Raw genomic sequence first — 57,671 nt, 5'->3', positions numbered from 1 at the left:
ACTACGTAGGCCGGAATACCCCGGATTTTTGCAGCAAGAGCGACAGCTTGGGCATGATTACCGGATGAATGAGTGGCTACTCCCTTTCGGGCTTCTTCCTCACTCAGCGAAAAGACTGCATTACATGCTCCCCTGAATTTAAAGGCGCCTACTTTTTGAAAATTCTCGCATTTGAAAAAGATATTCGCACTCGCTCTTTTATCCACGCTTTTGCTAGTGAAGATCGGTGTACGATTAGCATATTTTTTTATGATCTGTTGGGCTGTTTTAACATCATCAAGATCAGGTCCTTTTAACGTTGGTGTCATAGTTTTTGGGTTCTGATTAGAGTTATTGGATACCGACATCTCATCTGTCAGATAAATAGACTTTTGCTATGTTAAAATCAGGATCAAAGTAATCTAAATGCAGTAATCATGGTAGAACATTAAAAAGGCTATTCAAAATAAGGAAGAGCCGATCTTGTTTCATGGGTAATTTTAATTAAAACTGGCAATGTCCAAAAATCTAATACTAAAAAGTAACACTTGAATTTTACAGTCTTCATTTTCAATGTTTAACAAAGCTTTTCCCATTGTTAAAAATATCCGTCGTTTATTTGACATAATTGAAAAAAACTAAATCCGTTAATCGTTGAGTTACAACGCAATAAAAAATATGAGTCTATTAAATGTGGTGTAAAGTTATCTGTAGTTGTCTTTTAACATTGATACTGACCGGAAAAGGTTTTTCCCAGTCTGCAATAAAAATTCAACGGCTAACAGAACCTATTACACTTGACGGCATCATTGATGAACCGGTTTGGGATGAGATCGAACCCTACCAAATGTATCAATATGAGCCTGTTTACTTAGGTCAGATGAGTGAAAAAACAGAGATCAGAACTGCTTATGATGATGAATTTTTATACATATCAGCTAAGATGTTTACTCATGACCCATCTACCATTTCTGCCAATAGCTTATATCGGGATAGATACAGTGGAGACGATGTTTTTGCAGTAATATTGGATCCATTTAACGACGACCAAAATGGGATGCGTTTTTTTACCACTCCAGCCGGAACCAGGTTTGATCAATCTATCTCAAATGACGCAAATACCATTGGAGGAAACAGGCCAATAAACAGCAGCTGGAATACGCATTGGGATGTAGAGACCACGCAAACGAAGGAGGGATGGTTTGCCGAAATGAGGATCCCATTCTCCAGTATCGGTTTCCAAAGCAATAATGGGATTGCAGAAATGGGTTTGATCGTTTATCGATGGTTGTCTCATCATAATGAAAGACATATTTATCCACAGATACCGCCTAATTGGGATGAAGGGAAGATAAAACCCTCCAAGGCAAAGGATATTATACTTACCGATGTGAATGCCCCAAGACCGATATATTTCACTCCTTACGCATTAACAGGTTTTCTTCAGCAGAATACAAATACACTAAATGAATCAGGTAGCTCTTTCGTATATGATGAAGATTTTAAAAATGAGTTTGGCTTCGACATTAAATACAATGTCACCAATAATCTAACAATGGATCTCACTGCAAACACTGATTTTGCCCAGGTAGAAAATGATGAGCAGCGGCTAAACTTAACTCGTTTCTCAATTTCTTATCCGGAAAAAAGGCAATTTTTTCAGCAACGATCAGCACTTTTTGATTTTAATTACGGTGACACCCGCCTCTTTTACAGCCGTAGGATAGGCTTGGATAATGCCGGAAATCCGGTTAGAATTTATGGTGGGGCTCGCTTAACAGGAAGAGTAGGTGACTTGGACGTAGGTTTTTTAAATCTTCAAACAGCGTCAAGTGCGTCGCTACCTTCAGAGAATTTTGGTGTGTTAAGATTGAAAAAAGGTATACTAAATCCCAGTTCTTATGCAGGTGGAATTTTCACCAGTCGCATTGGTGCTGATGGGAACTCGAATGTAGTATTAGGTCTTGATACCGACCTGAATTTATACCGTGACGATTATTTGACGTTCCGGGTCAGCCAATCTATAGACAGCGATGTACCTGAAGGCAGAAGAAATAATTTTAGTAATAATAGCATATTTAGACTCGCCTGGGAACGTAGAGCAAGTACAGGACTATTTTATCGGTTTTTTGTTAACCGCACCGGTCAGGATTTTAACCCCGGCATTGGGTTTTACAAAACAATAAATACTTCAGATTATTTCTATCGATTAGGATATGGATGGCGACCCGGCGAAAACTCTGCCTTTAATCAGCATTCTTTTAATATTGAGAGTTATAACATTTTAGAAAATAACTCTTATGATCTAAGGAGCCGCTTTATTGCACTCAAATGGACCAGTAACTTCAAGAATAACGGATCTATAAGGTCTTCATTTAAGTATAATCAGGAGCACTTGCTGTCTGCAGAAGCTTTCGATCTGGTCAATAAAATTTTTATTCCAGTCTCAAATTATGATTTTTTTGAAGGATCGATCAGTTACAGCTCTCCGCGTACAAGAAGGCTTATGAGTCGGGTGACCTTTGAATATGGAGAGTTTTTTGATGGGACCCGTACGCAATATAGGATCGATCCTCGTTGGGTAGCCAACCTACATCTCGAAATTTCCGGCAGTTACCAATTAACAAGGCTACGGTTTCCTGAAATTAACGGGCGTGGGCAAAAGGAATTTGATGCCCATGTTGGACGGTTAAAAAGTGAATATGCATTCAATAAAAAAATCTCAACCAGTGCATTTATTCAATACAGTAATGTAGCTGATCTGATCGGGGCTAACTTTAGGTTCCGTTATAATTTTAGAGAAGGACAAGACCTTTGGATCGTTTTTGATCAAACTATAAATACCGTACTTGATGGCCAACGATATGGTTTAGATAGTTTGCCAAGGAATGAAAATAGATCAATTCTCATCAAATACACGCATACCTTTAAAATCTAGAATATGATTTACTCTTAACAAAATACCTTTATTTTAATATCAACTTAAGCAAAATGCCTTTAATCAATCATTTTTCAATATGAAATACTTAGTTACTTTTCTCACATTTATGCTTACGTCTGCGCTTGCTTTTGCTCAGCAAGATGCTTTCGAACGCTTTCAGTTTCATCCGGATCTGAACTATAACCAAAGTATTACCTCACCGGCAGATTATCTTGGTTATGAGATGGGTGCCGAATACACCTTTCATCATCAGGTGATGGGGTACTTCAAACAATTGGAGGAGGAGTCGGATAAACTTTCTTTTCACAAATATGGCACAACCTATGAAGGTCGTGATCTTTATTATGCCGTCATCTCTTCTGATGAGAATATGAATAATATTGAATCGATACGAACTGCAAACTTGGAGTTGGCAAGTGATCCTGAATCTAACTCGATCAATGGAAAACCGGTTGTGGTTTGGATGAGTTATAATGTTCATGGGAATGAAGCTTCATCCAGCGAGGCTGCAATGCAAACGGCCTATCGTTTGGTTGCCGCAGCGGATAGTGAGACTGCAAATTGGCTGGATAATTCTGTTGTGATTATCGACCCAATGATAAATCCTGATGGCCGTGACCGTTATGTGTATTGGTATAAATCATCACGAGCTAACATTCTGAATACAGATGCAAATGATCTGGAGCATGATGAGATCTGGCCGGGTGGACGTACCAATCATTACTGGTTCGACCTGAACCGTGATTGGGTTTGGTTAGTGCATCCTGAATCACAGGGACGTATTGCTGCCTATCAAGATTGGATGCCACAGGTTCATATGGATTTTCATGAGCAAGGATTTAATAATAACTACTTCCTTATGCCTGGTACAACGCCTCGTAACAAAGAGCTTCCGGATGCCTATGAAAGCTGGTCCGATACCTTCGGAAGAGGCGCAGGTGAGGAGTTTGATAAAGCCGGTTTGAACTACGCGACGCGTGAGTCATTTGATTTCTTCTACCCGGGTTATGGTTCTTCCTATCCAAGTGTAATGGGAGGTATTGGGATGCTGGCTGAGCAAGGTGGACACAGTCGCGGCGGGCGCGCAGTAACAACCGACGACGATTATGTGTTGACCCTGAGGCAACGTGTTTTTGACCATTACTTAAATGGTGTTACCATCGTTAAGACAGCAGTTGAGAACAAAGAAGGACTTTTGGGATACTTTAAGAATTCAGTATCACAGTCCTCTCAAAGAGGAAATACCAAAGCATATATTCTGAAGAACAATGCCAATGACTACACTTATCAGGTTATAAATATGCTGATGCAGCACAATGTGCGTATCGAACGTGCTACAGAAGAATTCAATCAGCGTAATGCGTTTAGTTATTGGGATGGAAGTTCATCAACACAAAATTTTGAGGCAGGTGATTTCATCATCAAAACCGATCAACCAAAGCATTTATTTGTAAATACACTGTTCAGAAATCAATTACAGATAGAAGATTCTGTCATGTATGACATGTCCACATGGTCAGTGCCTTTGGCTTACAACTTGGATGCCGCATGGACGACGAATAGTGTTGGGGCTTCTACTGAACTTGTAACTGAAGAACTTTCTTATCCATCGGGAATGGAAAATTCCGGGGCTCAATATGCTTACGTGATAGATTGGGAGCAACGTCATGCACCGAAAGCTTTGGCTAAGCTTTGGGAGATGGGCTATAACGTCAGAAGTGCAGGACGCACCTTTTCTTATCAGGGTAAAACGTACACAGCAGGAAGTCTGATCGTTTTGGTTGGCCGAAATTATGATAAGCGAAATGAAATAACACGCGACATGCAAAAATTAGCTGATGAAGCTGATGTGGTTATCAAAGGCTTCGATACAGGTCGCATGGATACCGGAATGGATCTGGCTTCAAGCGACAGTGAGCCGGTTAACAAACCTAAAGTAGCGTTAATGATCGATTCACCATTCAGTTCTTATACTGCAGGTCAATTATGGTTCTTATTTGATCAATGGACAGAATTTGGTATCGACAGAATCCGCTCAGGTAGCTTTAACCGAATAGATCTGGCTGAATATAATGTAATCCTTATGCCCGGAGCTTGGGGTGGGCTGAACGGTGTTTGGAATGAATCGCAGATAGAGGATCTTAAGTCCTGGGTCAGGAATGGAGGCGTGCTGATCGGTACGGAGGGCAGTGGCTCATGGCTCACTAAAGACCGGTCAGGTTTCACTGATGCCGAGCTTTTCGAAGCTGCAGATGAAGATAGTTCTGATGTAGATGAAAAAGGATATACACGATATGAAGATCGTGAAGAGGTATTTGGACTGGAAAGAATTCCGGGTTCCGCATTCAAAGCCATTGTCGATAATTCCAATCCTCTGGCTTTTGGATTACCTGATCAACTTTATTCACTGAAGTTTGGAAACGATGGCATAGTACCTTCCAACTCGTTACAAACAGTCGGTTATTATGTAAATGAAGGAGAGGTTTTGGCTTCCGGTTATGCTTCCGTTGAGAACAGGGAAAATTCAAAGGGTAAGGCCTTTGCTGCTGTTCAGAATATGGGAAGCGGTAAGGTGGTATTTCTGCTAGACAATACGCAGTACCGTATGTTTTGGGTTGGTCCAAGCAGAATGGTACAGAATGCTGTCATGTTGCTTCCGGGATTTTGATAATCGAATGGACTATTAAAACAGGAAATATTCCCTTTTAAAAAAACATTATAGAAAGCCGGTTCATGCGTTTCGTTTGAATCGGTTTTTATTTCTAAGCATTTTTGACTTCTAAACATGTCTATCAGCTTATAAAAAAATGAACTAGAGGATTAGGCATATCATTGGTATGCAATGTGTTAGCTGTAATTAGCAGGAAAAGATGAAATTTTATCTATCTGTATAATGTTATTTAGACAAACAGAACCCAAACATAAATCATCAATATTATGAGTGTTACAAAAGTAATAGAAATAATAGCAGGTTCAGAGAAAAGTTTTGACGACGCAGTAGAGAATGCATTGAAAGAAGCGTCAAAATCAGTTGATAACATTCAATCAATCTATGTGAAAGAAATGAATGCCAAAGTGACTAATAATGAGATTGTCTCTTATGGTGTAAATGCCAAAGTTTCTTTCGAAGTCAGCTAAAATAAGTTAAAAATTATTTTATAGTTAAAGGCAGTTGAAAGAGCTGCCTTTTATATTGAAAAAATAATTTCGTGCCTAAACTATACGACAAAGTCCCCAGACGCATTATTTGGGTTAGCACCATGCTCAGATCAAACTCAGTAAGTAGCCTTATTAACGTAGATGGAATTTTCTAAAGTAAGGTGAATTTTATGATTTTACTGCTTTCCGTTCTTCAAGTCTTTTTTTTGTTTCTTCTTTTAGCAAAATACGGTACAAAGAATAGATACATGCCCGTGATCCATAATACAGTAACCACTAATCCTGAAGGCAGGAAGATCCACAGTTTGGCAGAATCGTGAAACCATGAACCGTCATGGAGTGACTCAAATAACTCAGACCTGCGATAAGCTACTTGCAGAACTTCTGCAGTTTCAGTATCGATCTGTATCTCCCATCGGTTAACGGCTCTCACTTTTACTATACCTTTATCTGGACGAACATCTAACCGGTCAATATCTTGCCATGTTGATATCTTTGCCTCCGGGACAGTCCTCGATGCTGAGAGTATATCATCAAAACTTATGGATGGGATTGCAGAAACTCCCTGCTGTGATGGAGGCTGAATCCAGTTCACTTCTTTTTTTACTTGCAGGAAAAGTCCTGTGATAAGGACCAAAAGAAAAGGGAGAGCGATCAGTGCGCCTCCCCATCGGTGAATTTTTCTCAGATCACGACGTGAATTCCAGCTCATATAACTTATACTTCTGTTACCAATCCAAACCGGGTTGGGTGATCTTGTAATTCTCTTTTGCTTTGGCAGCTTCTACCATGTCCTCAACATCCTTGAGAAGCTGCTTGGCATCATATACAATACCGTCTTTAATGGTGTAGCGAACACCACCTTTACGAATGGGTACGTTATCTTCATTCACGTAGATGGCTCCGGTTCCATAAAGAACCTTCAGATTCTTCATCGGGTTGGCATCTACGATCACCATATCAGCAAGTTTGCCTACCTCTATGGTGCCAAGCTCATTATCTATATCCAAAACCTCGGCTGCTTTCAGAGACGCACTTTGGAAGATCTCCAGAGGATGGAACCCCGCCTCGCGCATCAATTCCATTTCCTGGATGTAACCGAAACCGTATAGTTTAAAAATGTAGCCGGCATCGGAGCCCAAAGTAACTCGGCCACCTTTATTCTTATACTCATTTACAAATTGCATCCAAGTCCTGAAGTTTTCTTTCCAGGCAATTTCTTGTTCAGTTCCCCATTCCAGCCAGTATGAACCGTGAGAGATCTTACTTGGCTGATAAAATTCCCAAAGGGAAGGTGTAGTATATTTTTCATGCCACTCGGCTCTGCGTTGTGCACTCAGATCACGGTTGGCTTCATATATGGTGAAAGTCGGGTTCAAAGTAAGGTCCAGCTCAAGCATCTCGTTCATAATCGAATTCCATTTATCTGAACCCGGTTCTGCAGCCTGTTCCCAAAGATTTCCGGCTTCCTCAAATCGATGCTGCTCGTTATTGTAGTTATAGTCAAGTGGGTAATCCTGAATCACACGATGTTCGAACATAGCTTCAGGCAAACCATACCAATGAGTCAATGATGTTAACCCATATTGTGCGGAATGCAACGCATTGTTGTACACAACACGTGTTTGGGCGTGGTGGGTCATCGTTCCCAAACCCAGCTTGTTAGCCTCATTAATTGCTGCAGAATAAATAGCTGGCTGTGCTCCAAAGAACTTGACCCCGTCTGCGCCTTTATCGGCGATCATTCGCACCCAATTACGGGCATCTTCCGGTGTGGTGATCTCTTTACCATAATCCATTCCAAATCCGATCCATGCAGAGATCCTTGGGGCAGTGATCTCATTATTTTTACTCAGTTCTTTGTGGCGAAGTGTCCAGTCCATGCCATTAAAAGATCCCGGTTCACGAATAGTAGTAATGCCATGAGCCAGCCACAGTTTATACACATATTCAGGAACTGTACCCTGAGCATTACCACCGGTATGCGCATGCATGTCAAAGAATCCGGGCAGCAGATACATGCCTTCAGCATCTAAGATCTTAGTGTTTTCATCCGCTTGTGGGCGTCGGTTTTCGTTGATGGGGAGGCCGGGATATCCAACTGTGCTGATGGAAGTAATTCTGTTTCCTTCCACCACAATATCAACGGGACCCGTAGCCGGTGATCCGGTTCCGTCAATCAGGTTTACACCACGAATGATGAGTCGCTCGTAGGGACCGTCACCTTCGGATCGTTCAGGCGCATCAGGCATCTGAGCAAAAAGGCTAACGCTTCCAATAGTGAAAAAGAATAATAGTAGCTTCAGAGATCTCATTGGATAAGAGTTTAGTTATAAAAAAGTATATAGAGAATGTACAACTATCGGTTGATTCCGTCCGTAAAAATAAGTTAGATGAGCAAGGTCCCTTCATGTTTCAGTAACCACTCTTTTCGCTCAAGTCCGCCTGCATAGCCGGTAAGTTTATTATCTGAACTGATAACACGGTGACAAGGAATGATAACAGCAATAGGGTTTTTACTATTAGCTCTGCCTACAGCTTGTGAAGCTTTAGGATCTCCGATCTTTTTGGCGATATCACCATAGCTACAGGTTTTCCCGTTTGGTATTTCCAGCAGACTACGCCATACTGATCGTTCAAATTCGGTTCCTTCAGGTTCCAGGTCCAGCTGAAAGCTATCCCGGTTCCCTTCAAAATATTCGCGAAGCTGTGTTCGGGCTGATTCTGTATGAACATCGGGATCTTCAGGACCATCCGAATCCATGAATTTGATCTCCTTGATGGCTTTTCCATTTGAAAGAATTCGGATATAACCGATGGGGCTCTCGTAATAGCTTACGTATGTCAATGTATAAACTTTGAGTTTAGATTTATTTAAGGATATCGACTGAACCTATTTTATCAAAATTGAAGGTTGATCTTTTGAAATAAGGCAGATCAGATCCAATAAGGGTGGAGCCGGTCAGTTTGTACTCAAGTTCTTCATCACTGTTTAGCAGGTGATAAGCTGCCATGCCTGCATTAAGAAAACTGATGTTAAAAGGTAATTTAACAGTTTGAGTCGATTTTCTGTCAATCAGGATCTGATCACTGATATTTCCTGAAAAGGATCTTAGACCGTTTACCTCCAGGTCAAAATTCAGTTCGTCGACAATAAGCCGAAATGCATTTGGGTTCTGAACATTTAGTTCGACCAACAGATCTGCTCCGGATAAAGACAGATTCTGAATTGAAAAATTTGAAAGCGAGATACTCGGCTGTTTGACAACAGGTATCTTTCCGGCATATTCAACAGGCACTGTAACAGTGCCAAGCACGGGGAGATCAAAGCCAAATTCTGCGGCAAAACTGTAATCCGACTCATCCTGATCTCTCATGCTTTGAAAGGTTTGGAGTAATTCAGAAAAAGTTAGAGTGACAGGTACTTGTATAACGCTGCTTTTTTTCGCATTAATGGTCATACCACGCTGTTCATTTCCGGTCACAAAATTCTTTTCGTTGATGTCAAGAGCATAACTGTAAGAGCTCAGATCCATTTTCACATTATTAGGATTATCAATCTTTACATCGGCTGTCAGTTCAATATCCTGTAAAGTCAAACCTGTGATATTCATGTCTACAACTGATAATGAGGGTTTACTTACATCTGTAAACTCACCCAACTGTGCACATGAATGTATAAACATTAGAAAGATGAAAAATGAGGCAATCTTTATGTGCCTAAAATACCGTGTGGGAGTTGGTTTGCTACTCATTTCAGATATCAGAATTCATTTGAATTGTACGTGATCTTAAAGGTATACAAATGTTGTTATCAACCCTAATTCTTTGCTCTGAATATGATCAAAGATACATTGAAAAGAGTATTTCAAAATAATTGTAACAAAACTGTAAAATCCCACTCTTGTAAATAGCTTAGAAGTTGAGATTAATGTTTATACCCTAACAGTTAGTCGATTCTAACTCCTTAAAGCTGAAAACTAAAGCCCCGGTTCTGAACCTTCCGGGGCTTTTTCTTTATCTATGCTTTTCTAAAAATAGACCCGGTATAATATACTTACATTGCGCCCTGGTTCAGGCCTCAGATCCTTTATACGTGAAAGGTGGTCATAATATTCCTGATTAAGGAGATTATTGGCGTTAAGTGAAAAGGTGTGCAGTAATTTTCCGCCTTCAATACGGTACTGGGCAAAAAGATCTAAAAGAGTGTAGTTATCAGTTGGTGTCTCAAACTCGCCGGTACGGTCTTGTTCTGCTGAAAAGCGAACGCGCGTACCTAACTCAAGACCATCCTTGGTGTATTTAAAAGATACTTTAGAATTTAGAGGGGGGATCATCGGAAGCGGACGGGTATCACTGTTGTAACCGGTGGTCTGCTGTTCGCTTTCCGGAACATTTCTCTCAGCTATGGTATAACTCATAGAGGCATTGAGTACGAAATTTGATCTAAGAATGAATTCACCCGACAATTCAGCTCCATATAAGACCGCTTCTTCTCCCACAAATTGATAATTATTCAAATCGGGCCGGCTGTTGTTAGGCTGACCGGTATCTCTGGCGTACAGATAATTATCAAAGTTGTTGTGGAATAAAGCGAACTCTGCATTGGCTTTGGTTTGCTGATATCGGAGGAATAATTCTTTGGCCAGTCCTCTTTCAGGATCAAGCTCCGGATTCCCAATCTCATAAGAATAGGAAGCCAAATGAGGTCCCTCAGAATAAAGTTCTTCAAGTGATGGGGCTCTGAAAGAATGAAGTAAGCTTGTTCCAATTGATAGACTGCTTTTCAGGGAATATATGGCAGCAAACGAACTGGACAGGGCAGGGAAACTCCGTTTCCGAATATTTCCGATCATTGAATTGGGATCATCCTCAACGGGTTTGTTCATCACCCAGTCAAAGCGCAGTCCGCCTTCAAGATGCAGTCTATTAATGTCGGCTTCTTCAATTAGATAGGCAGCCAACTTGTAGCTGTTGGCATCAGGGGTGCTGGCACCGATAATGGCATAATCCTCCATCTCTCCCCAAAGTCCAAACGAGCCCTTATCAATAAATCCAATCTCACGGTGCTTTGCCTTGAGCTCAGCATTTGTGGTTACAAGACCGAACTGTGTTCCTAATGCGCCACTTGATTCAATTTCCCGATGGGTATAGTTTTTCAGCGAAAAGTTTCCTTCCAGCACATTAACAAATTCATTGTTCAGAATAACTTCCGATTTCAGATCATATTGAAATTTCTCCATTTCGATGTCAACCCCATTCGGGTGGCCTTGTGGATCCGGAGGAATGCCATAGTTATTGAAATAACTGCTGAATGCGCCACCCACATAACCCCAGTTCTTGATCCAGCTAACACCGACTGCATTATTTGTTGATCTGTAGTAAGTGTTGTCCGTTTGACCGATAGGGGTGGAGATATCCTGTGCTGTTCGCCCATTCAGGCTGAGGCTGACAGCAAGATCGTTGACGGGAGCAGTTACGTCAAGGGCTCCTGATAAGCCGCGGTTAACTGTTTCTCCGTTCACTGTAAAATTACCGGTTGTTTTTGACGGCGTACTGGATGCTATCTGATTTCTTACCACATTGATGACACCTCCTATAGCGTTGGCACCGTAAGCCAATGCCTGAGGTCCTCGCGCAATTTCCACTTCCTGAGCAGAGATAGGATCAATGGTTACGGCATGATCTGATGATTGAGCTGAAACATCGCCTGAACGCATGCCATCCTGAAGGATCAAAACGCGTTCCCCGCCAAGGCCACGAATAACAGGCCGGCCGGGAGCTCCACCCATTTTGCGTTCATCGAAGCCGGGCAAATTAGCCAGGGTTTGAGAGAGTGTGTTGCCTAGATTTTGTCGTAGATCTGAGCCAAAGATTTTCTTTGAAGCATGCTCCATGTTAGAGCCTTCAACATTTGTATCATTTTGTCCAATAACTTCTACCGACTGTGAACCGAGAACAGTGGATGATAGTACAATGTCGACAGTCTCATTCGCTTCTTTTATAGCGATCTCTTTTGTTTGGGTTCGATAACCGATCCGGTGAATGGTGAGAGTAAAATTACCGGCAGGTACATTCTTTAGTTCGTAATAGCCTTGTGCATCAGCCACCGATGTCCGGTTGAGTTCTTCAATGTGTACATAGGCAAATGAAACAGGTTCACCTGTTTCAGCGTCAGTTATAGTACCGGATAATATATATCTGCTATCAGCAAGAGCATTTCCATTCAGACATGCTCCTGCCAAAAGCAGAAAGGATATAATTAAATATCTCAATTAATTACCTGTTGATTTTGCAACGGGAGCAGGAACCACAGTTATTCCGATAGCCGGGCTTTCAAAATCAGGGTGATCATCATGCATGAGTCGTAAAGTCAGGTTTGCAGTTCCTTCCTGAAGACCTAATACGTGAAACTCCCAGAACTCACCTTCATGTTGTTCGGTGGCAATGATATTGGTGTCCGAGATCTCAAAATCCAGATAGACTTCTGGTTCGTCCGGCACATATTCATTTCCATCATCATCGATGAAAAATACATTGATCAATGCTGTTTCATCGCCGGCTTCGATCTCAGGGAAATTATTCACAAGATCCTGATTAGGATACTTCTCAACAATATTATCGCCGTTGAGCTTTAAAACAAATCCTTCTGCATCCTGATGCATTTCTTCTTCAGAAGAAGCAGAATTTGAACATGAGATTCCTACAGTTGCTATTAAAAGCAGTGCTAAAACGTTCTTAATTACCGAAAATAGGTTATACTTTTTCATTGGTATATATGATTTAATAGTGAAATTATAAGTTATAAGCCTGTCATCGAACAGCTGAGACAGGCAAGCTTTTCAAATCAAATCATAAATGGAGGGGCACGCCCGAGAAGAGTATCGTGGACTTCTGTGGTTAGCATTAATTCCTGAACTTCAACCAATGTTTCCTGAAATTGAAGCAGAGTGTTAAAGTCTGTCGGGTTATCACCTGAATTTACAGCAATAAGCCCGGTAACAGGACATAAAAGCTCATTTTCAGTGTAATGTTGCTCCTCAGCGTGATGGAGACAAAGTAAGCCATCGCTATGATGATGCATCATAGAGAGCATTATTCCGAACACACCAAGTGTTAGAAATATAGTGGCTATATTGGTTTTTGACCTCACGCTGAATAGGATTATTTAATTTTGTACTAGTATGAACTGATTATCGTAATAAATCAGTTCATTATTATGTCTGATAAACAAATTATTACACATTTTAAAATACACACTTTATGGCTGAATTGATAGAAACAGTACAAACATGGTTTTTCAGCCTGGGCGATAATTATGGCGTGAATCCCATTATTTTTGGAAGTATCTATGTGGGTGCTATTCCATTTTTCACCTTAAGTGTCGGATGGTTGGTGAATAACTATAGGAATGAGAAGTCTGTTGTATTTCCAGCGATATCTTCTGCTTTTTTCTTTATATCAGCTTATCTATATCTTATGATAGTTGGTCAAAATGTTCCTCTATGGGTATACGGGATCGTAATTTTGATGATCATTTACGGAGCTTATTCAACTTACAAAAATGTGAAAGATCGCATACAGCAAGGGGCAGAGTCTTAATTTTTATTCATAAAAGCGCTTTTCCGGGCTACATATTTACTTCACATTAGAATTGCATTTTTTAATTGTTCGGTTCAAAACCCGGTAAGTAAGGACATTGGGGAATGGACCTAATTCTCAATAATGCTAACAAAATGAGGTAACGATATGGGTCTATCAGATAATTATGTGTACCGCTTTGGAAAGTTGAACACTGATGGCAACCGGAAAATGAAACAACTTCTGGGCGGAAAAGGAGCTAATCTTGCTGAAATGAGCACCATCGGTATTCCCGTCCCTCCGGGCTTTACGATCTCAACCAAAGCATGTAAAGCAACCATCGATAATGAAATGAATTGGCCTGAAGGTCTTGATGAGCAGATCAAAAAGGGCGTTGAGCATGTTGAAACTGAAATGGGTTTGAAATTTGGTGATGAAAAAGATCCATTATTGATATCTGTTCGTTCCGGAGCGGCTGTTTCCATGCCTGGGATGATGGATACTATTCTGAACCTGGGAATCAATGATAAGGTAGTTGAAGGCATTATTCGAAAGACCAATAACGAACGTTTTGCCTACGATAGCTATCGCCGTTTTATAGATATGTTTGGTGATGTGGTAATGGGCGTAAGTCATGATCACTTTGAGGAAGCCTTTGAGAACATGAAGAAAGAAATTGGGGTTGAGCAAGACCTTGATCTCAGTGCGGAGAATCTTAAAGAACTGACTGAGCGATATAAAGCCATCTACAGAAAAAGAACGGGTCATATGTTTCCTGAAGACCCGATGGAACAGCTCAAATTTGCAGTGAATGCGGTATTCAATTCATGGAACAGTGCACGAGCAGTCAAATACCGACAAATAAGCAATATACATGGACTGATAGGTACAGCTGTGAACGTACAGGCTATGGTATTCGGAAATATGGGAGAGACAAGCGGTACCGGTGTTTGTTTTACGAGAAATCCGGCTACCGGAGAAGCCAAGCTTTACGGTGAATATCTGATCAATGCACAAGGTGAGGATGTTGTTGCCGGAATTCGTACACCTAAACATATTGATGAACTTGAACAGGCTAATCCTGAAAAATATAATGAGCTTTTAAAGCATACCAGAAAACTGGAAGCTCACTACAAGAATATGCAGGATATCGAATTTACCATTCAGGATGGTGACCTGTATATCCTGCAAACCAGAAATGGCAAACGTACCGGTACAGCTGCAGTCAAGATCGCGGTAGATATGGTGAATGAAGGTGTATTAGGTAAAAAAGAAGCCATCATGAAACTTGTAGATCCTGAGCATATAGAGCAATTATTGCATCCTCAGTTCAAAGATCTCGAAGATGGATCCAAGATACTTGGTAAAGGGTTGCCTGCTTCACCGGGGGCAGCGGTAGGTAAGGTTGTGTTTGATTCCGGTAAGGCTGAAAAATCAGATTATTCAGTGATCCTGGTTCGTATTGAAACCAGCCCTGAAGATGTAGGCGGTATGTCTTCTGCTGAAGGTATACTGACCTCACGCGGAGGTATGACCAGTCATGCTGCAGTAGTTGCCCGTGGGTGGGGTAAGCCCTGCGTGGCAGGTTGCAGCGATATCGTCATAAATTATAAGAGCGCTTCTTTTACAAATGGTGAGGTTACCGTTAAAGAAGGTGACTTTATCTCTCTTAATGGAAGCACCGGTGAAGTTATTTTGGGTAAAAAGGAATTAACGGAACCTGACTTCGGTAAAGAATACCAAACATTCATGAACTGGGTTGCGGAAGTGGAAGAAATGAAGGTTCGCACCAATGCTGAAACCCCTGAAGATGCCACTGCTGCCCGTGGTCATGGGGCGGTGGGTATTGGACTTGCAAGAACCGAGCATATGTTCTTTAAACCCGGTCGCGTGAATTTCATGCGAAAAATGATCATTGCCAATAATAAAAAAGAACGTGTAGCTGCTTTGGATAATCTACTTCCTTTTCAAAAGCAGGATTTCATCGAGATCTTTGAGGCCATGGAAGGTTTGCCTGTGACGGTCCGTTTACTGGATCCGCCTCTTCATGAATTCCTGCCGCAGGAAGAAGAAGAGATCAAAAAGGTTGCAAAAGAACTTGGCGTAACCGCTGTAATGTTGCAGAACAAAGTGAATCAACTTAAGGAATTTAACCCAATGCTGGGTCACCGGGGCTGCCGGCTGGGTATTACCTATCCAGAGATTACGGAAATGCAAGCTCGTGCCATCATCGAAGCGGCTATTGAACTCAAGAAAGAAGGTAAAGAAGTTCTTCCAGAGATCATGATTCCGCTGGTTGGTGGAATTGAAGAATTCAGAAATCAGCGAAAGGTGGTTGAGAAAGTGGCCAAAAAGATCCTTGAAAAAGAAGATATCTCTCTTAACTACAAAATCGGAACCATGATCGAGGTGCCTCGGGCAGCCATTATGGCCGATCAGATTGCCGAAGAAGCTGATTTCTTTTCATTTGGCACCAATGACCTGACTCAAATGACCTTTGGTTACAGCCGTGATGATGCTGTTAAGTTCCTGCCAACCTATGTTGAGAAAGGAATTTTAAAGCAGGATCCATTCCAGGTGCTTGATGAAGAAGGTGTTGGGCAATTGGTACAGGCTGGTGTTCGCTTAGGCCGAATGGTCAACAAAGGCCTGAAGATCGGTATTTGTGGAGAACACGGAGGCGAACCTAACAGTATACGCTTTGCTTATAATTCAGGGCTTGATTATGTATCATGTTCACCATTCAGAGTTCCTGTAGCTCATTTAGCGTCAGCTCAGGCATCACTTAGAAAACAATCAGATGCTCAAGAGCAGGAAGCATCGAATGCCCAAGAAGTTTGATCTGAATTAAACTTAAAATGAGTCACAAAAAAGGCAAAGAGTTATAAGGCTCTTTGCTTTTTTTATTTTGTTTTGAATAGAATAGATAGGTAAGAAAACTGTGTCCTCGTAGTGTCTTGAAGTTTCAACAGTGAATTCTATCAAAGATATATATGTATACTGATCTTAGTTAGATGAAATTACACATAAGCAAAGGAAACATGACTAAATATGATTATGATATGATTGCGATCGGCGGCGGAGCAGCAGGTCTCACCGCGTCCGGAATAGCTGCAAATTTTGGTGCAAAAACTATGATGGTGGAAGCTGATCGGCTGGGAGGCGACTGTACCTGGACCGGCTGTATTCCTTCCAAAACATTGCTTAAAGCCGGAAAAGTAGCTAAGCAGATCAGGCAGGCCGGAAAATTTGGGCTGATAGATGGCGAACCGGATATCGATTTCAACAAGGTGATGCAGCATGTGGATGATGTGCGGAAGGCAGTATACGTAGATGCCGATCGTCCCGAGATATTTGAGGAGATGGGCATCAAGGTTGTGTTTGGAAAGGCATCTTTTGCAGACCCATACACCATAGAAATAAAGCTGTCTAATGGGCAATTGGAAACTGTTTCATCCAAAAAATTTATCATAGCCACAGGAGCCAAACCTTTTATACCGGACATTTCCGGTTTGGATGAGGTAAATTATTTAACCAACGAGAGTTTGTTTGAAATAGAGGATCTGCCCAAAGACCTTATTATAATCGGTGGAGGACCTATCGGTACGGAAATGTCACAAGCCTTTGTGAATCTGGGATCCGGAGTCACTGTGATCGATATGGCACCAAATATATTAGCCAATGATGACCCTGAACTTGTGGATATCTTAAAGGCTGTACTTGAGCAACAAGGGGTGAAGTATGAATTAGAGGCTTCCATCCAAAAGATTGAACAGGGTGAAAAGTCATTAAAAGTTCATTTTATAAGAGACGGAGAAGCAAAGGTTATCGATGGAGATGCACTGCTGATGGCAACGGGACGAAGAGCAAATATAGCTGATCTTAACCTTAAAGCTGCAGGTGTTGAGACTGAAAATGGGAATATTTTGGTCAATGAGTCATGCCAAACCAATCAAAGGCATATTTACGCGGCAGGTGATGTTACAGGCAGGTATCAGTTTACGCATATGAGTGATCATATGGCCAAGGTCGCCGCAACCAAATCACTTCTAAAGTTCTTTCCCATGAAAATTGAAAAGAATATGGTTTCATGGGTGACCTTCACAGACCCCGAATTGGCTCACGTTGGTAAGACGGAACAGCAACTTAAAGAGGCAGGTCTGAAATTTGAGGTATACAGATTTCCCTATTCAAAGATCGATCGCGCAATTACTGATGGAGAAACCACCGGTTTGATAAAGATTTACGCAAAAAAGTTATCCGGAAAAATACTTGGTGCCTCAGCTGTCGGCGCTCATGCAGGTGAGATTATCTCAGAGTATGCTCTTGCCATAAAAAATGGAGTGAGCATGAGGGGTATAGCTGATACCATTCATCCATATCCGAGTTGGGGGTTAGGCGCAAGGCGGGCCGCTGATCAATGGTACATAAGAAATCAAAGCGAATGGTCAGTTAAGCTGATCAAAACCTTGTTTGGCTACCGGGGAGAAATACCTGATTATAGTGATAAAGATCGGGTTGTTTAGGTCTTTCCTTCAGGGTGATATATAAAAAAAAGGAAAGAGCTAGCTCTTTCCTTTTATGAATATGTTAATTTTCACCAGCTTTTATTGGTCTTGTGGCTGTCCCTGGCCTTGCTGCATCTTCTCCATCATTATTTGCTGGATACGCTGCTGTAATTCCTGGTCTTCCTGAATAGCTGCGTTTATTTCCATAAATCGGTTCATTTCCATTCCCTCGGCTTCTACTGCATCCATCATGTCTGATTCAACATCAGCTTGCATGCCTTCTATCTTTTGTGATGCAGCTTCAAATTTTTCTATGTCCTCATCACTGACATCCAGATCGGAGTCACTCTGATCATTATAACGGGATTCCGCTATGGTGTTATAGGTTTGAACATCAAGCTCTTCCTCTTCCACCGCAGCCAGCATTTCTTGCTGGGATCCCATTTGAATTTGTTGGGCTACCATTGAAATTTCTGCAAATGTTTCCAATTCTTCATCAGACACATTTACATCAACTGGATTTTGATTGGGCTGAAACTGTTGCTGAGTCGGTGGGTTTTGCTGTGTATCTACTTGTGATTCGTTTTCTTGATCTGAACTGCAGGCCATCATTGCTACTGCAAGGATGATGGATAAAAAATATTTAAGCATAGTAAGATTTAGATTTTATTAGTTTTTTAGTAAACCTAACGATGCTTTTGCAGTTCTGTTCCCTTTTTTCTGAGATTTTAAAGGATTTAACTTATTGATGAATGCACCCTACTTAAAAGAGTTTCATCCGACCCTCGCTCTTGAAAATATTGTGTATTTGGAACCCAATCGACATTAAATTGATTTATACATGTAAATACAATAAAAAATAGATTTTATGAGACATTTTATAATTATATTCTCATCAATAATATTAACAATGTTGAGTTTTAACCCTCTGTTAGCTCAAGATACAGGCTCCCTTGAATTAAGCACAGTGATCGAAGTGTCTCAAATGGAAGATGACAGTGAGGTTATGCTGGAAGGATTCATAGGGGAACAGGTTGGCGACGATAAGTACCTATTTAAAGATGACACCGGTACGATGACCATCGAAGTAGAAAATGATACCTGGAGAGGTCAAAATGTAAATGAAGATATCAAAGTGAGAATTGTCGGTGAATATGAGAAAGACGCCGGCAGTGAGGAAATTCAGGTTGAATGGCTTGAGATTGTTGAACTTGAATAAACCTGCCCGAATTTCACGATCTTCATCTGTGGGTGATAACCTATGCAGGATGACCTGCCTGTATCTGCTCTAGCTTACTCATCGCACGGTCACGTAAATTCTGGAACTGATCTTCCGGAATATGGCCGGCGATAAATTCAAAGTATAGCCACACGATGTAGGTTGCCATTACATCCTCATAGCAATAATGCTCGATCAGGTCCAAATCTCCGCGCATGTACATGGCATATACTTCATTTCCCTCTCCGGTCTGTTTAAAAGGAATACCGATAAGCTGACCAAGATGTTTGAGTTTGGGCCACGAACTTGCCCCATAATTACTGAATTCATCTACCAGATCCACGTTATGGCGGCTGTAACGATAACGGATGTCGTAGTCATTCATGCGAACCGGCATCTGAAGTCCGTGTTTCAATGCGCGATAGGTAAGAACGGGGATATCAAATCCTTTACCATTATGGTGGATGAGACCGAAATCCTTATAAGTACCAATGGCATCAAAGATCTTCAGCAACCCTTCCTTTTCATCTTCACCACTCCAGGACACTTTATGCTTGGGTCCTCCTGTGTTCTCGATCCAAAGTCCCACCCAGGATACCATCCTGTGATACATGGGAGGTAAGAAGCCAGACGAATTTCTTGCTAATTCTATACTAGCCCGTTCAAGTAATTTCTCCTCATCCGAATCAGGATCGTTCAACACCTGACGAATGAAATCGATATCAGGAATAGTTTCAAGATCAAAAATGAAAAACATCTTATTAGGTTTTAGGTGTTAGTTATGAGGTGTTAGGTTTTTAATGCAAGAAACTTGTTGAATCTTGCACCTGAAACCTAACACCTTTGCTACAGTTCCCCCACTATAGACTTTTGGAATAACGCCTCAATATCGGTTTTGGAGTCGTAATGTGCTAATAAAAACATCAGTTTGGTGAGAGCAGCTTCCAATGTCATCCCATTACCGCTGATAGCACCGTGTTCGAGAGCAGCCCTGCCGGCTGAATACTGGGTAAGATCAACGGAGTCAAAATCGGCTTGTGATACTATAGTTACGATCACATCATGTTCCCGGCATTTATCCAAAAACGGCAGGAGACTATAATTTCCCTTGATGCAAAAATTACCACTCCCAAAGGCACGTATGATGACGGCTCTGATCTTATTTAGATTCAAATTTCCCAAAAGTTTTGGGTTTAGATTAGGATGAGCTGTCAAGACAAAAATATTATCTGAGTAGCGGGCTTTATTCTGAAATTTTCCTGAAGTGAACTGTTCTGTAACCCTTGTTTCAATTTGGATTCCGATGTCAGCTAAGGCTGGAAAATTTGGTGAGCCAAATGCATCAAAATCCCCAATACTCATTTTAGTGGCTCTGTTACCACGGTAAAGAGCATCGTTAAAGCAAATACCCACTTCCTTGAAATCCATCGTAGCCAGCTCAATTGCGTTCACTAAATTACGGCGGGCATCACTTCGAATGGTACTCATGGGTAGCTGACTTCCGGTAAATATGACAGCCTTACCCAGGTTTTTCAACCCAAAACTGAGGGCGGAAGCCGAGTAAGCCATGGTGTCGGTTCCGTGGAGGATCACAAATCCATCAAATTCATTGTATTTATTTTCTATGCAATCGGCAAGCTGAATCCAGTGAGAAGCATTGAGGTCAGAACTGTCCTCAAAGAACAGCGGGAAGGTAGTTATCTCAGCTATGTCACTAAGTTCCGGAATATCTTTATACAAAACCTTTGACCAGGCATCAGGATCCAGTTCCACCCCGGCGCCTTTGGCATTCATGGCTATGGTTCCACCAGTTTGTATCAGTAGTATTTTTTTCATGTTGATTTATTCGAGCTTCCGATTATTTTATTTCTTCACATACTGTTCAAGAAGTATAGCTACTGTTCATTGGCATAGTTGCTTTTTATTGGGAAATTGTTATTTGTATCAGGGATACGACACTTTTAACTATTTCCTTTTAACTATAAATGCATTTAGAAGTTAAAATCTGTTTTAAAGAAAACACACTTAAATATTTGCTGCAAAGACAAAGGTCAAACTTGGAATTTTATTTTTACTCTCAGTAGTACCTGATTCTAAAGTTGCTTAAGCAGTGATATGCTCAGTGTCAATTAATAAGGAGATCCTATGAAAGTTTACGATCCAACCCGCATCAGAAATGTTGTACTATTGGGCCATTCAGGCTCCGGAAAAACAACGTTGGCCGAAACGATGCTTTTCGAAGCCGGAGCGATTAACCGACGCGGTTCTATAGAAGAGAAGAATACGGTATCTGACTACCATACACTTGAAAAAGAAAAAGAAAAATCCATTTACTCTTCGTTCTTGAATCTGGATTGGAGAGGGCACAAGATCAACTTAATTGACACACCCGGCACTTCGGATTACATAGGCGAAGTAGCAGGAGCCGTACGGATCGCCGATACGGCTATTTTTGTACTTAACAGCGAACAGGGAGTCGAAACAGCTACGGACTCGCTCTGGAATTACGTACAGAAATATAATGTGCCGTCAATGTTCATAGTCAATAAACTGGATACAGATCAGTCTGATTTCTGGAAGACTGTAGACGAGGCAAGAGAACATTTTGGAAGAGAGGTGACGGTCGTACAGTTCCCATATAGTGAGGGGCAGGATTTCCATGCTATCATTGATGTGCTACGCATGACCATGTACGAGTTTCCTGAAGGCGGTGGAAAACCGGATAAGCTTCCGATCCCTGATTCCATGAAACCCAGGGCTGAAAAATTACATCAGGAATTAGTAGAGACCATAGCTGAGAACGATGAGACACTGATGGATATCTATTTTGAGCAGGGTGAACTGGATGAAGAACAGATGGAAGAGGGGCTGCATATCTCACTTGTAAACGGACAGATCTTTCCACTTTTCTGCTCAACTGCTTCTAAAAACATGGGGACCGGTAGGGTGATGGGCTTTCTGGATGATGTGGCCCCGAATCCCCTTCAGGGAAATCCTCCCAAAACAGTTGACGGAAATGAATTTAAACTAAACGCGGATGGCAAACCGGTCATGTTCTTGTTCAAGACGCATTCCGAGTCTCATGTGGGAGACCTGATTTACTTTAAAGTGTACGGTGGCAGCATCAGGCCGGGGATGGATCTGGTGAACAGCTCAAACAATTCTTCTGTACGGCTGGGAAGTTTATTTCTTACAGAAGGCCAAAAACGATTGGAGATCAATGAAATAAAAACCGGTGATATCGGAGCAGTTGTAAAACTCAAAGACAGTGAGGTAAATGATACCCTTCACGAAAAAGGATACGATGTCGAGATTCAGCCAATTGAATTTCCCCCGACTACAATTCGCACTGCTGTGAAGCTAAAAAACGAGGGAGAAGAGGATAAACTAGGTCACGCTCTCCATCAGATACAACGCGAAGACCCTTCGGTGGGTATCGAACACAGTCAGGAATTGCGTCAGATTATTATTCACGGACAGGGAGAAGAACACCTTGCAGTGATCGAGGATCAGCTGAAGAACCGTTTCAAGCTGGACGTTGAATTCGTTACACCCAAGATCCCATACAGGGAAACCATCACTAAAAGTGTTCGATCACAGTACAAGCACAAGAAGCAATCGGGCGGTGCCGGCCAATTTGCTGAAGTTCAACTTTTAGTTGAGCCTTATGAAGAAGGTATGAGCACACCGGATGACCTGAAAGTACGCGATGTACAGGAACATACGCTGGATTGGGGTGGAAAGCTGGTGTTTCAGAATTGTATTGTAGGCGGTGTTATTGACAACCGGTTCATGCCGGCCATTTTGAAAGGAGTGATGGAGAAAATGGAAAATGGTCCGATGAGTGGCTGCCGCGCCCGCGATATTCGCGTTTCGGTCTATGACGGTTCCATGCACTCTGTAGATTCCAATGAAGCTGCTTTTAAAACAGCCGGACTAATGGCGTTTAAGGATGCTTTCATGCAGGCAGGACCCAAACTGATGGAGCCTGTGTATGAGATTGAGGTACGCGTACCTGCAGATTATATGGGTGATGTGATGAGTGATCTGAGTTCCCGAAGGGGACAGATACAGGGCATGGATGGTGAAGGTTCCATTCAGAATATCAAGGCCCATGTACCATTGGAAGAACTCGATCATTATTCCACCAAACTGAAGTCAATGACACAGGGCAGTGCAACCTATACCAGGGAATTTTCACACTATGCACCGGTACCACATGATGTACAGGAACGGATTGTGAAGGAGAACCTTCAGGAGTCCTGACATTCTTTTCAGGGAATATAAATGTCTATATACCACGGCTCCCTGAGTCGTGGTATGTTTGAAAACCTATTGTAGGATCATACTCCGTACATCCTTCTATTTCAGAGCTAATGCTTTGAGCCGGTCTGCCTTTAAAAGAAGATTTACCTATACAAGATCTTGCACAGTAGCTATATTGGGTGATGTTATAAGCGATTCAGATCTGTACTCATTTTTGGTTGATGGCTGAGAATGAAGTGGTTGAACATTTTTATTATAGTATAGTAGAGTGAAAATAAAAGATAAAGTTATATCGAATTTTCGGAAAGAGGGCTAAGACGGAGAAGTTTGAGTGATCCGGATTATTTCTAAATGAAATTAAGAGAAACGAAATTTTGTTTTAATAGTCAATAATAATCCGAGTCAAAACAGGATTAGATATGAATAACTTAGAAGCTGATTTCGATCAATATATCCATGAAACCAAAAAGTATATAAATAAATTATCTTCAGATTTGGGTCATCCCGAGGAGGAGCAGCGGGTATTTATAGTTTGGCGGGCTGTTATGCATACTATCCGGGATCGCATCCATATGGGTGAATCCATGGATCTTCTTTCTGCACTACCCATGATATTGAAAGGACACTATACAATGGGTTGGAAGTATAATGAAACCCCACCCTATGAGTATGATACCATTGAAGGCATGAAAATCAAGGTTAAGGCTCTTCAGAATCAATATGGCGAAGCAGATTTTGACTGGAAATTACCAACAGAAGATATTATTTCTATCACTATTGATTCACTTCGAAATTACCTATCGGAAGATCATATGGAGCACTTACGTAGTCAATTACCAAAGGAGATAAGTGAAAAAGTAGTTTGATGTACATAAATTTCGAATGTGCCGCGAATTGCTATTTATTCGCTGAATTCAAATGTCGTGTCTGCGGACATTATCTGCGTAGAAAAAGCGTTGATATCAACATTTTTTAATGCATATCTTATCTGAAAATTAGATTGCAATTCGTAAATTGTTGGGAATTTAAATTCATCATATTACGTAGACTTTTCTATCGATGACAAGCTCCATACCCAAAAAAAATTCGAACGTAGGAATATTAATCATGGCGCATGGTGGGGGAACCACCTGGAATAAGATGGTGAAGCAGGCGGCTAGGCCACTGGCTGATACATATTCTGTAGAATACGCTTGGGGTATGGCAAATTTTGTTTCAATGCAAAAGGCCATTCGAAACCTTGAGAAAAAAAATGTAGATCATATTATTGTAGTACCACTCTTTATTTCTAAGCACAGTCCGATCGTCAGGCAGGCTGAGTTCCTTCTTGGATTACGCGACAAACTAGCAGATCAGCCGATGGCCGTGATGCATTACACGGATGAATTCGCAGAAATGGCAGGTGTAGATTTGGATGAATCACACTTTATGCATAACATGATTTTTCCCCCAACGCTAAATCAAATTGAAGTAGATACACCTATACAGTTTACCGATGCTTTGGATGATCACCCAATTGTAGCTGAAATACTGGGAAGGCGAATATTATCTCTTAGCGAAACTCCGCAGAACGAGACAGTGGTTTTAGTTGCTCATGGACCCAACGGTGAGGAAGATAATACCGGTTGGGTTAAGAGCATGGAATCTCTGGCAGTTCAGGTTCAGCAAAAACAAATTGAGGAAGGGCTTTCAAAATTCAAAAATATTATGGCTCTAACCGTGCGGGATGATGCTTCTGAAGAGATACACGAACAGGCCAAGCAGCATTTAAGAGCAGTTGTAAGACAGGGAAAAATTTCAGGAGAAGTTATCGTGATCCCGGTATTCCTGTCACCCGGAGGAAGAGAGAAATCAGTGGCAGAGCGACTGAAAGGTCTTAACTTCAGGTGGAGCGGAGAAACACTGTTACCGGATGATAGCCTAACTACTTTTCTTATTAATTCAGTTGAGAATACTCTTAATTGATCTAAAGTATTAATTACCCTATGGGATTAGATTATAAAGGGTCATTACTTAAATAACTTTCTGCCGATTCAGTTTGCCAGTTCCACTTCTTTGGTTGAAGTAAATGGGTTCCAGCTAATGGCTTTAGCTTTCACCATAATGGTATCGGCAGTAACGTAGACTACGGGTATAAATACCAGAGTAACCAGTGTAGATGCCGTCAACCCGCCAATTACAACTCTGGCAAGTGATGCCTGAATTTCAGCTCCCGCACCCAAACCAAACGAAAGTGGCAATAGACCCAGTACGGTTGTCAATGTGGTCATTAAAATAGGACGGAGTCTGATTCGTCCGGCTTCAATTACTGCTTCAAATACAGGTAATCCTTTATCACGCCTCATCAGGTTGATATAGTCGACAAGCACAATGGCATTATTGACTACAATACCGACCAACATGATCATTCCCATGAGGCTTTGAATGTTAATAGTTGTACCCGTGATCAAAAGGGCGGGGATCACACCGATCATAGCCAGCGGAACAGAGAACATCACGATCAACGGATCAAGAAAACGTTCAAACTGTCCGGCCATAACCATATAGATCAAAATTAACGCCATGATGATCGACATGCTGAAATCTGCCGCCGCTTTTTGCTGTTCCTCATACTCACCGCTATAAACGATGCTGAAGCCCTCAGGCAGAGGGAAATCGGCAAGTTCCTCCTGTATGATCTCAACGGCTTCACCAAGAGCAACGCCTGACTCAAGATTTGAAGTGATATTGGTTACTCTCTGACCGTTGATACGATTTATATCTTCGGGTCCACGGCCACTTTCTTTTACTATAACAGAAGAAACCGGAACCACACCACCACCGGGCAGATTTACCGAAATATTATTTATATCCAAGGTTCCGAGCCTGTCTTCAGGTCGAAGACGTACTGTGATCGGGAATTCATCCCCTCCAATTCGGTAGGACCCGGCGCGGCTGCCACCAATATTGGTTTGAATAACTTGTGCCACTTCGCGTACTGAGAGACCAAGACTAGAGATCTTTTCGCGGTCGAATAATATTCTTTCTTCAGGAGTTCCTTCTGATTGTCCGGACCGGACTTCAACAATGCCCGGGAGTTTTTCAACCCGAAGCTTGATCTCCTGTGCAAGTTCATAAGCTTTCTCGAGATCGTAACCACGGAGCTCAAACTGTAAGTCCTCAGCTCCTCCACCTCCGAATATTCGTCGCATGATCCAAAGTCCGGATTGTGCACTTACCCTTATATCGGCACCCGGAATTTGCCCTTCCAGGTTTCCACGAATTTCTTCAGCCAGCTCTGAAGTGCTTTGGGAACGTTCAGACTGAGGTACCATGGCAATTTCGACCTCAGCACGACCATCGCGAACCTCTGTTGTAAAATATTCAACATCATCCATAGGCAAGGTAGCTCTGACTATGTTTTCCAATTCCTTCAGATATACATTCTGTACAGCAATGTTAGTTCCGTCAGCCATTTGAAGGTCGATATCGATCTCATCGGCATCGGTTTGAGGTGCCAGTTCAACAGGAATAGTTGGAATGGCCAGAAAACTCCCAATTACCAAAAATCCTGTGATTCCAAAAACAGCCGGTTTATGTTTAAGTACTTTTTCAAGACCAAGTGAGTAATTGCCTTCCATGCGCGCAAAAAACTTCTGGAAACGGCCCTTTTTGTTGTCACCGCCTTTTTTAACGGTCAGAAAGCGACTGGAAAGCATGGGTACAAGTGTCAGGGCCACTAGCAGGGAACAAGCAAGGGCAAAGACCACGACAAGAGCCAGTTCCTGAAATAGCAGACCGGATACGGTTTGCATGAATACTACAGGTAAAAAGATCACACAGGTGGTAATAGTAGATGCTACAATAGCACCGGCTACCTGTTTGGTTCCAATGAGCGCACTTGGCTTGAGATCTTCACTTTCTTCTTCCCTAAGTCTGATGATATTTTCAAGTACTACAATAGCATTATCTACAATGAGACCAACCCCAAGCGCTAATCCTCCAAAACTCATTTGATTCAACGTCAGATCACTGAAGTAGAGCAGGGCAAATGTTGCAATGATAGAGATCGGTATTGAAACAGCTATAATGAAAGTTGAAGATCCGTTTCTAAAGAAAATATAGAGTATAAAAACTGCAAGAAGGGCTCCCCATAAAGCAGAATTCTGAACATTATCGATAGAGCTTTGAATAAATTCACTTTGATCTGTGGTTACGAATAACTCAAGATCATTGCGTTCCTGATTTATATATTTTACCTCCTGTCGGATGTTTTCAGCAACGGCTACGGTATTGGCTCCGGTCTGTTTACGAATCCCAAAGCGAGCCATCGGTTGCTCATCAATATAGACCACTCGATTCAAGTCCTGATACCCAAAAGTAACCTCAGCAACGTCTTTGACTCTAATTGGTTTCTGATCGACGGTAGTAATAACCGTATTAGCGATCTGTTCGATAGATTCATATTCGCCAAGGGTTCTCACATAAAGTTGCTTCACACCGGAATTCACGTTACCACCGGGTAAATTAGCATTTTCACCTGCAATGGCTTGTTGCACGTCAGCAGTTGACAGTTCACTTGCGATCAGGCGATCTCGCCTGATATCGACTTTGACTTCTCTTTCAATGCCACCCCAAATATCGATGGAACCGACACCGTTGATCTGCTCAAATCGTTGTAAAATTTCGCGATCCAATACGGTTGTGAGTTCTGCGAGATTCATATCAGAATTTGCACCGATTATCACGATCGGAAAGTTATTGGGATCGAATTTCCAGATCCTTGGTGGATCAGCTTCGGGTGGAAGGTTATCACGAACTCGATCCAGGGCTGCACGAACATCGTTTGATGCCACGTCAACGTCCACACTTTGTGCAAACTCAAGGGTAACACGGCTTCTTCCCTGACTGGAGCCTGAACGCACCCGTTCTACGCCGGGTACACCGGCAAGAGCATTCTCAACAGGTTCTGTAATGATCTGCTCCATTTCTGCGGGCCCAACGTTAGCATAGTCTGTTGAAACAGTGAGTTGTGGATATTCTATAGGTGGTAATAGATCGACCGGTAAAAATCGAAATCCGATAACACCAAGTGTAATGATGATCAGAAAGACCATCGAGGTTGCAATAGGTCGCTTGATCGAAGTTTCTGTAATTGGCATGATGCTTCAGATTAGAGATTCATATTATTCTCAGGTCGGTCGCGCTCCTGCATGATCTGTTCCAGGAGATCTTCTCGCTGCAGGTTTTGCAACTCGTAAATACGATCCCAGCTCATGCTTCTAACCCGAGCCTGCTCTCGGCCTTCCGCTAGCATGTCCTGACCAATAGTGACTATCCATTGTCCGCTTTCAATACCTGAAACACCCAATTCCATTCTACCTTGGGCAATGACATTAATAGGTACAAACTCAACCGGGGTTGGAGTTGACATTGCAGCCGGACGATCTGATCCGTTTGCTGAACTGTCACTAACCGGTTCAATTTCTGACCCAAGTGATCTGGCTAAAAATACGCCACTCTCACCGGTTTGGGTATTAGTGTAAAGGGCACTGACCGGTATAAGTGTCGCCTGCTGACTCTCGCCGAAAAGGATATCAACCGGCACAAACATGCCAGGTCTCAGTAGCCCGTCTTTGTTATTTACATCGATCTCAGCTTCAGTACTTCGACTTACTTCATTCAGGAAAGGAGAAATCCGGGATATTTCAGCATCCAGTGCAATCTGCTGTCCGTTTCTGTTTTTGATCAAAATTCTTGCAGTTTGTCCGACATTGATCTGGTTGAGCATCTCCTCAGTAAGGATGATCTCGACTTTTAATTTTGAAAGATCGCCGATCAGGAATAGTTGTGTATTTGTATTAGCCTGCATGCCGATCTGTGCATTACGCTGGCCAACGGTTCCAGAGATCGGAGCCTTGATTATAGCTTTACTGAGTTCTTCTCTTCGTTGTTCTACCAGGGAAGCAGACTGATCTCTTTGAGCTTCAGCAAGCTCAACCTCTGCTTCGGCTGAAAGAAGCTGCACTTCTATCTGATCAACTTCAGCTTCACTGGTAAGGTCTTTTTCTTCGAGTTGTTTAACTCTGCGATATTCATTCCGGATCTCATTAAACTGAGCTTGGGCTTGTTTGAGTTGAGCATTGCTTATCTTAAAATTTGCTTCAGCTTGCTGAAGTTGTTTTTCAAGAATTCCGGTATTCAGTTTCACTATTGGATCGCCTTGATCAACGTAATCTCCGTCCTGAACAAAAACTTTCTGAACAACTCCGGATATCTCAGGATAAAGAGCAACCTGATTTTCTGATCTCACGTTACCACTAAAGCGTTCTACGAGAGGCAATGATCCGAAACGTGCCTGAACAGCCTCAACAGATGGAATCACTCCCGATTGATTCTGCTGTTGATTTGAGTTATTCCCGTCATCTTCTGAACAGGCTGTGATGCCGACCATTAGTACAGCCACTATTATTGTATTATTCAATTTTGAGAAATTTTTCATTTGTCCGAGTTATCTGATTTGACCCTTAAACCTGATTCCTTACCAAATCTCTCCCTAGAATTTGTTAAATGCTATTAAAAGGGTTGGAGATGGTAAGTATGTTGATGGCACTTCAACTTTTAAGTATGGATAGGCATTCCCTTCAGTAGGTAAAAAATAGATTTCCAGGCTCAAAAGGCTATTTGAACACGAAGGAAGGATTATTGATTTGCTTGAGGCGTTCCTGATTCAGTTTATTTTCATATAACCGTTCTATATCTATAAGGGTATCCACATCATCGGGTGAAAGATCCCAGCGAATGGCTTTAAATCTGGGGAAACGCAGGGTGAAATTAGCTTTGGTTCTTTTATTGACCTGAATGTCATCAAATTCAAGTTCCACTACAATGTCGGGATAGAGTCCCAAAGTTGGACCATATTTTTCCGCCGTGATCTCTTTGATCCTGCTATTGAGTTTCTTTAACTCTTCATCTGTATAACCCCCGTAGGCTTTTCCAATAGGAATAAATTCTTCCTCGTACCTATCATCATTCCTTACTGAAATTCCCAGGGTAAAATCAGAATATGTCCCACCTCGCTTGCCACTTCCTGCATGAGCATACATCATAACAGTATCAATGGAACCGCCGGGCTTTTTAACCTTTAACCACGACTTCCTTCTTTGCCCGTACTCATATGTGGATTGCTTGTGCTTTAGCATTAAGCCTTCATTTCCATGAGCAATGGCTTGGTCAAAGAGCATTTCGATTTCATCTTCATGACTGATGGGGTACTGCGAGGTTACAGGAAAGACATATTCTTTGGATAGTTCGGTTAACAGAGCACGTCGATCCAAAAGCGTGTGCTCAAAGACTGGTTTGCCGTCATAAAATAAGACATCGTAAGAGATAAGAATGGTAGGATGTTGCTCAAGTATTTTTTTAGAAGGTTTTTTTAATCCCATTCGCTTCTGCAGATGCTGAAAAGGCATGATAGTATCATTCTTGTATACGCATATCTCTCCATCCAGCACAATACCAGGCAGACTACGGTCTGCAAAAAAAGTGATAATTTCCGGAAAAGAATGAGTGATCTCATTCAGATCTCTGGAAAAGATACGGACTTCATTACCTTTGACGTGGATTTGGCAGCGCATCCCATCAAATTTCTCTTCAGCCAGATAATCTGTGTAATTCTCAATGGTTCGGCTTTCTATCGGGGAAGCAAGCATAAAAGCAATGGGTTGAAACAACTTGAACTGAGCGTCTTCTAGCTGATCGTTCCGTGCAAGAGCGGCTGTTTTACCAAGACTCCCGGTGATCATATGAACATATCGAACATCCTCTATACTCTTCTTAAAAGCTTTTACAATGGAAGAGACAATACTTTTAGATTCGAAACCTATCCGAAGAGACCCTCTGCCCATGATACGCAGAAAGTATTTAACTTCGAGAGGACTCATTTTAGTCCATGCATTAGTCAGGATTTCTTGTTTATCAGCCCTTGAAGAAACGGCTTGAAGACTCTCAAAAATTGCTTCCACTTCTTTGAGGGTCAGATCTTGTGGGAACCACTTTGCTCTTGCCTCTGGGATATTAGTAAAAAGTTTTTCTATAGTTTCTGAGGAACTTCCCAATGCTGTTTTACTGGGTTTGAATACCTTGTCGTAATCGATCTCGCATAATTCAGCCGCAAGGATTGAATAGGTTCGGCTTCCAACGGAGGCTCGTTTTCCTGAAATGTTTGAGAAGGCACCTTCCCCCAGAAATTGCGCGGCAAGCATAAGATCCGTTTCATCTTCGAGCGAACTGAAGTAATCAGCACAGATTTTGACCTTGTCATTACTGCCACGTGTTTCGTTTATGGATTGTGCGACTTTTGATAAGTTGAGGAAGGTATGTGCTGCTTGAATTGTCACGGGTTAATTAAAAATTAAAAAAGAAAAATTCAAAATGGCTCTTTCATCCGGAGTTAAATGAACAAAAGTGTTTCTTCTAAGCCTTTGGAAGTGATGATATGAAGGCACCCAATTTTTCATTTTGAATTTTAAATTTTGAATTTCAGTTTCAACTCCTGTCCAAAAACCGGGAAGTCAGGTTCCTCTCATCCAGATAATGTTTAACCACATCAGGGTTTGGAGTGTGGGTGATGTAAGTCATTTTAGGCCTAATCTTTTGACATAGGTCGATCAGTTGAAAAAAATCAAGGTGATCGGAAATGGGAATGAGCTTATCAACGGTAAGCTGACTCCGTCTCGATTCCATGGTTGCCCACCCACTGCAGTATGCGATCCGCTTTTTTCGAACATTTGATGCAAAACCGTTTCTGATGGCCGAACTCGGACAGATCAGGATGTTGCCTTCACAGGTTTCTCGATCGTAGCTTTCGTACTCTCCAAGGTCAAAACCTTCCTCATCATAAACCGAACAAAGTTTATATCCGGCACCGTGAATTTGGACCGGGTGAGCAAGGTCTTTCACTAAGTGCATGATCTCCTGTGCTTTTCCGAGATTGTACGCCAAAAAAATGGGAGTATAATTCTCTTCCAGGGCTGACTGCGCAAACTCCGTGATCTGAGTCTTTAGTTCCTCATAACTTTCCCATTTATAAACGGGCAGACTAAAAGTCGCTTCAGTGATGAAATTATCTATTTGCGCATCAGGGAGCTCAAACCCCTCAGTGGCGGGAGAGGGAGGTGTACGGTAATCGCCACTGTAAAGTACATTACCTTGATCACTTTCTACGAAGGTCATAGCTGAACCCAGAATATGGCCGGCGGGGTAAAAGGTTACCCTTGCGTTCTCCGTTTCGATTGACTGATTAAAAGCTAATTCCTGTACCTCGTAACTTGCCCCACGTAGTTTCATGAATTTATTGGTGGGTGGAGTAGCATAAACCTTGGCATCTACTTTCCAGGGAATATGATCGGCATGGCCATGAGAAACAAACACATGATCAGCTTTGGAGCCGTTGTAATCCAATCCTATTCCCAACTGAGGCAATAAAATTCCATGATTTCCGGCTTTGGTGATCTTGAGCATGTGTGTTTTATTTATTGGCTGTCATCGCGAGGTGTCAACCAGTTAGTAGCCGATATTATTGCTTTCCAATGCAGCGATATCCCTGAATTATTTATGATATTGATATAGGGAGAACACTTCGTCGCCATACATCTCAATCCTGCGTTTAGCTTTTCAGGTTACTCGCAAAGACAATCTTTTTCGACTTTTTAATTTTCTTACACACTAAACTAAGAAGAGAGGGTGACAGTTCGTGGCAGGGGGAAATTCAAAAAAGTGCTTCCCGACTTTGTCTTGTTGTGAATCCAAAACTAAATCGAAATTGAGTATTCTGTGTCGGATGTTGGTTATTGAATGTTCAGTTCCCTACTCAATAACCATCTTCTCTTCCTGAGTGCGAAGATCATCAGGAATCGAGTTCTTGATTACTTCAGCAAAGGCTTCGATCAGGTTTTGTTTAAGGAACTCACGGCTGAACACCAGACGAATCTTTCTGGATGGAATAGGGTCTTTGAAGTTTTTGATCACGCCGTTCGCACATCGTTTGTCAATGTCATTTAGAGCCAGATAGGGCATAAGAGTAACTCCAAAATCCTGCTCTACCAATCGTTTAAGGGTCTCGAGATTACCACTCTCAAACATGATAGGTGATTTGTTAAGCTCCTCGTTACTCTTCTTGCAAAGTTTGATGGTCTGATCCCGAAAGCAGTGGCCTTCGTTGAGTAACCACAGATCCTCTTGGTAAAGGTCATCAATGGTGATCTTGTCTTTTTTAGCCAGTTCGTGCTCCCGACTCACATATCCCATGAACGGTTCAAGAAACAGGTCTTTCTCAAAAATATTCTGATCTGTGGGAGTAGCGATGATCCCAACATCAAAATAATCCTCATTCAAGCCTTTAAGTACTTCAGATGTTAAAGCTTCTTCAAATATCAGCTCAACATCAGGATGTGTATCAATAAATGGCTTCAGAAATAATGGAACCAGATAGGGAGCAATAGTAGGAATGATACCAACTCTGAACGTGCCTTTAAGCGAATCGCCCTGGACGGCCACCATATCCTCAATATGTTTTGCACCGCTTAGAATACTCTTAGCTTCCTCAATGATCTGCTCACCCATGGCGGTAGGAACAACAGGTGATTTAGATCGGTCAAAGATCAGAACACCGAGTTCATCCTCCAGTTTTTGGATCTGCATACTAAGGGTTGGCTGTGTGATATAGATCTTTTGTGCAGCAGTAGCGAAGTGCCGATATTTATCGACAGCAACGATATAAGAAAGTTGAGTTAAGGTCATTTTTCGGAAAATTGGTGAACTCTTAAGATAATGATTCCTTTGTATTAAATAGAAAGGTAAAATAGAACTTAAATTGAAAAAAATAAGTAATCAGTGAAAAAACATATTTATATAACCGGTCGCGTACAGGGTGTAGGATTCAGGCATTTTACCCGAAAGAATGCCGAAAACCTTGGCGTAAAAGGATGGGTGAAGAATTTATCGGATGGAAGGGTGGAAGCTGTTTTTCAGGGCACCGAAAATAAAGTGAAAGAGCTAATCGAACGGTGTAAAGAAGGTCCGAGATCAAGCTATGTAAAAGACATAGAAGTGTCCGACGCAGATGATTCCAAAGATCACTCCTCATTTGAAGTGATCTTATGATACACTTTAAATTAGCTCAAATTATATTTATTGTTTTATTTGATCGTAATAATTGAGAAGCGCTGCCACTTCTTCTTCTGATCTTAAACGAAGATCGCTTGACTTCACAAAATCACTCAGTGCATCTTTTTGATCACCTATGTCATTCAGGATGTTGCGCTTTCGCAGGCGCGTTTTGTTTAGTTTTTCATCTTTCATCAAAAAATAGGTCACTGTTTCATCATATTCGCTGTAGCGTTTATTAGTGATGATATCACGGCCTCTGTTGCGGACAAAGATCGTTTCGTGACGAGCTAAAAATTTGGTATCCCCATTGTATATCACCTGGAGCAGGTCATAAGGGTCGATACCATGCTGCCGATCAGAAATTCCCGTTATAAATTCCTGAGTTTTATTTCCCGATCTATCCACATATTGAAATCCACGGACCTGAGTTGGATCATAAGCTTTCATTACATCCCCATCTCTGAAGATGATCTTGTCCTCATAGGTGTTGTAGTTAATATTGTGAATTTCTGTAATGCTGTTATCACGCAAGATTACCCTGCCTAGTGTCCATTCGTCCCGATACCACTGTGTGCCCCTCACGTCCTCGTTGCTACTTTGAACGATTGGCGTTTCACTGTTCCAGATATCCACATGAACATTTGTTCCCACCGTTGACTGAGCCACCAGCGGGAGTGCAGCAAGAATCAGGTAAAGTGTCAATGTGAAGCTTTTGATAAGTGTGTAAGAGAACGGTGTATTCATGGTATTATTTTGGATGATCAATTAATGTAGCACTCAACAAATGTAATGAATCCAAGATAGATGTAAAATATTATACTGAAAGGTGGCTCCTTAAAATGTGGATAACTCGTCGGAAATAACTTCGATATGTAGGTGAATGTATAGTATATTCTATGTTCGAAGTTCTATTCAATGAAAGCTTTTATATGTATCTGATATTTGATACCGAAACCACCGGGCTACCTCAGGATTTTTCGGCTCCAATTACTGAATTAGACAACTGGCCAAGACTCGTTCAGCTTGCCTGGCAACTGCATGATCATACCGGGAAGCTGATCAACAGCGGAAATTATATCGTTAAACCGGAGGAGTTTACTATACCCTTTAATTCTGAGAAAATTCATGGTATTTCTACTGAACGTGCTCATGAGGAAGGTGTAGAACTCGAATTTGTACTCAAGGAATTCTCTAAGGACATCGATCGTGCTTTCTTTCTGATCGGCCACAATGTGAGTTTTGATGAAAAGATCATGGGTGCTGAGTATCTCAGAAAAAAAATCTCATCTGCCATTTTGGACAAGCCTAAGATCGATACCAAAATTGATGGAACCGATGTTGCCAAGATCGAAGGTGGCCGTGGCGGAAATTATAAATGGCCATCCCTTGGCGAACTGCACCATGCCTTGTTTGATCAAGGATTTGAAGACGCCCATGATGCTGCTGCTGATGTAGAGGCTACAGCACGGATTTTTCTGGAAATGGTTCGGACCGGTGCTACCACTATCAATTTTCCGATGGATGCCAGGCTCTATGAATCGGCAAAAAGTTATATGAAGCGGGATGAGTACATCGATCTCGTTTCGCCGTCCCGGTTCAAGACCAAGCAAACCGACGAGCAGCTAGAGGCTCAAAAAAAAAGTGGAAACACAGAAGAGACAACTGGTAGCGAGGTAATAGAGCAGGCTACATTTACACATCTTCATAACCACTCAAAATTTTCAGTTCTGCAGGCTACTGCAGGTATCAAAGACCTGGTTGCCAAGGCCAAAGACGAAGGTATGTCTGCTGTGGGATTGACAGACCTGGGAAATATGTATGGGGCATTTGCCTTTGCTTCGGCTGCCCACGCCGAGGGCATCAAACCAATTATTGGTTGTGAGTTGTATGTGGTTGAAGACCGCCTTCAAAAAAAGTTTACTCGTGATAATCGGGATCGCCGGTATCAAATACCGGTCTTCGCCAAGAACCAAAACGGATATAAAAACCTCTCCAATATCAGTACAGTAGGTTTTACGGAAGGTTATTACTATAAATTTCCCCGCGTAGATAAAGAGACGATCGCCAAGTATTCAGAGGACCTGATCTGCCTGAGCGGTGGGGTGAGGGGGTGGCTGGCCGACCTGATCCTGAACAAGGGACAGGAATTTGCTGAGGAAGAATTACAATGGTGGATGGATACCTTCGGGGACGACTTTTACCTGGAAGTATTGAATCACAGGCTTGAGGAAGAGAAAAGAGTCAATGAGGTATTTAAGTCATTTTCGGAGAAGTATGGTGTTAAACTGGTGGCCTCGAATAACGTTTTTTATCTGAATGAGGAGGACGCGAAAGCTCATGATGCCCTGATCTGTATTGATGACGGTGAGTTGGTAAGTACACCAAAAGGTAAAGGTCGTGGCTACCGATATGGCTTTCCGAATGATGAGTTTTATTTCAAGACTCAAGAACAGATGAAAGAGTTGTTTCTGGATATGCCTCAGGCTATTGCAAGCACTCAGGAGATTGTTGATAAGGTTGAGCCGATAAAACTTGAGAGGAAGATACAGCTACCGCGGTTCGATCTTCCGGAAGGATTTGAGTCAGAGGACGATTATTTAAAGCACCTGACCTACGAGGGGGCAAAACCTCGGTACAAAGAAATTGATGAAGAGGTCACTGAAAGGATCGAGCTTGAGCTCGGTATCATCAAGGAAATGGGGTTTGCCGGGTACTTTTTGATCGTTCAGGATTTTATTGCTGCGGCCAGGGATATGGGCGTTTATGTGGGACCGGGACGTGGTTCTGCAGCCGGTTCTGTTGTAGCTTTCTGTACAGGTATCACGAATATTGACCCGCTTAGATACGATCTTCTCTTTGAGCGGTTCCTGAATCCGGAACGTGTATCGATGCCTGATATCGATATTGATTTTGATGATGATGGCCGGCAGCGCGTTATTGAGTATGTAGTTGAGAAATATGGAAAGGACCAGGTGGCACATATCATCACCTTTGGTTCTATGGCCGCCCGTTCCTCCGTTCGTGATGTGGCAAGGGTGCTGGATCTTCCCCTTTCGGATGCCGATCGGCTTGCGAAATTGGTACCTGAAAAACCTGGTACTTCTCTGGATGATGCTTTTTCTGAAGTGAAGGAGCTCAAAAACATTAAAGATGGTGAGGGCCTGGAAGCTGAAACACTAAGAATGGCTCATGTATTGGAAGGTTCGGTTCGGAACACCGGTATCCATGCGGCAGGAGTTATCATCGCTCCAGATAAACTCACTGAATTTATTCCGGTAAGTACAGCAAAGGATGCGGAACTATACGTAACGCAGTTCGATGGTAATGTGATCGAAAATGCAGGAATGTTGAAAATGGATTTTTTGGGTCTAAAGACCCTTTCCATTTTAAAATCGGCTATCGGTTATGTGAAAGAAAATCATGGCAAGGAGTACGACCTTGATGATATTCCGCTTGACGATGAAAAGACCTACAAACTGTATCAGCAAGGCGGAACGTTGGGAACTTTCCAGTTTGAGAGTGAAGGGATGCGCAAGCATTTACGGAACCTGAAACCAACAGGCATCAATGACCTTATCGCTATGAATGCCTTGTACCGGCCTGGACCCATGCAGTTTATTCCGGATTATATCGAGCGGAAGCATGGCCGTGAAAAGGTTGAATATGATCATGAGGACCTGAAAGATATTCTTGAGCCGACCTTCGGTATCATGATCTATCAGGAACAGATCATGAAAGTGGCGCAGCGAATGGGGGGGTACTCACTCGGAGAAGCCGATGTACTTCGCCGTATCATGGGTAAGAAAAAACCGGAACTGCTTCCGCCTGAGGAAAAGAAATTTGTAGGTCAGGCTGTTGAAAAAGGTTATGACGAAGCCACTGCCAAAGCAGTTTTCGACAAAATGGCGATGTTTGCCGGATACGGATTTAACAAGTCTCACTCTGCAGCCTATTCTGTAGTGGCCTACCACACCATGTATTTCAAGGCTAACTATCCGGCTGAGTACATGGCGGCTGTTATGACGCACAACATGAGTGATGTTAAAAAGATCGCGTCTTTTATTGAGGAATGTCAGCGCATGAATATTCCGGTTGACCCGCCAAATATCAATACGGCAAGAGGAAAATTCCGTGCCAAAGAAGGAAGGGTTCAGTATGGTATGTCTGCGATAAAGGGCGTCGGGTCATCAGCTATTCAACATATAGTAGAAGAGCGCGAAGAAAACGGTGATTTTACTTCAATTTTTGATTTTGCCACACGTGTAGATTTGCGGGTTTGTAATCGAAAGACTTTTGAAAGCCTGATCATCGGGGGTGCATTTGATACACTTAACGATAACCGGGCACAACTCCATGAGTCAATAGAGGATATACTCTCATATGCGGTGCGCAAGCAGGAAGAAATTCGATTAAATCAGGGTAATTTGTTTGGCGGGGATAGCGGCGGCCCCGGATCACAGGAACCAAATTTAAGAGAGATTGTAAGGTGGTCACAGATCGAAAGGCTTAATAAGGAACGGGATCTGATCGGGTTATATCTCAGTGGGCACCCACTGAGTCGCTTTAAGGAAGAGATTCGGTTATTTGGTAAACAGGATCTGAGTGATGAAGTGATGAGTAGGATGTCGGACCGTTCTAGTATTCGGTTTATTGCCATAGTTACAGCAATTAAACGGGTAACTGACAAAAAAGGCCGTCCATTTGCCTTTCTGCAGGTTGAAGACCTGAACAGCTCTACAGAAGTTATCGCATTCAGCAAGACCTTTGATCAGTATGCCAATCTGCTACAAACTGATAATGTATTATACATTGATGGAGTTGTGGATAAACGAGGCGGAGAGCCTAAAGTTATTGCTAATAGTTTCGAACGCGTAGAGAATCTTCGTGAAAAATATCAGGAACAGTTAAATATTAAGATCGATCTTAAAACATCTGATCTTGATAAGAACGACCTGAAGCAAGTTGAAACATTATTTTCATTGAATAAAGGCACTTCTCAGGTTCGCTTGCAAATTCACAGTGAGGAAGCGAATGCTCCGATTCGTATGAATGTTAGAAATTTTGTGGTTGAACCGAACGATGAATTACTCAGGGGGTTGCGTGAAGTGTTGGGTGAAGAAGCTGTTCAGTTGGTTAACGGTAATTCACTGACAGCTTAGAGCATCTATAAAACTGCAATAAGATATCGCGCAAGTATAAAGGTCCGCTATGGACCCAATAATTTAAAAGAATGTGATACATTGAATGAATTATCCCGATATTTGTTGAGATCTTAAAAGAAACTATCAAATCATAAATAACAGCACTATGGCTAAACCAATAGAATTTACAGACTCAAATTTTGAAGAAGAAGTATTGAAATCAGATAAACCGGTACTGGTAGACTTTTGGGCTGAATGGTGCGGACCTTGCAGAATGATTGGGCCTATCGTAGAAGAAATGGCTGAAGAGTATGATGGGAAAGCCAAGATCGGTAAAGTGGATGTGGACAGTAATCCGGAAATTTCTGTAAAGTACGGGATAAGAAGTATTCCATCTCTTCTCATCTTCAAGGATGGTGAAGTTGTTGATCAGATCGTAGGTGCAGTACCAAAATCTCACCTAACCAAGCAGCTTGAAGCACAAGTAGCCTGAATCTAACTACATATTTATTTTAGAAAGCGGTGTTTGGTAACAAACCACCGCTTTTTTTATGCAATTTTACAATGCTTTGCATGAATATAGAATGCTTGCTGCTTTCCAGTAGTTATCTTTAAACCAAATACATAATACAATACATCCTGATACATGAAGCGAGTACTTATAATAACCGGTGTACTGTTGGTTTTGGCACTGTTGGCCTATCCGAAAATAACTGAACAGTCAGCAGATGGCGGAAACTCTTCGGGGCAAAACTCAGAGAGTGATCCTCTATCTGTGGATGTTCATGTAGTGGAGCCACAGGTTTTTGAAAATAAGATATTTACTACGGGTACTCTTTTGGCTAACGAAGCTATCGAACTCAGAAGCGAAACCTCCGGCAAGATAGTGGACCTGAAACTTGAAGAAGGAAGACAGGTTAAAGCAGGTGAAATGCTGATTAAAATAAACGACAGTGAACTCCAAGCCCGGCTTGAGCAGTCTTATTTTCGAATTGGCTTGGCTGAAGTTCGTGAACAGCGTCAGAAACAACTGCTTGAACGCGGCGGCATCAGTCAGGAAGAGTATGATGCAACCCTAAATGAACTTAATATTCTAAAGGCGGAAACCGAGCTCATTAAAGCTCAGATCGACAAGACTGAGATCTATGCACCGTTTGATGGGGTAGTAGGTTTGAAGTATGTGAGTGATGGGAGCTATATCAGCCCGACTACGAATATTGCCAATTTTCAGTCCATCAATCCCATTAAAGTAGAGTTTTCTGTTCCTGAAAGGTATGCAGGTGTTGTAGAAGTTGGTGACCTTGCCATTTTTAATGTACAAGGTCAGGACGAGGATTTTGAAGCTATCATTTATGCAATTGAACCTCGTATCGAAACCCAAACCAGGACAATGAGGATCAGAGCAAAAGCTGACAATGATGACAGTAGACTGCTGCCTGGGGCTTTTGCAAACATTGAGTTGATCCTGGAAGAGATAACTGATGCTTTAATGATCCCAACTATTGCGGTGATACCCGAGTTGCAGGGCCAAAAAGTGTATGTTTTGAGAGATGGAAAGGTTGCTGAGCAGCAGGTTTCTACGGGTATCCGTACCGAGAGTGACGTACAGATAGTAGAAGGTATTGCTCCGGGTGATACAGTGTTAACTACCGGGTTGTTGCAGGTTAGGATAGGTATGCCGGTGCGTGTTGATCAGGTTGATAAATATGAAGAGGGTGAATTATGAGTTTATCGTCATTAAGTATCAGGCGTCCTGTTCTTGCTACGGTCATGTCGTTGGTAATTCTGATCCTCGGGATCGTGGCATTTACATTCCTTGGTATCAGAGAATACCCGGCTACAGAACCACCCATAGTAACGGTAAGCACATCTTATACCGGTGCCAATGCCGAGATCATTGAATCTCAGATCACTGAACCGCTCGAGGAAGAGATCAACGGTATCGCCGGTATCCGTACCATAACCTCGACAAGTCGTGAAGGACGAAGTACCATTACTGTTGAATTTGAGCTTGAGATCGATCTGAACGATGCTGCCAATGATGTGCAATCAAGAGTGTCTCGTGCGGTAAGAAACTTACCGCCCGATGCCGATCCACCTGTAGTATCCAAAGCGGATGCAGATTCAAGCCCGATTGTTTTTCTTAATGTTAGAAGTGATAAACGAAGTCTTCTGGACCTGTCTGATATAGCCTTTAACGATTTTAAAGAACGGGTACAGACCATCCCCGGTGTAAGTAGCGTACAGATCTGGGGTGAAAAGGAATATTCTATGCGCCTTTGGCTAGACCCACTCAGGCTGGCAGCTTACAGGCTGACCCCATTGGATGTTCAGCAAGCACTTCAGCGCGAAAATGTGGAATTGCCATCAGGTAGAATTGAGGGCAACTTGACTGAATTGACGGTGAGAACACAGGGTAGGCTTTATGAGCCTGAAGAATTCAACAATCTGATCATTGCTGAGTCTAATGGTAATGTGATTCGGTTCAAAGATATCGGAAATGCAGAACTGGGTGCTGCCAATGAAAGGACCATCCTGAAAAGAAATGGGGTTCCAATGGTAGGTGTGGTTATTGTACCACAACCCGGAGCTAATCAGATCGAGATCGCAGATGAATTTTATAAACGCGTGGAACAGATCAAAACAGACCTGCCCGAGGATATAGAAACAGCTGTGGGCTTTGATACTACAGAATATGTACGGGCTTCCATTGACGAAGTACAGCAAACTATTTTCCTGGCTTTGGGCTTGGTGGTACTAATCATATTCTTATTCCTGCGTGACTTCCGGACCACTGTGATCCCAATCATTGTTATTCCAATTGCACTGATAGGTGCATTTTTTGTGATGTATATTGCGGGATTTTCCATCAATGTCTTGACATTACTGGCAATCGTACTTGCTATTGGTTTAGTGGTTGATGATGCCATTGTTGTACTTGAAAATATCTACGCAAAGATCGAAAACGGAATGGATGTGATCGAAGCCGGTATACTTGGTTCGCAGGAGATCTTTTTTGCGGTAGTCGCAACATCGTTGGCACTTGTTTCTGTGTTTACCCCGATACTCTTTCTTGGAGGTCTGACCGGAAGACTGTTCCTTGAATTTGGTGTGGTTATGGCCGGTGCCATTATAATTTCTTCGTTTGTGGCCCTTACACTTACACCTATGCTTTCCACAAAGTTTCTTAAATCAGATGCTAAGCACAGTTGGTTCTATAAAAAAACGGAACCTTTCTTCATAAAACTTAATGAGGTTTATAAGTCAAGCCTTGAATCATTTATGGAAAAGCGCTGGTTGGCATTTGTGATCACGGCACTGTGTATTGGGGGTATTTGGGTGTTTTTAAATAGTCTTCAGCAGGAACTAGCGCCGTTGGAAGACAGAGGCCGGCTCATTGTAAGCTCAACGGCCCCTGAAGGTGCCACCTTTGATTACATGGATAGGTATATGAATCAGTTGACAGATTTTTTATTGGAAGAGGTTCCTGAAACCGAAGGATTGATAACGGTGACATCTCCCGGATTTGGCTCATCAGGATCGGTGAATTCCGGTTTTGGACGACTTATTTTAACTGATGCATCGGAAAGGGAGAGGTCACAGCAAGAAATATATAATGACCTTTCAACGAAGATACAGGACCTAAGTGGGGCCCGAACCTTTGTTGCTCAAGAACAAAGCATTGGTGGAGGTCGAGGTGGTCAACCTGTGCAGTACGTACTCCAAGCCAACACTATAGACAAATTAAAAGAAGTAATTCCTGAATTCATGGAAAAAGCGAGTCAGGATCCAACCTTTGCTTTTGTGGACGTGAATCTGAAGTTCAGTAAACCGGAAGTTGAGATCAGTATCGATCGCGACAGGGCTCAGGCTTTAGGAATTTCAACCCGTGATATTGCTGAAACTCTACAGCTTGCTTACAGTGGTCAGCGATTTGGATTCTTCCTTAGAAACGGAAAGCAATATCAGGTGATCGGGCAAATGTCCAGAGAAGACAGAAATGCTCCTATCGATTTAAAATCGCTCTATGTGCGTAATCGTGATGGAGATATCATTCAGTTGGATAACCTTGTTACCTTGAGAGAAACAAGCAGCCCGCCCCAGTTATATCGATTTAACAGATATGCGTCGGCTACTGTGTCTGCGAGTCTTTCACCGGGTAAGACTATCGGTGATGGTATTGACGCCATGGATACGATTGCTGATGAAATTTTGGATGCATCTTTCACAACTTCGCTATCAGGTCCTTCAAGAGATTTCGTTGAAAGTTCTTCAAGTTTGATCTATGTCTTTTTGCTTGCTTTGGTACTGGTTTATCTGGTGTTATCTGCTCAGTTTGAAAGTTTCCGTGATCCATTGGTGATCATGTTTACGGTGCCGCTGGCATTGACCGGGGCATTACTTACTCTTTGGTATTTTAATCAAACGCTGAACATCTTTAGTCAGATCGGCATGATCATGCTCATTGGGCTGGTGACCAAAAATGGCATATTGATCGTTGAGTTTGCAAATCAGAGACAGGTACAGGGATTAACAAACCTTGAAGCTATCAAAGAAGCGGCTGTTGCAAGATTCAGACCTATACTTATGACGAGCTTCTCAACTGTACTCGGTATTCTCCCGATCGCACTTGCGCTGGGCGCCGGAGCTGAAAGTCGTAAATCAATGGGTATAGCGATCATTGGCGGGTTGATATTTGCAAGTATTTTAACTCTTTATGTCATACCTGCATTATACAGCTACATCTCAGCTGACCGATCTGAAAAAGGTGCGATTGATGATGAAAAATTAAAGAAAATAGACAACATGGAACCCGCACAAGTATGAGACCACAAACATTGAAACAGTCCATTTTGATGAAATTAATATTCGTTTTCAGTCTAGTGATATTTACAGGTCTAAGCTCTCAAACTAATGGACAGGTCATTTTAGAGCTTGAAGATGCGGTAAGGGTGGGTCTTGAAAATAATTTTTCGATCCGCATTGTAGAAAATCAGGTTCGGTTATCCGAGAATAACAATTCGATCGGCAATGCAGGCTTTTTGCCCGTCATTTCTGCAACTGGGTCTATAAATGAAAGAGTACAGGATAACGTGACAGTATACGGAAATCCTAACATTACAGATCGTAATGATGAAGGTGCGGTAACTACTGTGTATGACTACGGGGTAAATGCTACCTGGAGGATCTTTGATGGATTGACCATGTTTGCAACGCTTGATCGTCTCTCCAGTGAAATGAATATCAGTGAAGCCGAATTACAACTTCAGGTAGAAAATGTCTTGGCTGATATCATTACGGGTTATTATCAGATAACCGGACAACAAAAAGCAGCTGAAGTATTAGGGAACACGGTTGAGATATCTGAAGAACGAATTCGTATTGCGGAAACTAAAAGAGACCTCGGGTCAGGTTCAGAGTATGAGTTACTTCTTGCCCGTGCTGATTATAACACAGACCGTACAGCTCTCATTCGAGCCAATACAAATCTGAATCAGTTTAAAGTTGTACTTACTTCAATTTTGGGAGATTCTGTATCAGTAGAGTTTTCTGTACAGCCTGAGATAGAGCTAGCTGATCGTTTAGTTTATCAGGAGCTACTGGGTGATGCTTTAAAACAAAATCAGGAACTTAAGATTGCTCGCTTGAATGAACAGGTTGTAAAGGCCGAAATCCGTGAAATTCGTGGTGATTGGATGCCAAATGTTGATCTATCAGGAGGGTATGGATACTCAAGAACCGAAGCAAGTTCAGGGTTTTCAGAGTTTTCTGAGACCAAGGGTTGGCGTTATGGTGTCAGTGCTTCGGTTAATTTATTTGATGGCTTTAATAAGAATCGCAGAATGCAAAATGCTAGGATCAGGCTCAAAAATCAGGAGCTTTCAAAACAGGATCTTCGGTTAAGGATCACAGCAGAGATCAGTCGGATTTATGCTCAATATACAGATGCATTAGACCTGATAGATCTGGAAGAGGAGAATCTGGAGATCAATAATGAAACCGTTAGTATTGCATTGGAGCGATTTGAGCTTGGAACGATCAACTCAATAGAATTAAGGGAAGCACAGCAAAGCTTGCTGAATGCAGAGAATAGGCTCATTGAGGCAGAGATCGCGGCGAAATCGGCAGAAACAGAATTGTTAAGACTTAGCGGAAGGCTATTGCAGAAAAGCCCGTAAGGGACTAACTGTCGAGATAAAAGGTCAGGGTCAGTTTTCGCCCATCTTCTTCAAATAAGACCTCATCGGCATATTCTTTCATCAAAAAGACGCCCCGGCCACCAGTGTTAAATAAATTATCCTCAGCAACGGGATCCGGCAGTTCATCCGGTTTGAAACCCTGACCTTCATCAGTTGTAATAAAAGTCAATTTGTTACCGTCCCGGTAAGCAGACACTGTGGCATTTTTTGACTGATCAAGTTTGTTGCCATGAACAATGGCGTTTGTGACGGCTTCACTTACGGCAAGCATCAGTCGGGCATAGAATTCATCATCGAATTCAAGCTCTTTTTGTAGCTCGTTAAGTAATCCTTCCAGCTTTTCTACTTCTTCGTAAGCAGACTTAAGAGTAAGTTCGTGTAGTAATTTCATTGATTATGCATAAATACCACGCAATTTCAGCGTTGTGGCTACGCGATCGATCGCGTACACATATGCCGCCTGTCTGAGTGTAATACTATACTTTTCACTTACCATAAACAAGTTGTCGAAAGCTTCGCGCATCATTCGGTTAAGTCGACGGTTCACGCGCTCTTCAGTCCAGAAATAACCGTGTCTATCCTGTACCCATTCAAAGTAGGATACAGTAACACCACCGGCGTTTGCAAGGATATCAGGTATCACCATGATCCCGTTTTCTTCAAGGATCCTGTCAGCGTTGGCTGTAACAGGTCCATTAGCGCCTTCAGCAATAATTCGTGCTCTTATGTTAGGAGCATTATCCTTGTTGATCTGATCTTCTTTGGCTGCAGGAATCAGGACATCACATTCTAGTTCAAGCAGGTCTTTGTTTGTGATCTTTTCAGCTCCGCTAAATCCTGAAAGTGAGTTGTTGTTAGTCAAAGAATAATTCAATGCTTCAGGAATATCAATTCCATCCTTGTTATAGTAACCACCACTGATATCGCTAATTGCAAGGATCTTTGCACCCTGTTCGTACATAAGCTGAGCTGAAACAGAACCAACATTTCCAAATCCTTGAACTACAACAGAAGTATTACTCGGCGAAATTCTAAGCTTACCCAAGGCAGCAAGGGTACAGGTAACAACACCACGCCCGGTAGCTTCTTTGCGACCTTTTGATCCTCCTAAAATAATAGGTTTACCTGTCACAACAGCGGTTTCAGTTTTATTTTGTTTCATGCTATAGGTATCCATGATCCATGCCATAACCTGTTCGTTGGTGTTCATGTCAGGAGCAGGGATGTCGCGATCAGGTCCAAATACTTCAAGCATATTGGCAGTGTAGCGACGGGTCAGTCTTTCAAGTTCGCTTTGTGAAAGTTCTTTTGGGTTGACACGTACACCACCTTTAGCTCCACCAAATGGAACATTGACCACAGCACACTTCCAGGTCATCCAGGCAGCAAGGGCTTTGACCTCATCTATGGTCACATCATCAGAGTAACGGATACCACCTTTTGATGGGCCCAGAATACTATTGTGTATCACACGATAACCGTCAAATACCTCGATCCTGCCATCATCCATGGTAACCGGAATGGAAACCATGATCACTTTTTCAGGACTTGAAAGGTATTTAAAGATACCCTCATCCAGATTCAGGATCTCTGCCGCAAAACGGAATCTTTCCATCATTGAAGCAAAGGGAGAATCGTGAGTAATATGGGGGGTTGGTTCTTTATAGTAGCCGCTGGAGATAGAGTCTTTATTAGACATTGAAGTGTGAAATGTAAATGTTATTATTTTAGGTCAAAAAAGCGGTTCCAAATATTATGGTAAGCCTAAAACTATCGCTTTTTTTTAATAAATATCAGGCAATTATAAACTTTTTCAATGTTATAGCATAAGATCAATTAATCAGTCAATACTGCTGAGATATCGCATGTTATCTAATTGTTAAGTATGCCATGTAATTCATAATCGTAATACTGTCTTAACATTTAGTTTTTACACTTAGACCCAAATCAGCACACATAAAAAGTAAATGTCAGATTCATCAGAAAATAACGGCTCAAGCCCTATCGAACGGTTTATTCCAACTGGATTTTACGACGTTATCAGACAAGAACGAGTTTTTATAGGACTCATAGGAGTATTCTTTTTTATTGCCGGTGTGGCGTTCCCCTACGCTGAACTTGCAATGTGGGTAGGATTCTTTTTTGCAGGGTACTCAGCAATAGCAAATGACAGTATCCAAACGATCGGCACCTTCCTTGCTTCCAATATGGATAAAAAGTGGTGGGTTCTTTGGCTTTGGATCGGTGGTATCTTTTTAGTAACGGTTACGGTTAGTTGGTATATCTATGATGGTGATGTAACCTACCAAAGATTAACCTCAAAAGGATTTTCTGAAGCACCAACCAATTTTACCTTTCTTCAGGTAGCTGCACCTATCTTTCTTTTGATACTGACTCGAATGAGAATGCCGGTGTCAACCACTTTTCTTTTATTGAGTGCTTTTGCGTCCTCAGCTGAAGGCATTACGTCAGTTCTTGGAAAGAGTTTGTCAGGATATGGTTTGGCATTAATTACCGGACTTGTTGTTTGGCTGATTGTTACCAAAACCGTAGAAAAAAAATTCAATGGCGAGCCTAAGAAGTTCTGGCTACCCCTTCAGTGGATCATTTCAGGTACATTGTGGGCTGTATGGGTTATGCAGGATGCTGCGAATATAGCCGTATATCTTCCGCGCTCGCTTGATATCAGTCAATTCCTTGGATTTTCTCTCTTTATCTTTTTTGGTTTGGGATTATTGTTTTACTTGAGAGGAGATAAAATTCAGGAGATCGTTACTGAAAAATCCAGAGTTACTGACATCAGATCGGCAACAATCATTGATTTTGTATATGCTATTTTACTTGTTTACAAGCTGTCTATCAGTACTGTGCCAATGAGTACTACATGGGTATTCTTGGGATTACTGGCCGGACGTGAATTGGGGATCAGTATTATGGATAATAAAGAGATGGGACGGCCACTTTCAAAAGTATTCATTATGGCCTTTAAAGATCTGAGCTATGCATTGATAGGTTTAGCCGTATCCATTATTCTGGCGATCTCAATAAATGATGAAGTAAGGAGGGAACTGCTACAATTCATTGGCTATTGATATTTAAAGCCAAATATTACATACTTAGGCGTCCTGCATATAGGTTCTTATAAGCAGGGCGCCTTTTTTGTTTTTCAAACACTGCATTCTTCATGAAAGAGTTAAAAACTGATATATCATCAACAGTAACTAAATTGGATGCTCAATGAATGCGAATGTTTTGGTATTAAATCAGGATTATCAGCCTTTGAGTGTTTGCTCAGTACAGCGCTCTATGAAACTGATCTTTTTGGAAAAAGCTGAACTTTTGCATGATGACCCTGAAAAGGAATTAAGAACCACGCGAAGGTCGTTTCAGTTTCCATCTGTGATAAGGTTGAGAAACTATATTCGGGTTCCGTATAGCAAGATCGTATTATCAAGAAGAAATGTGATGCGGCGGGACGATTATACCTGTCAGTATTGCGGAAAGAAATCGGGTCTTACCATCGATCATATTATGCCGAAAAGCCGGGGAGGCAAAGATACCTGGGAAAACCTGACTACGGCTTGTGATCGTTGCAACGTCAGAAAAGGGAATCGTACCCCAAAAGAGGCTAAGATGGAATTATTGAGCAAGCCATACAGACCGGTACCGATTACTTTCTTTAGGGATTCCAATGGGGGCGTTCAAGAGCCGTGGAAACCTTATCTTTATATGACCTGAGACCTGAGACCTGAGTTTCATTGTTCAGTCAAACACCATGGGTACATATCCGTTCTGAACATGCGTAGTAAATACTGTGAGCATCGACAATCCCAATCTGACCTGTTCATGGATCTCACCATACTCATATTCTCTGGCTATCAGTGACTGACCACAAACGTAAAGTGCAACACCCGCTTCCTTGAGTTCTTTAATGAGGGGAATATTTGGATTGTCCATCTCATACCTTTTTTGATAGGCCTTGTTGGTCAGGGTAACATCAGTAGCTCCTCCGTGAATAGCTACACTAACTTTCAGGTTTTCATGTTTAACTCCGCCCAAAGCATGTAGATTGATCATTCGTGCTACATTATTAAGCCCGGGATTAATACTGGATTTATCCCGCTGAAGTGTTTTGAGGTCAACAACGATTTTATATTCCCGATCAGGTTCCGGATCTACTGAATTCGGTATTACATAAATCCCACCGTAGTTTTCTATAATGGGAAATGCTGCTTGCTGAGCTATTAGCTCACTGGAGAAAGGAAGCAAAAGTACAGTGATGGTGAGAAACAATTTCTTAAACATGAGGTAGTTATTTATTCGGGGTATGGTGTCGAACCGAGTATATAAGAGACTATTGGTTAAATAGCCATTAACAATCAACGGTCATCGTCCTTCACCTAAAAAAACCTTATATTTCTACTTGGCTTGCGCCAGATAAAAAGTTTATAAATTAGTACTATGAGTAAAAAAGGAAGAGTTTTAGTAGCTATGAGCGGCGGTGTGGATTCATCGGTTGCTGCTGTAATGTTGCAAGAACAAGGCTACGAAGTGATCGGTATTACGATGAAAACATGGGATTATCACAGAAGTGGTGGTAATTCGGGTAAGGAAACCGGTTGTTGTACAGTTGAGTCTATGAATGATGCTCGCCATATAGCTGTGAATCATGGCTTCAAGCACTTTATTGTAGATATTCGTGAGGAATTCGGAGACTGGGTGATAGACCGCTTTGTAGATGATTATATGGATGGCAGAACGCCAAATCCTTGTGTGCTATGTAACACACACATTAAATGGGCAGCCTTGCTGAAACGGGCTGATAATCTAGGATGTGATTATATTGCCACAGGGCATTATGCAAAAGTTCGGGCGGAAAATGGCCGGCATGTGATATCCCGGGGGCATGACCCGAAAAAAGATCAATCGTATGCACTCTGGGGAGTCGATCAAAAGCATCTGGCACGAACTATCTTCCCATTGGGAGAATATCCAAAGACTGAAATTCGTCAGATTGCTGAAGATCACGGTCTTTTGAACGTGGCTAACAAGCCTGATTCCTATGAGATCTGTTTTGTTCCTGACGATGACTATCGAAGGTTCCTGAAAGACCGTGTTGATGGTCTGGAAGAAAGAGTTTCCGGTGGCAAGTTTGTGGATCAGAATGGAAAAGTAGTTGGTGAACATGAAGGATATCCATTTTACACCATAGGTCAGCGGAGAGGTCTTGATCTTGCAATGGGCAAGCCTGTTTACGTTACTCATATAAATCCTATAACAAACACCATCACGATCGGTGAGAAAGAAGATCTTGTGAGTTCAACACTTGTTGCAGGGGAGATGAATCTTGTCAAATATGATAAGATCCCGGAAGATGAAATGGAGATAACAGGTTCCATTAGATATAATGATGACGGCGCGATTGGTCTCTTGACCCAGCTCAGCGATACTGAAATGAAAGTTCACTTTCCTGCAGGTCGGGAAGCAATTACACCCGGACAAGCCATTGTATGTTATGAGGGAGATGACGTACTTGCAGGCGGGTGGATCAAAAAAGTAAACGTAGGAATGGAAGATCTTATTCCGGCCTGACACGTAACAAATCAATTTCTAAAGCGTTTAAAATTTGACCTCTAAATCAAAATCAATTTATATGTTAAATAAAAAATTATCACTACTTGGGCTTATCTTTTTTTTAGCCCTTTTTTCAGGTTCAGTTCATGCTCAGTTCGAGGGGCAGATCACTATGGATGTTTTTTCTGAGGATGACGGAAAGATAGAAGTGAGTCAGGTGAACTTATATGCTACCCCTAACAGGATCATGTTTAAAGGTCAGGATAATTTTTCAGTGATGGATCAAATGTCTACAGATGGTTTGTTGATCCGAAATGATATGAAAGATTTTGTGATCATGACTGAGAAAGATCAGGCTTTACAGGTCACAAAAGTAGAGATCGAGGGTTTGGTTGAGATGCTGAGCAGTTGGGGGGGTGATTCAAAGGAAAACCGGAATACACCAAAACCTGACTACAGCTTTTCTGATAGAACTCAAACAATTTTGGGGTATGAAACTGCTGAGATGATCATTACAGATTCTGAAAATCCAAACAAGCACTTGTCTGTTTGGCTGGCTCCAGAAATTGACATTAACTGGGGGATGTTAGCCGAAAAATGGAATAACATGCCAAAAAGCATCGATTCAGAGATAAATGGTGTCGCTCAGGATGTTGTGTTCAAGGGAAAGAACTTTCCAATGTTGATCGAAGCAGTTGAAGGAGATGAAAGAAAAACTATTATGAAGGTCAATAACGTGAATCGTTCTTCTGTCGCCAAGTCTATGGTCGAAATACCAAGTGGTGTTACACTGATGAGTTTTAAAGACTATGTTTTTAGGATGATGATGGAACGCTAAAACAGGCTCTGCTTCACACATTACATTTTAAAGCTCTCTTTAATGAACGAGAGCTTTTCTTATTTGTGCAATGAATCTATCATTTCTTTAGGATCAAAGATCGGTTGTTTGCAGGTAAAATTAGTACAAACGTATAGAGCTGTTTTGTTTTCTTTTACTTCCTGTGAGCCTGTGTATGGGGCAACATTTGCCAGTTTTAAAGCATTATACTCATGTTTGAAATGTACTACATTGAAAGGTTCAAACTGCTCCTGGAACAGTTTGTTGAAAAGCTCTTTATCTTTATTAGGGGAGACAAAAGTAATTTCTTTTGAATCAGCATTCAGAAACTGAATTGCCTGCATACTCTGAGTGATACTTGAACCTGAGCGGATCAGTTCTGCCGAAAATGTTTCTCCGATCTTTTGAGCTTTTTCTTCAAGTTCTGTTTTTCCGGTTAGTCGACTAAGTTTGATCAGGTTACAAAGTGAAACTGAGTTTGATGATGGTACTGCACCGTCATAAAGCTGTTTTTGAGGACCGTATATCTGATCTTCCTGCTGCATACTGAAATAGTACCCACCATTTTCAATATCCCAGAACACGTCTGAAAATTTCTTATTCCAGCTAAGGGCTTGTTCAAGATATTCAGGTTTAAATGTGGCCTCATAGCATTCTATCAGGGCCCAGATCAAAAAAGCATAGTCATCCGCCATGGCGTCTATACCGGCTTCCCCGTCTTTGTATCTGTGAAGTAGATGTCCGGAATGAACTAGGTTATTATTGATAAAAGCTATACCTCTCTCTGCAAATTCTATGAGATCTTCATCACTAAAAATGAAGCCTGCTTTAGCAATGGCTGCTATCATCAAACTGTTCCAGTCAGTAAGGATCTTGTCATCAAGCAAAGGGTGCTCTCGCTCTTCCCGTTTATCAAATAAATGTTCTCTGATTGTCTGGAAGGTTTCGGATTCATTATCATTAAGAGATGAGCTGAGATGAGGGATGTTAGCTCCGGTCAGTTTTTTTGTTGCTTCATCTTTAAAGTTGCCTTCTTCTTTGATATTGAAATGATCAGTGAAGAACTGAAGTTCGTCTTTGTCAAGGTTATTACTCAATTCTGAACGTGTCCATACATAGAATTTACCTTCCTCACCATCACTGTCGGCATCTTCGGCTGAATAAAAGCCACCCTCAGGATGCCGGAGTTTCCGTTTTACGTAATGTATGATCTGATAAGCTGTTTTTCGAAACAGCGGATCTTTTGTTGCCTGCCATGTTTCTGTACATGCCATCAGAAGTAAAGCCTGATCATACAGCATTTTCTCAAAATGAGGGAGAAGCCATTCCCGGTCGGTAGAGTATCGATGAAATCCATACCCAATATGATCCCAAATTCCACCTAAACGCATATTGGTAAGAGTATCTGTTACAATATCTAAAAACCGTTGATCTCCACTTATTTTCCACTGTCGTAATAAAAACATGAGGTTATGGGGACTTGGAAATTTGGGTGCTGTTCCAAATCCTCCATGCTCTGTGTCAAAACTTTTGGTAAGCTGTTCTGCAGCAAAATCAGTAGCCTCTGTTCCGGGAAACATTCCTCCTTCAAAATCCTGAGATCGCTGGAAGCCTTCTTTGATCTTTTCAGAGGCTTTTTTGACTCGTTTTGGTTCATTTTTCCACATGCCTGCCACTCCAGGTATAAGCTGCCGCAGTCCTATACGGTTGAATCGGGCATCTTTTGGAATATAGGTACCTGCAAAGAAGGGTTCTTTATCTGGTGACATAATGATGGTTAAGGGCCAGCCACCCTGCCCGGTCAGCATCTGGCAGACGGTCATGTACATATTATCGATGTCAGGCCTCTCTTCCCGATCGACTTTGATATTAATGAAGGTCTCGTTCATCATCTCTGCAATCTCGGGATCCTCAAAACTTTCATGAGCCATAACGTGGCACCAATGACAGGTTGCATAGCCTATGGAAAGGAATACCGGCTTATTATCTTTTTTAGCTTTTTTAAAAGCCGTATCACCCCAAGGGTACCAGTCTACTGGGTTATCGGCATGTTGTTGTAAATATGGACTTTTTTCTTTGGCTAACTTATTCGGCATCAAAGTCTTTTTTGAAACGTTGGCTATAGTCTACGATGAATCGATCATACTTTGTCTTCATGAGTGGTGAAGTGATCAGGAAATCAGCTGACGAACGGTTACAGGCCATCGGGATATTGTATACAATACTGATCCTTTGTAAGGCTTTTACATCCACATCATGAGGTTGTGCCTGAAGGGGATCCCAGAAGAAGATCATCACATCTATTTCATTCTGGACAATGGCTGTACCGATTTGAAGATCGCCGCCAAGCGGACCGCTTTTGAATCTGAATACCGGCAGTTCAGTTTTTTCTGAGACTAATTTTCCGGTCGTTCCGGTTCCAAAAAGGTTGTGATCAGACAAGATTTCGCTGTTGTATTCAGCCCAATCAAGCAGATCCATTTTACGATGATCATGAGCAATGAGAGCGATGTTTTTTTTAGGCTTCATTGACTGAATGCTATCAGCAATGGAAGGATGCATTTTATTTGAAGACATTATGATAAACTTTGAGTGAGAGTTACTCTTAAAGATGCGAAGGTAAGGGCAAATATAAAAACAAATGTAAGGTCAGCTTTGAAAAGTGCAGGTATAAAATATTAACAGCTGCCTAACTATATAACAAGACGCATTGGTGGGCGTTCGAGTCGGATCTGTTTAACTTTGATTTCCTCTTCACTGAATCCTTTAAGTTCCTTGGAACTGTCTTTAACGAAGAAGGTTTTGGTGTTTTTATCTAGATAAAGTTTGATGTCAGGATGCTCATAGAGGGCTTCGGAAAGCATTATCTCTTTTTCTGATGCTGCATCAACCAGACGAGAGGCCAGGTTTACTGTAGTACCAAAGTAATCGATACGGCCGTTGAGGTTTACAGCTGTGCAGTCTCCAAAATGCACTCCGGCCTTGATCTTAAAAGCATTACCAACGGCAGATGAATTGCTGAATATTTGTTGAATTCTCTGAACAGCTTTCAAGGCAGAGACCGGCTCCCAGAAAACAGCCATAACTGAATCACCTATAGTTTTTACAATACCACCGCGTTCCTCGGCAATGATCTGTTGGATTACTCTAAAATGCCCCATCACACGGCCGATAGCAGTTTCATCACCTTCCTTAACATAAAGTTCTGTGGAATTCATCAGATCGGTGAATAACATGGTGACCTCAGAGGCCCTCACCTTACTCGTTTCTTTCAAGGTTTCATTCGGGAAAAGGGTATTGAAATCAACATTGGAGCATACTTCAGTGGCATAAATGGCTTCTTCCTTCCAATTAAGTTTGTCGAAGAAACAAACCATTGGCTGAGAGGAATGATTGAAGATACCAAGGTTCGGATTTTTGGAAATGGTGATACTCTGACTATGAAAATCTTCGTCAGTCACATAAATATTCACGTTATCGGTGCCATTTTCACGTACATGAAAAACCAAATGTCCTTCATGATTATGAGTCCTGAAAAGATAAGTACCTTCCTCAAGTTGTAATTCAGGATAACGTTCATCACCGATCAACAGACTTTGCTGAACTACACGGTGGGGTTTACTGCCAGGTCCACCTAAGCAATACGATCTATTAGAAACATTTCGGATAAGAGGATGTGGTTTAAACACAAGATGCGTGTTCTTGTTGAAATCCATAATGTAATCGTCATTGCAATCCTCACAATATAAGTGACCCCTAGTATCCTGTAGTTTCCGGAAGTTATTTTTTGGACTTTTGCATTTTGGACAACAAATGTCCCAACTGAAGTCAAGAAGGTCAAGATTGGTGGCGTGAAGAAATACATTAAGAACCGAATATTTTTTTTCACCCCAATACCTGGCCAAACTGTATGGATGAATACTTTTAAGGTCTTCATCCTCCGCTTTTCTGATAAGTTCAATAAGGTGGCGAACGATCCGCTTACGCTTGGTCTTTTCTTCCAGCTCTTTAGTGATCCTTTTAATCTTTTTATCAGCGCCTCTGATCAGTGATTTTTCTTCATTCAGTTCGTAAGGGTGTAATCCCTGGCTCACAGAATTATCCACGATCTCAAGGTAATCGGCCAGCTTCTTTTTTAGAACGTAGTTTACGTACAATCTGATTGGATAGTAGAGTAATGAGTTTGAAGGCTCAACTGTGATTTTAACGATCAGTTTTGTTCCTTCATCTGTCTCAATGCATTCTGTAAAAATTGACAAGTGCTCCAGAAAGCCGACTTTATAATTACGGGTGACTTTGAACCTAAAAGGAGTTTCCCACGCGTAAGGCTCTTCCTGCCAAGTGACCTGAGAATTCAGAATACTATGAGATAGTTCTAAATATCCTTTTGGAGTATTTCGTGAAAGAGGCATTTCCTGAACGGGTGGAGCACCCAGAAGCCTGAATATGCGATTAGTGTCTGATACATAAGGCCACAACTTGGCAGGTGAAGCTGCCAAATTAAAGACCCAGCGATGTATTTGTTGTCCTTCCTTCATGAAAAATAAATAACAGGATATCTTTCCCAAAAAGTACTAAAAGTTCGAAACTTGATGAACGAACCCGTATCTTCGAGGTAAAGAAATAGAGTATCTCTATAACTAAATGTTACAAAAATTTAAGACACAATAATAATGGCTAAAGAAAGAACACTGACTATTCTAAAACCAGACTGCGTAAAAAAGGGTCTGATCGGAGAGGTTACCAAAAGAATTCAAGAAGCTGGATTTAAAATTCTGGCAATGAAAATGACTCGGCTGACCAAAGACACTGCCGGAGGTTTCTATGCAGTTCACAAAGAAAGACCGTTTTATGATGAACTTTGTGAGTTCATGAGCAGTGGGGCCTGTGTACCAATGATACTTGAAAAAGAAAATGCGATCACTGATTTTAGAAGTCTGATCGGTGCTACAAATCCTGCTGAAGCTGAGGAAGGAACTATACGGGCTGATTTTGCAGACAGTGTTGGTGAAAATATTATTCACGGTTCTGATTCCGTTGAGAATGGCAAGATCGAAGCGGCATACTTCTTTGCTGAATCAGAAGTTGTTGCAAATCAGGCTTGATCCAACCGCTTT

The 57,671-nt window shown here is 41.8% G+C and carries 44 protein-coding genes (1 of these 44 cut by a window edge); 21 read left to right on the top strand and 23 right to left on the bottom strand.

Going from position 1 to position 57,671, the window contains the following annotated elements:
* Window positions 1-308, bottom strand: partial view of a pyridoxal-phosphate dependent enzyme gene (locus ACKGJO_RS07480; RefSeq protein WP_411322790.1) — the 5' portion only. It extends 649 nt beyond the left edge of the window; only the first 308 of its 957 coding nucleotides appear in the window; it begins with the start codon at window positions 306-308; its stop codon lies off the left edge, out of view.
* A gap of 398 nt (window positions 309-706) precedes the next feature.
* On the opposite strand from ACKGJO_RS07480, the gene ACKGJO_RS07475 reads away from it, so the two are divergent.
* The 3 genes from ACKGJO_RS07475 (at window position 707) to ACKGJO_RS07465 (ending at window position 6,058) form a co-directional block, all read left to right on the top strand.
* Window positions 707-2,917, top strand: a complete 2,211-nt coding sequence (locus ACKGJO_RS07475) for a carbohydrate binding family 9 domain-containing protein (RefSeq protein WP_411322789.1) — start codon at window positions 707-709, stop codon at window positions 2,915-2,917.
* A gap of 79 nt (window positions 2,918-2,996) precedes the next feature.
* Window positions 2,997-5,588, top strand: coding sequence for a M14 metallopeptidase family protein (locus ACKGJO_RS07470; RefSeq protein WP_411322788.1), 2,592 nt, complete (start codon window positions 2,997-2,999; stop codon window positions 5,586-5,588).
* A gap of 269 nt (window positions 5,589-5,857) precedes the next feature.
* Window positions 5,858-6,058, top strand: a complete 201-nt coding sequence (locus ACKGJO_RS07465; protein WP_411322787.1) for a dodecin family protein — start codon at window positions 5,858-5,860, stop codon at window positions 6,056-6,058.
* Window positions 6,059-6,272: 214 nt separating this feature from the next.
* On the opposite strand, the gene ACKGJO_RS07460 is transcribed toward ACKGJO_RS07465, so the two are convergent.
* The 7 genes from ACKGJO_RS07460 to ACKGJO_RS07430 all read right to left on the bottom strand — a co-directional run bounded on the left by ACKGJO_RS07460 (window position 6,273) and on the right by ACKGJO_RS07430 (window position 13,232).
* A complete protein-coding gene (locus ACKGJO_RS07460) occupies window positions 6,273-6,791 on the bottom strand; it encodes a PepSY domain-containing protein (RefSeq protein ID WP_411322786.1) in 519 nt (172 codons plus the stop codon).
* 16 nt (window positions 6,792-6,807) lie between these two features.
* Entirely contained in the window at window positions 6,808-8,394 is a 1,587-nt protein-coding gene (locus ACKGJO_RS07455; RefSeq protein ID WP_411322785.1) for an amidohydrolase family protein, read from the bottom strand.
* Between the two features lie 74 nt (window positions 8,395-8,468).
* The gene (locus ACKGJO_RS07450; RefSeq protein ID WP_411322784.1) at window positions 8,469-8,927 is read right to left on the bottom strand and encodes a methylated-DNA--[protein]-cysteine S-methyltransferase; all 459 of its coding nucleotides are present in this window, start codon (window positions 8,925-8,927) and stop codon (window positions 8,469-8,471) included.
* A 22-nt stretch (window positions 8,928-8,949) separates the two neighbouring features.
* On the bottom strand, window positions 8,950-9,765 hold the full coding sequence (locus ACKGJO_RS07445) for an LEA/WHy family protein (RefSeq protein WP_411322783.1): 816 nt from the start codon (window positions 9,763-9,765) through the stop codon (window positions 8,950-8,952).
* A 345-nt stretch (window positions 9,766-10,110) separates the two neighbouring features.
* Complete coding sequence (locus ACKGJO_RS07440; RefSeq protein WP_411322782.1) at window positions 10,111-12,354, bottom strand: TonB-dependent receptor; 2,244 nt, start codon at window positions 12,352-12,354, stop codon at window positions 10,111-10,113.
* A complete protein-coding gene (locus ACKGJO_RS07435; RefSeq protein ID WP_411322781.1) occupies window positions 12,355-12,849 on the bottom strand; it encodes a hypothetical protein in 495 nt (164 codons plus the stop codon).
* A 77-nt stretch (window positions 12,850-12,926) separates the two neighbouring features.
* Entirely contained in the window at window positions 12,927-13,232 is a 306-nt protein-coding gene (locus ACKGJO_RS07430; RefSeq protein ID WP_411322780.1) for a hypothetical protein, read from the bottom strand.
* A 110-nt stretch (window positions 13,233-13,342) separates the two neighbouring features.
* On the opposite strand from ACKGJO_RS07430, the gene ACKGJO_RS07425 reads away from it, so the two are divergent.
* From ACKGJO_RS07425 to ACKGJO_RS07415, 3 genes are all read left to right on the top strand, one after another.
* Complete coding sequence (locus tag ACKGJO_RS07425; RefSeq protein WP_411322779.1) at window positions 13,343-13,681, top strand: hypothetical protein; 339 nt, start codon at window positions 13,343-13,345, stop codon at window positions 13,679-13,681.
* Window positions 13,682-13,828: 147 nt separating this feature from the next.
* On the top strand, window positions 13,829-16,501 hold the full coding sequence (gene ppdK, locus ACKGJO_RS07420; RefSeq protein ID WP_411322778.1) for a pyruvate, phosphate dikinase: 2,673 nt from the start codon (window positions 13,829-13,831) through the stop codon (window positions 16,499-16,501).
* Between the two features lie 200 nt (window positions 16,502-16,701).
* A complete protein-coding gene (locus ACKGJO_RS07415; RefSeq protein WP_411322777.1) occupies window positions 16,702-18,186 on the top strand; it encodes a dihydrolipoyl dehydrogenase family protein in 1,485 nt (494 codons plus the stop codon).
* Between the two features lie 81 nt (window positions 18,187-18,267).
* Here ACKGJO_RS07415 and ACKGJO_RS07410 read toward each other — a convergent pair whose 3' ends face one another.
* On the bottom strand, window positions 18,268-18,819 hold the full coding sequence (locus ACKGJO_RS07410; protein WP_411322776.1) for a DUF4168 domain-containing protein: 552 nt from the start codon (window positions 18,817-18,819) through the stop codon (window positions 18,268-18,270).
* A 259-nt stretch (window positions 18,820-19,078) separates the two neighbouring features.
* Between ACKGJO_RS07410 and ACKGJO_RS07405 the strand changes: the two genes are divergently transcribed.
* A complete protein-coding gene (locus tag ACKGJO_RS07405) occupies window positions 19,079-19,387 on the top strand; it encodes a YgiW/YdeI family stress tolerance OB fold protein (protein ID WP_411322775.1) in 309 nt (102 codons plus the stop codon).
* A gap of 40 nt (window positions 19,388-19,427) precedes the next feature.
* On the opposite strand, the gene ACKGJO_RS07400 is transcribed toward ACKGJO_RS07405, so the two are convergent.
* Together ACKGJO_RS07400 and ACKGJO_RS07395 are read right to left on the bottom strand one after the other, a co-directional pair.
* Complete coding sequence (locus tag ACKGJO_RS07400) at window positions 19,428-20,144, bottom strand: ribonuclease H-like domain-containing protein (RefSeq protein ID WP_411322774.1); 717 nt, start codon at window positions 20,142-20,144, stop codon at window positions 19,428-19,430.
* 89 nt (window positions 20,145-20,233) lie between these two features.
* The gene (locus tag ACKGJO_RS07395; protein ID WP_411322773.1) at window positions 20,234-21,223 is read right to left on the bottom strand and encodes an asparaginase; all 990 of its coding nucleotides are present in this window, start codon (window positions 21,221-21,223) and stop codon (window positions 20,234-20,236) included.
* Window positions 21,224-21,532: 309 nt separating this feature from the next.
* Between ACKGJO_RS07395 and ACKGJO_RS07390 the strand changes: the two genes are divergently transcribed.
* From ACKGJO_RS07390 to ACKGJO_RS07380, 3 genes are all read left to right on the top strand, one after another.
* The gene (locus tag ACKGJO_RS07390) at window positions 21,533-23,653 is read left to right on the top strand and encodes an elongation factor G (protein WP_411322772.1); all 2,121 of its coding nucleotides are present in this window, start codon (window positions 21,533-21,535) and stop codon (window positions 23,651-23,653) included.
* Window positions 23,654-24,072: 419 nt separating this feature from the next.
* The gene (locus ACKGJO_RS07385) at window positions 24,073-24,519 is read left to right on the top strand and encodes a DUF2267 domain-containing protein (protein WP_411322771.1); all 447 of its coding nucleotides are present in this window, start codon (window positions 24,073-24,075) and stop codon (window positions 24,517-24,519) included.
* A gap of 241 nt (window positions 24,520-24,760) precedes the next feature.
* Window positions 24,761-25,618 (top strand): sirohydrochlorin chelatase, encoded by an 858-nt coding sequence (locus ACKGJO_RS07380; protein WP_411322770.1) that lies wholly within the window; start codon window positions 24,761-24,763, stop codon window positions 25,616-25,618.
* A 68-nt stretch (window positions 25,619-25,686) separates the two neighbouring features.
* Here ACKGJO_RS07380 and ACKGJO_RS07375 read toward each other — a convergent pair whose 3' ends face one another.
* The 5 genes from ACKGJO_RS07375 to ACKGJO_RS07355 form a co-directional block, all read right to left on the bottom strand.
* Window positions 25,687-28,794 (bottom strand): efflux RND transporter permease subunit, encoded by a 3,108-nt coding sequence (locus ACKGJO_RS07375; RefSeq protein ID WP_411322769.1) that lies wholly within the window; start codon window positions 28,792-28,794, stop codon window positions 25,687-25,689.
* An 11-nt stretch (window positions 28,795-28,805) separates the two neighbouring features.
* Window positions 28,806-30,134, bottom strand: a complete 1,329-nt coding sequence (locus tag ACKGJO_RS07370; protein WP_411322768.1) for an efflux RND transporter periplasmic adaptor subunit — start codon at window positions 30,132-30,134, stop codon at window positions 28,806-28,808.
* Between the two features lie 178 nt (window positions 30,135-30,312).
* On the bottom strand, window positions 30,313-32,031 hold the full coding sequence (locus ACKGJO_RS07365) for an ATP-dependent DNA ligase (protein ID WP_411322767.1): 1,719 nt from the start codon (window positions 32,029-32,031) through the stop codon (window positions 30,313-30,315).
* A gap of 148 nt (window positions 32,032-32,179) precedes the next feature.
* Window positions 32,180-33,154 carry a hypothetical protein gene (locus ACKGJO_RS07360; RefSeq protein WP_411322766.1) on the bottom strand — a complete coding sequence of 325 codons (975 nt, stop codon included), beginning with the start codon at window positions 33,152-33,154 and terminating at the stop codon, window positions 32,180-32,182.
* Between the two features lie 345 nt (window positions 33,155-33,499).
* Window positions 33,500-34,432, bottom strand: a complete 933-nt coding sequence (locus ACKGJO_RS07355; protein WP_411322765.1) for a hydrogen peroxide-inducible genes activator — start codon at window positions 34,430-34,432, stop codon at window positions 33,500-33,502.
* Window positions 34,433-34,525: 93 nt separating this feature from the next.
* Here ACKGJO_RS07355 and ACKGJO_RS07350 point away from each other — a divergent pair, with 93 nt between their 5' ends.
* Window positions 34,526-34,795, top strand: coding sequence for an acylphosphatase (locus tag ACKGJO_RS07350; protein WP_411322764.1), 270 nt, complete (start codon window positions 34,526-34,528; stop codon window positions 34,793-34,795).
* A gap of 27 nt (window positions 34,796-34,822) precedes the next feature.
* Here ACKGJO_RS07350 and ACKGJO_RS07345 read toward each other — a convergent pair whose 3' ends face one another.
* Window positions 34,823-35,545, bottom strand: coding sequence for a hypothetical protein (locus ACKGJO_RS07345; RefSeq protein WP_411322763.1), 723 nt, complete (start codon window positions 35,543-35,545; stop codon window positions 34,823-34,825).
* A gap of 152 nt (window positions 35,546-35,697) precedes the next feature.
* On the opposite strand from ACKGJO_RS07345, the gene dnaE reads away from it, so the two are divergent.
* From dnaE to ACKGJO_RS07320, 5 genes are all read left to right on the top strand, one after another.
* Window positions 35,698-39,960 carry a DNA polymerase III subunit alpha gene (gene dnaE, locus ACKGJO_RS07340; protein WP_411322762.1) on the top strand — a complete coding sequence of 1,421 codons (4,263 nt, stop codon included), beginning with the start codon at window positions 35,698-35,700 and terminating at the stop codon, window positions 39,958-39,960.
* A gap of 148 nt (window positions 39,961-40,108) precedes the next feature.
* Entirely contained in the window at window positions 40,109-40,435 is a 327-nt protein-coding gene (gene trxA, locus ACKGJO_RS07335) for a thioredoxin (protein WP_411322761.1), read from the top strand.
* A gap of 153 nt (window positions 40,436-40,588) precedes the next feature.
* The gene (locus tag ACKGJO_RS07330; protein WP_411322760.1) at window positions 40,589-41,668 is read left to right on the top strand and encodes an efflux RND transporter periplasmic adaptor subunit; all 1,080 of its coding nucleotides are present in this window, start codon (window positions 40,589-40,591) and stop codon (window positions 41,666-41,668) included.
* A complete protein-coding gene (locus ACKGJO_RS07325; RefSeq protein WP_411322759.1) occupies window positions 41,665-44,769 on the top strand; it encodes an efflux RND transporter permease subunit in 3,105 nt (1,034 codons plus the stop codon). The genes ACKGJO_RS07330 and ACKGJO_RS07325 overlap by 4 nt, the downstream gene beginning before the upstream one ends.
* A gap of 29 nt (window positions 44,770-44,798) precedes the next feature.
* Entirely contained in the window at window positions 44,799-46,121 is a 1,323-nt protein-coding gene (locus tag ACKGJO_RS07320; RefSeq protein ID WP_411323284.1) for a TolC family protein, read from the top strand.
* Between the two features lie 4 nt (window positions 46,122-46,125).
* Here ACKGJO_RS07320 and ACKGJO_RS07315 read toward each other — a convergent pair whose 3' ends face one another.
* Entirely contained in the window at window positions 46,126-46,533 is a 408-nt protein-coding gene (locus ACKGJO_RS07315) for an ATP-binding protein (protein WP_411322758.1), read from the bottom strand.
* Window positions 46,534-46,536: 3 nt separating this feature from the next.
* On the bottom strand, window positions 46,537-47,841 hold the full coding sequence (locus tag ACKGJO_RS07310) for a Glu/Leu/Phe/Val family dehydrogenase (RefSeq protein ID WP_411322757.1): 1,305 nt from the start codon (window positions 47,839-47,841) through the stop codon (window positions 46,537-46,539).
* Window positions 47,842-48,109: 268 nt separating this feature from the next.
* Here ACKGJO_RS07310 and ACKGJO_RS07305 point away from each other — a divergent pair, with 268 nt between their 5' ends.
* Together ACKGJO_RS07305 and ACKGJO_RS07300 are read left to right on the top strand one after the other, a co-directional pair.
* Complete coding sequence (locus ACKGJO_RS07305; RefSeq protein ID WP_411322756.1) at window positions 48,110-49,234, top strand: hypothetical protein; 1,125 nt, start codon at window positions 48,110-48,112, stop codon at window positions 49,232-49,234.
* 145 nt (window positions 49,235-49,379) lie between these two features.
* Entirely contained in the window at window positions 49,380-49,880 is a 501-nt protein-coding gene (locus ACKGJO_RS07300) for an HNH endonuclease (protein ID WP_411322755.1), read from the top strand.
* Window positions 49,881-49,904: 24 nt separating this feature from the next.
* On the opposite strand, the gene ACKGJO_RS07295 is transcribed toward ACKGJO_RS07300, so the two are convergent.
* Window positions 49,905-50,447, bottom strand: a complete 543-nt coding sequence (locus ACKGJO_RS07295) for a DsrE family protein (protein ID WP_411322754.1) — start codon at window positions 50,445-50,447, stop codon at window positions 49,905-49,907.
* A gap of 156 nt (window positions 50,448-50,603) precedes the next feature.
* Here ACKGJO_RS07295 and mnmA point away from each other — a divergent pair, with 156 nt between their 5' ends.
* Window positions 50,604-51,734, top strand: a complete 1,131-nt coding sequence (mnmA, locus tag ACKGJO_RS07290; RefSeq protein ID WP_411322753.1) for a tRNA 2-thiouridine(34) synthase MnmA — start codon at window positions 50,604-50,606, stop codon at window positions 51,732-51,734.
* Window positions 51,735-51,795: 61 nt separating this feature from the next.
* Entirely contained in the window at window positions 51,796-52,554 is a 759-nt protein-coding gene (locus ACKGJO_RS07285) for a DUF4412 domain-containing protein (RefSeq protein ID WP_411322752.1), read from the top strand.
* A gap of 59 nt (window positions 52,555-52,613) precedes the next feature.
* Here ACKGJO_RS07285 and ACKGJO_RS07280 read toward each other — a convergent pair whose 3' ends face one another.
* The 3 genes from ACKGJO_RS07280 to ACKGJO_RS07270 form a co-directional block, all read right to left on the bottom strand.
* Window positions 52,614-54,650, bottom strand: coding sequence for a thioredoxin domain-containing protein (locus ACKGJO_RS07280; protein WP_411322751.1), 2,037 nt, complete (start codon window positions 54,648-54,650; stop codon window positions 52,614-52,616).
* On the bottom strand, window positions 54,640-55,083 hold the full coding sequence (locus ACKGJO_RS07275; RefSeq protein ID WP_411323283.1) for a methylglyoxal synthase: 444 nt from the start codon (window positions 55,081-55,083) through the stop codon (window positions 54,640-54,642). Before ACKGJO_RS07275 ends, ACKGJO_RS07280 begins: the two co-directional genes overlap by 11 nt.
* Before the next feature lie 164 nt (window positions 55,084-55,247).
* Window positions 55,248-57,092: an adenylate/guanylate cyclase domain-containing protein gene (locus ACKGJO_RS07270; RefSeq protein ID WP_411322750.1), complete on the bottom strand. Its 1,845-nt coding sequence runs from the start codon at window positions 57,090-57,092 to the stop codon at window positions 55,248-55,250.
* Between the two features lie 135 nt (window positions 57,093-57,227).
* On the opposite strand from ACKGJO_RS07270, the gene ndk reads away from it, so the two are divergent.
* Entirely contained in the window at window positions 57,228-57,659 is a 432-nt protein-coding gene (gene ndk, locus ACKGJO_RS07265) for a nucleoside-diphosphate kinase (protein WP_411322749.1), read from the top strand.
* The last annotated feature ends 12 nt before the right edge of the window (window positions 57,660-57,671 follow it).

It is taken from the genome of Gracilimonas qinghaiensis, from assembly GCF_046602855.1.
Lineage (GTDB): Bacteria > Bacteroidota > Rhodothermia > Balneolales > Balneolaceae > Gracilimonas.
The sequence above is the reverse complement of the archived record's forward strand: the minus strand, read 5'-3'. Positions and strand labels throughout refer to the sequence as shown.

Bases quoted from the DNA above. Each gene is read 5' to 3' on its own strand.
- ACKGJO_RS07470 (WP_411322788.1), top strand. From the start codon at position 2,997: ATGAAATACTTAGTTACTTTTCTCACATTTATGCTTACGTCTGCGCTT.
- ACKGJO_RS07465 (WP_411322787.1), top strand. From the start codon at position 5,858: ATGAGTGTTACAAAAGTAATAGAAATAATAGCAGGTTCAGAGAAAAGT.
- ACKGJO_RS07460 (WP_411322786.1), bottom strand. From the start codon at position 6,791: ATGAGCTGGAATTCACGTCGTGATCTGAGAAAAATTCACCGATGGGGA.
- ACKGJO_RS07455 (WP_411322785.1), bottom strand. From the start codon at position 8,394: ATGAGATCTCTGAAGCTACTATTATTCTTTTTCACTATTGGAAGCGTT.
- ACKGJO_RS07445 (WP_411322783.1), bottom strand. From the start codon at position 9,765: ATGTTTATACATTCATGTGCACAGTTGGGTGAGTTTACAGATGTAAGT.
- ACKGJO_RS07435 (WP_411322781.1), bottom strand. From the start codon at position 12,849: ATGAAAAAGTATAACCTATTTTCGGTAATTAAGAACGTTTTAGCACTG.
- ACKGJO_RS07425 (WP_411322779.1), top strand. From the start codon at position 13,343: ATGGCTGAATTGATAGAAACAGTACAAACATGGTTTTTCAGCCTGGGC.
- ppdK (WP_411322778.1), top strand. From the start codon at position 13,829: ATGGGTCTATCAGATAATTATGTGTACCGCTTTGGAAAGTTGAACACT.
- ACKGJO_RS07415 (WP_411322777.1), top strand. From the start codon at position 16,702: ATGACTAAATATGATTATGATATGATTGCGATCGGCGGCGGAGCAGCA.
- ACKGJO_RS07410 (WP_411322776.1), bottom strand. From the start codon at position 18,819: ATGCTTAAATATTTTTTATCCATCATCCTTGCAGTAGCAATGATGGCC.
- ACKGJO_RS07405 (WP_411322775.1), top strand. From the start codon at position 19,079: ATGTTGAGTTTTAACCCTCTGTTAGCTCAAGATACAGGCTCCCTTGAA.
- ACKGJO_RS07400 (WP_411322774.1), bottom strand. From the start codon at position 20,144: ATGTTTTTCATTTTTGATCTTGAAACTATTCCTGATATCGATTTCATT.
- ACKGJO_RS07395 (WP_411322773.1), bottom strand. From the start codon at position 21,223: ATGAAAAAAATACTACTGATACAAACTGGTGGAACCATAGCCATGAAT.
- ACKGJO_RS07390 (WP_411322772.1), top strand. From the start codon at position 21,533: ATGAAAGTTTACGATCCAACCCGCATCAGAAATGTTGTACTATTGGGC.
- ACKGJO_RS07385 (WP_411322771.1), top strand. From the start codon at position 24,073: ATGAATAACTTAGAAGCTGATTTCGATCAATATATCCATGAAACCAAA.
- ACKGJO_RS07380 (WP_411322770.1), top strand. From the start codon at position 24,761: ATGGCGCATGGTGGGGGAACCACCTGGAATAAGATGGTGAAGCAGGCG.
- ACKGJO_RS07375 (WP_411322769.1), bottom strand. From the start codon at position 28,794: ATGCCAATTACAGAAACTTCGATCAAGCGACCTATTGCAACCTCGATG.
- ACKGJO_RS07370 (WP_411322768.1), bottom strand. From the start codon at position 30,134: ATGAAAAATTTCTCAAAATTGAATAATACAATAATAGTGGCTGTACTA.
- ACKGJO_RS07360 (WP_411322766.1), bottom strand. From the start codon at position 33,154: ATGCTCAAGATCACCAAAGCCGGAAATCATGGAATTTTATTGCCTCAG.
- ACKGJO_RS07355 (WP_411322765.1), bottom strand. From the start codon at position 34,432: ATGACCTTAACTCAACTTTCTTATATCGTTGCTGTCGATAAATATCGG.
- ACKGJO_RS07345 (WP_411322763.1), bottom strand. From the start codon at position 35,545: ATGAATACACCGTTCTCTTACACACTTATCAAAAGCTTCACATTGACA.
- dnaE (WP_411322762.1), top strand. From the start codon at position 35,698: ATGTTCGAAGTTCTATTCAATGAAAGCTTTTATATGTATCTGATATTT.
- trxA (WP_411322761.1), top strand. From the start codon at position 40,109: ATGGCTAAACCAATAGAATTTACAGACTCAAATTTTGAAGAAGAAGTA.
- ACKGJO_RS07330 (WP_411322760.1), top strand. From the start codon at position 40,589: ATGAAGCGAGTACTTATAATAACCGGTGTACTGTTGGTTTTGGCACTG.
- ACKGJO_RS07325 (WP_411322759.1), top strand. From the start codon at position 41,665: ATGAGTTTATCGTCATTAAGTATCAGGCGTCCTGTTCTTGCTACGGTC.
- ACKGJO_RS07320 (WP_411323284.1), top strand. From the start codon at position 44,799: ATGAAATTAATATTCGTTTTCAGTCTAGTGATATTTACAGGTCTAAGC.
- ACKGJO_RS07315 (WP_411322758.1), bottom strand. From the start codon at position 46,533: ATGAAATTACTACACGAACTTACTCTTAAGTCTGCTTACGAAGAAGTA.
- ACKGJO_RS07310 (WP_411322757.1), bottom strand. From the start codon at position 47,841: ATGTCTAATAAAGACTCTATCTCCAGCGGCTACTATAAAGAACCAACC.
- ACKGJO_RS07305 (WP_411322756.1), top strand. From the start codon at position 48,110: ATGTCAGATTCATCAGAAAATAACGGCTCAAGCCCTATCGAACGGTTT.
- ACKGJO_RS07300 (WP_411322755.1), top strand. From the start codon at position 49,380: ATGAATGCGAATGTTTTGGTATTAAATCAGGATTATCAGCCTTTGAGT.
- ACKGJO_RS07295 (WP_411322754.1), bottom strand. From the start codon at position 50,447: ATGTTTAAGAAATTGTTTCTCACCATCACTGTACTTTTGCTTCCTTTC.
- mnmA (WP_411322753.1), top strand. From the start codon at position 50,604: ATGAGTAAAAAAGGAAGAGTTTTAGTAGCTATGAGCGGCGGTGTGGAT.
- ACKGJO_RS07285 (WP_411322752.1), top strand. From the start codon at position 51,796: ATGTTAAATAAAAAATTATCACTACTTGGGCTTATCTTTTTTTTAGCC.
- ACKGJO_RS07280 (WP_411322751.1), bottom strand. From the start codon at position 54,650: ATGCCGAATAAGTTAGCCAAAGAAAAAAGTCCATATTTACAACAACAT.
- ACKGJO_RS07275 (WP_411323283.1), bottom strand. From the start codon at position 55,083: ATGAAGCCTAAAAAAAACATCGCTCTCATTGCTCATGATCATCGTAAA.
- ACKGJO_RS07270 (WP_411322750.1), bottom strand. From the start codon at position 57,092: ATGAAGGAAGGACAACAAATACATCGCTGGGTCTTTAATTTGGCAGCT.
- ndk (WP_411322749.1), top strand. From the start codon at position 57,228: ATGGCTAAAGAAAGAACACTGACTATTCTAAAACCAGACTGCGTAAAA.